Raw genomic sequence first — 57671 nt, 5'->3', positions numbered from 1 at the left:
TCGGCCAGGGCTGTTTGAGTTGGCCGATGGGGGAACGCTGTTTCTTGATGAGATCAACTCGATGTCGCTTGAACTGCAGGCGAAGCTGCTACGGGTGCTGCAGGAAGGGTTGGTGCGACGGATCGGGGACACGAAAGTGACGCCGGTCGACGTCCGCGTGCTGGCCGCTACCAACACCGATCCGCTGCAAGCGATTCAAACGGGACAGCTGCGTCCTGATCTGTACTACCGGTTGAATGTGGTGTCGCTCCATCTCCCACGGCTGGCCGAACGAAAAGCGGATATTCCGCTGTTGACGAGGCATTTTCTGGACATGTACAACGAGCGGTTTCAGAAACAGGTGGAACGAGTGTCGCCCGATGTCGAGCGGTGTTTTCTGCGGTACGAGTGGCCCGGAAACGTGCGCGAATTGCAGCATGCGATCGAAGGGGCGATGAATCTGGTGCGCGACCGGGAAATCGGGTTGGATTTGATCCCGTGGCAGATCGCGCAGGCGGCGGGCCGACAGGACGGAGCCCTGGGAGCGGAGCAGACGGCTGCGCCGCTTGGACAGGGCAAAACGAGCAGAGAAGGGAGCGGAGAGATTGGCGAAGAGCGGCTGCTGCAGCGGAGAAAAGCGGTTCAAGCGGATCCGGCTGTTGTAGAGAGCGGAGCCGCCGGTGACACGGATGGCGTTCTCAATCCGTTCGGCAGCGTTCTGGACGCGTTCAAGCGGTCCGGTTTGCCGCTGCGCGAGTTCCTTGAGCGGATCGAACGGACGATCACAGGCGCGGTCATGGACGAAACGAACGGAAATGTCCTGCAAGCGGCGAAGCGCCTCGGCATCCCCCGGCAAACCCTGCAGTACCGGATCACCAGAAAAAAATAAGCGGGCGGCTGCAGCGGCAGCCGGACGAGGCGGGCCCGGCGGCTGCTGTGTTGCCCCGTTCTGACCCTACTGCAGTGTTGTGAGAGAATCGGCCATGCAATGTTTCAACCCCCCACCTGTTGTTCCCCTCGATCTCCCTTCTCCCGCTGCTCCTGTTCCCTCCGCTGTTCCAGCTGCACCCTCCGCTTGCTATTGTTCGACCTGATCCTCCTGTCTATGCCGCCTGCATCCTAGCGAACTGCTTGTGCCCGGTTCGCCAAAAATTCGGCACTTTTGATTGGCGCGAAAATTGCAAAATCAGTTGTGTGAAGATTTCAGATTTGGCGAAACTTCACATCACTTTGTTGGGGAACTTGTTGGAGGTGTCGGATGAAAAAAGGCGATCGTTATGGACTGCACCGAGTGCTGGAACCGAAGGGGGTGCTGCCGCAGCCGGCCTGGCGGATCGATAACACGATGGAGTGCTGGAGCAACGAAATTCTGATCGAAGTGGAGACCCTCAATATCGATTCTGCCTCCTTCGCCCAGATTCGCGGGGAAGCGAACGACGATCTGCAGAAAATCGGCCGGATCATGCGGCGCATTGTGGCCGAGCGCGGGAAACACCACAACCCGGTGACCGGTTCCGGCGGCATGCTGATCGGCCGGGTGGCGGAAATCGGCGAGGAGTTGCGGGACCGCAGCAGCCTGCAGACGGGCGACCGGATCGCCACCCTCGTCTCGCTCTCCCTGACGCCGCTTGTGATCGACGAGATTCTGCAGATCGACCCAAAATCGGGCCAGGTTGACATCCGCGGCAAAGCGATTCTGTTCGAAAGCGGCCTGTACGCGAAATTGCCGGACGACCTGCCGCTCAAAGTGTCGCTGGCGGTGCTTGACGTTTGCGGGGCACCGGCGCAAACGAAAAAACTGGTACAACCCGGACAGAAAGTGGTTGTGCTGGGCGCTTCCGGAAAATCGGGCCTGCTTGTGCTGAAACAGGCGCGTAACAATCTGGGAGCGTGTGGAAAGGGTGAAGGCGGCGGCCAAAGCGGGGGCGATAAAGGGGCTGTCGACACGGGTACTGACGGCAAAAGCGTCACCGGCAAGGAGGCCTTCGCCAAAGGGACTGACAACAGAGGGATGCTGATCGCCGTCGACCGCGGGGAAGCGGCTTGCAACCTGCTGCGCCGGCTTGGCTGGGCGGACGTGGTGCTTGATCTGGACGCGACCGACCCGCTTGCGGTGATGGAAGCGGTCAACCAGGCCACGGATGGAGCGCTGGCCGATCTGACCATCAATTGCGTGAATGTGCCGGGGACAGAGATGTCAAGCATCTTGGCGACCCGTGAGGAAGGCACGATCTACTTTTTCTCGATGGCGACATCCTTCACGGCAGCCGCGTTGGGGGCGGAAGGAGTCGGCAAGGATGTGACGATGCTGATCGGGAACGGCTACACGAAAGGGCATGCGGAGCTTGCCCTGCAACTGGTCAGGGAGAACCCGGAATTGCTGGCGGTGTACAACGACCGGTATGCAACCTGACGTGGCGGGTGCGCCTCGCATTTCACCATATTCAACCAAACTGAAGGGGGCCGATTTTGATGAGTCAAACGATGGATGATTTGAGCCGGGCACTGGATGAAGTGCAGCAAAAAACGGGCAGGCGGAAACGACATTTTCGCGATATCGAGCTGTGGAAAGATGTGACCGACGAGCAGTGGAACGACTGGATGTGGCAGCTGACTCACACGATCAACAACCTGGAGCAATTGTCGAAAGTGATCAATCTGACGGAAAAGGAAATCGAAGGCATCAAGCATGTGCGGGAAACGATCTCGCTGCGGATTACACCGTATTACGCGATGCTGATGGATCCGGATGATCCGAATTGCCCGATTCGCTTGCAGGCGGTTCCGTTGTCGGACGAAATGACCCGTTCCCCGTACGATATGGAAGACCCGCTGCATGAAGACGAGGATGCGCCGGCGCCGGGGCTGACGCATCGCTATCCGGATCGCGTGCTGTTTCTGATCACCAACCAGTGCTCGATGTATTGCCGCCACTGCACGCGCCGCCGGTTTTCGGGCGTACCCGGACAATCGGTGCCGAAGCAACAGTTGGACCAGGCGATCGACTACATCCGCCGCACGCCACAAGTCCGTGACGTGTTGCTGTCGGGCGGTGATGGATTGCTGGTGAACGACAAGACGCTCGAATACATCATTTCCAATCTGCGGACGATCCCGCATGTAGAGATCATCCGCATCGGAACCCGCGCGCCCGTGGTCTTCCCGCAGCGGATTACCGACAATCTGTTGAACATGCTGCGAAAATATCACCCGATTTGGATCAACACCCATTTTAACCATCCGGCCGAATTGACGCAGGAAGCGAAAGCGGCTTGCGAAAAAATCGTCGACGCCGGCATCCCGCTTGGCAACCAGACGGTGTTGATGCGGGGAGTGAACGATTGCCCGCACATCATGAAAAAGCTGATGCACGAACTGGTGAAAGTGCGTGTGCGTCCCTACTACATTTACCAATGCGATCTGTCGGAAGGGATTCAGCATTTCCGCACCACCGTCTCGAAAGGACTCGAGATTATGGAACAGCTGCGTGGTCATACGTCCGGTTACGCTGTGCCGACGTTCGTTGTGGACGCACCGGGCGGCGGCGGCAAGATTCCGGTGATGCCGCAATATCTGATTTCGCAGGGGCACGGCAAGGTGGTGCTGCGCAACTTCGAGGGCGTCATTTCCGTCTATCATGAACCGACCTACGAAGACAAAGGCTGCCCGCCCAGCTGCACCCACCACAAAGAAGAAGCGATCGGTGTCGCGAAACTGCTGAACGACCAGGCGCTGGGGCTCGAACCGAAAGGATTGAAGCGGGTCGACCGGCGGCCGCATAAGGAAGCAAACGCCTGATTGGCAGTGGTGCGGTATGCTGTATGAGCACGTACAGGCGGCGGGGGTTCGCCGGCTGGCGATGATCGGGCTAGCCAAACATGCCGGAAAAACGACTGCGCTGAATACGATCATTGAGGAAGCGTCACAAGCGGGTGTCTCCCTGTCCCTCCAAAGCATTGGGGTGGACGGGGAGCGCTTTGACTCGCTGATCGGGGTTGCGAAGCCAGCCGTACAAGCTCCCGCCGGCGGACTGATTGCGACCGCTGCCGATGCGCTGGAACAAGCGACGGCCAAGCTGGAACTGCTGGAAGCGACAGGAGTGCCTTCCGCTCTGGGAGAAATTTTTATCGCGCGCGTGACAGAACCGGGCAGTGTGCTGTTGGCCGGTGTCCGCCAGGTCGAGCAGGCGGGGACCTTGTTGGCGAAGCTTGAAAAATGGGGAGCGCGCCTGCACCTGATCGACGGTGCGTTTGACCGGATGGCGAGCGCCACCCCCGATCTGGTGGACGCGATCGTGTTGTGCGCGGGAGCGAGCGTCGGTCGGACGATTGTCGATGTGGCGAGGGAAACCAGGGCTGCGTTAGCGCGCTTGCAGCTCCCTCCGGTTGAGCAGGAGTGGGAGCGGGAGCTGGCGGCGCTTGCGAGAACAACCGCCTGCATAGCAGCAGGCGGTCCGGGTATGGAACCGAAGGTGCTGTCGGGTGTAAACCCGTTATTGCTGCATCCGCGTTCGATTCCGGACTGGCCGGAAGACGCCGTGGCGGTTGCGGTTCCCGGCGTTGTCACCGACCGGCTGTTGGAGATGTGGGAAGGTCTGGTGCAGACGGTGATTTTGCGGGACGGGACGCATATGATGGGTACGCTTGCCGGGTGGAAGCGGTTTGCGCGAAAAGGGGGACGGCTGTTGGCGGAACGTGCCATTCGCATTGTGGCGGTAACGGTCAATTCCGTTTCGGTGGAGGGCTACCGTTTGCCGCGGCATGAATTGCTGGATGCGATCCAACAGATCGCCGGTGGGTTGCCGGTGGTGGATTGTTTGTTTTCGAGACAGGGGGGCGGCCAGTGAGAGAGTTTCTGGATCGGGAAACACGGGAACATCTGGCATGGGACTACGCGTGGAACCTGTTTCAGCCGATGTCCGAACTCGGGAACGCTTACCGGGCGCGGCTCCGCCCGTATCTGCCGGCGGAGGCCGACCGGTGGCAAGCGGATCGGGACGATCTTGCACAATTGCAAACCGCCCTGCAGGATGCTGACTGGGCGGACCGGCTGCAGCAGCTGCTGGTGACGCTCCGCTCGATCGCACCGCTTTTTCAGCAGACGGAGGCCGGTGCGACATTGCAGACGGGGGAGCTGTTCAAATGGAAACAGTGGGTGTGGAAGGGACGGTTGCTCGATCAGATCGTGCGCGCGACAACGCGCTTCCGATGGTGGCCGGATGTCGATTGGGATGCGGCGTTGCGCATTTTGAATCCGCAGCCGGAATGGACGCCGACTTTCTCGCTGGATGATGCCTATGATCCTGTCCTGCGGGAGCTGCGGTTGCGGAAGCGGCAGTTGCAGCATCGAATCGATCGGGCAAGGAAGCGGCAGCACGAAGAACTCCGTACCCGCTACGGCCGATTGCCGAACCAGGAGCGCGAATATATCTGGCCGCGGGATGACCGGCAAGCGGTTGAACGGGCGCGGGCGGATGAGGATCTCTTGCTGCAGGGAGAAACCTCGTGGGAAGTGATATTTCGCGTACAGGATCGGGCGTCTGTGCTGGCTTTGCTGCAGGAACTGGAGCAGGTGGCGGAGATGGAGGAGGATCGCGAACAAGCGTTGTTGGAAACATTGACCCGCCAGTTGGCGCTTTTCATCGATCGGTTCCGCGGATGTGAAGCTGCATGGGGACGATTGGATTGGCTTGTCAGCTGCATCCTGACGGCCCAGCGGCTTGGTTGGTCGTTTCCGATTTGGTCGGAAGGGCGCTGGGAGATGAAAAACGGCTTCCACCCGCTACTGGCGGACACGCTGCGGCAAAAAGGCCGGCAGGTGACCCCCGTATCCTTTTCACTCGCAGAAGGAGTAACGGTTCTCACCGGACCGAACATGGGCGGGAAGACGGTTGCCCTGCGGACCGCCGGGTTGCTGCAGGCGCTGGCACAGCACGGGATGCCGGTGCCGGCCGAGGCGTTCTGGTTTCAGCCGGTCGACCGGGTTCGGTTCGTCGGGGGAGATCCGCAGTCGATGGAAAATGGACTGTCCACATTCGGCGGCGAGATCTCGCGTCTAGCGGATATACTGGGCCCGCTTGGGCGACCTACGGTCGTTCAACGCCCAGACAGAGTGCTGCTGTTGCTGGATGAGGTGGGACGTGCCACCAACCCGATGGAGGGGGAGGCGTTGGCGGTTGGACTGACCCGATTTTTGCATGGGTCGGAGTGGATCGTGCTGTTTGCCACTCATTATGCCGGAGTTGCGGAAGTGGCGGCGGCAGAAGGGATGCTGCGCTGGCGAGTGGCCGGCCTGTCCGACCACCGGATCGTCCCGGCCGACTCTGCCTCCGTGCAATGGGAATCCTTGTCCATTGCCGAAACAATGGGACTGCCGCCGGAGATCATCGCCCGCTCGCGGGAATGGCTCTCTGCGATAGAAGCGGATTGCAACAGGAGGGGAGGACGCACATGAGCAAATTGCATCTCGATTCGAACATGATCGATCGCGCGCGCCGCGCCGCGTCCGCGATTGCGGACGACGTGGTGCGGTTTATCGAGCGGCGCACGACGGTTGCGGTGGAGCGGACCGTGCTCCGGCTGTTCGGACTGGACGGCGTTGATGCGGACGGGGTGCCGCTGCCGAATGTGGTGGTCGATCATGTGAAAGAACAAGGCCGGCTGCCGGAAGGGGTGGCCCGTCCGCTGGCCAATGCGCTGCTGCAAACGGGCTGGAGCGTGCAGGAAGTGGGGGAAGCGGTCGCCAGCGGCAGCTTGAACCTGTTTGAGACAGAGCAGGCTCCGGAAGCGAAGATTCGGGAAAAAGCGGCCGAACTGGCGCATGCCGCTTTGCGGCGGATTCGCGAAAACCGCCGCCGGCGCGAGCAGCTGATCGAAAAATACGGCGATCGCCCGCAGCCGTACCTGTACGTGATCGTGGCAAGCGGCAACATCTATGAGGACGTGGTGCAGGCGCGGGCAGCCGCCCGGCAGGGGGCGGATATCATCGCTGTCATCCGCTCGACGGGACAGTCGCTGCTGGACTATGTTCCGTACGGTCCGACGACGGAAGGATTTGGGGGAACGTATGCCACCCAGGCCAATTTTCAGATTATGCGCCAGGCATTGGATGAGGTCGGCGAGGAACTGGGGAGGTACATCCGGCTTTGCAACTATTGTTCCGGGCTGTGCATGCCGGAGATCGCCGCGATGGGAGCGCTCGAGCGGCTGGACGTGATGCTGAATGACGCTTTGTACGGCATTTTGTTCCGTGACATCAACATGCAGCGGACGCTGGTCGACCAGAATTTTTCGCGGATGATCAACGCGTATGCGGGCGTGATCATCAACACCGGGGAGGATAACTATCTGACGACGGCTGATGCCGTAGAGGCGGCCCATACGGTGCTGGCTTCCCAGTTTATCAACGAACAGCTTGCGTTTCGGGCGGGGATGCCGGAAGAACAGATGGGGCTTGGCCACGCGTTCGAGATGAACCCCGATCTTGAGGACGGGTTTCTGCTAGAACTGGCGCAGGCGCAGATGGCGCGGGAGATTTTTCCGCGGGCGCCGCTGAAGTATATGCCGCCAACCAAGCATATGACAGGCAATATTTTCCGCGGCCACGTACAGGATGCACTGTTTAACATGGTCGGCATCATGACTGGCCAGGGCATTCAACTGTTGGGCATGATGACCGAGGCGATTCATACGCCGCTGATCCACGAGCGACACCTGTCGATCGAAGCGGCCAAGTATATTTTTACCAATGCGCGCCATCTGCAGGATGAGATCGAGTTCAAAAAAGACGGGATCATCGCCCGGCGGGCGCAACAGGTGCTGGCGGAAGCAACCGGACTGCTGGAGGAAATTCGATCGATCGGGCTGTTTGCCGCGCTGGCGAAAGGCGTGTTTGCCGATGTGAAGCGGACCCCGACCGGCGGTAAGGGGCTGGAGGGTGTTTTCGAGCGGGCGGACAGCTACTACAACCCGATCGAGGAACTGCTGCGGCAGGAATTGCACCTGGCGAAGGAGGAGTCTGCATGAAAGCGGACCTGACGCGGATACGTCCATACGGTGATACGCTGGATGACGGGATGGTGCAGCTCAGTTTTTCGCTGCCGATCCCTTATGGGGACGAAGCAAAGGAAGCAGCCCGCCAGCTTGCCGTGAAAATGGGACTGGCTGAGCCGCAGGTGGTGCACGCCGCTGATATCGGGGAAGGCGTTACGTTTTTCGTGCTGTTCGGGAAGTGCCGCCACACGGTGGACGTGACGCAAATCAAGGTAGTGAAGGCAAAAGCAAAACGGATGAATTTTAAGGAAATCAACGAGTATATCCAGACGCATATCGGCCGCAAGATCGTGGTGATCGGCGCCTGCACCGGAACGGACGCGCACACGGTGGGGATCGACGCAATCATGAACATGAAAGGGTACGCCGGCGAGTATGGGCTGGAGCGCTATCCGATGATTGACGCGTACAACCTGGGAGCGCAGGTGGAAAATGAGGAACTGCTTGCCAAGGCGATCGAGCTGAACGCCGACGCGATTCTGGTATCGCAGGTGGTGACGCAGAAGGATGTCCACTTGCCGAACTTGACGAGGTTGGTCGATCTGCTGGAAGCGGAAGGGATGCGCTCGAAAGTCGTGCTGGTCTGCGGCGGACCGCGCATCTCGCATGAACTGGCGCTGGAATTGGGCTATGACGCCGGTTTCGGTCCGGGAACGCTGGCGCCCGATGTGGCTTCGTTCATCGTTCAGGAATTGGCGCAAAGATTGCGAAAAACTTCGTAAGACGGATTATAAGGCGATGCAGCCGCATCCGCGGGGCAAAATCCTGAATGGGCATTCATTTTTCCGTTCGCAAATCTTCTAGTAATGCGGTATATGTATTACTAGGAGATTCTATTTTTTTATTGGGAATCGACCGAACGTTTGATTCGTGGCATGGAATGATCGAGGTTTATTTTTAATCCAAATCAGAAGGAGTGAAAAGATGTGGAACTGGTTCGCATCCTTTTGTTTCTGGCGGTTGCCGGCGTGTCCATCTACCTGTTCTGGACTGCGCTGTATCGCAAATACCAATATCTGATGCTCGGACGGCCGGAATCGCGGCCGGACAATCAGGATGAGCGGATCCGCTCGATCTTCCGGGATGTGTTCGGCCAGGCGAAAGTACTTGCTGAGCCGGCAGGTCTCGGCCATTTCTTCATCTTCTGGGGATTTATCGTCCTGTCATTCGGCACGTTGGAGTTTGTGGCCCATCACATTTTCGGCGGCCACCTGCCGTGGATCGGGCAGGCCAACTGGTTCGTGTTTGTGCATGAACTGTTCTCCCTGCTGGTGTTGGTGGCGATTCTGATTGCGGCCGGCCGGCGCTATTTCTGGCGGCCGATGCGGCTCGACCAAACGGCGGAAGCGTACATCATTCTCGGGCTGATCGGCGGTCTTGTGGTCACCGACCTGACCGTGATGGGGCTGGAAGTGGCGATCACCGGCAAAGACCCCGGTTGGGTGTCGCCAGTGGCATCCTGGTTGGGCGGCGTTTTTGCCGGCGGCAATGAAACAGTGCTTCGCGTATTCAAGGAGATCTTTGTTTGGGCGCATCTGGCGATTTTGTTCGGATTCCTGATTTTTATTCCGCGTTCCAAGCATTTGCACATGATTGCGGCGGGAATCAATACGTACTTCCGGCGGCTGACGCCGCACGGTCGGCTGCGCACGCTCGATCTGTCAGACGAGTCGGTTGAGGAGTTCGGCGTCGGCCGGATCGACCAGTTTACCTGGAAGCAATTGCTGGACGGATATGCCTGCACCGAGTGCGGACGCTGCCATGTCAACTGTCCGGCGACATTGAGCGGCAAGCCGCTGTCTCCCAAGTACCTGATCCTGAAAATGCGCGACCACCTGACAGAAGTAGGCGACCGCTTCCTGGCGCAAAAAATGGCTGCAGCAACTGGCGTGCCGGGTGCAAATCTGGAAGTCGCGGCTTCGGCCGAGGCGGAAGAACTGCCGATGCTGATGGGCAACGTGTACAGCGAAGACGAGATCTGGGCCTGCACCACCTGCCGTGCGTGTGAAGAGGCGTGCCCGGTGTACAACGAGCATGTCGACAAAATCATCGACCTGCGGCGCTGGATGGTGCTGACGGAAGGAAAAGCGAACGCGGAAATCAACCGCGCGTTCCAAAACCTCGAGCGCCAGTCGAACGAGTGGGGCCAAAACCGCAACACCCGCGCCGACTGGGCAAAAGACCTGGACGTGCGCACCATGGCGGAAGTCGACGGACAAGTGGAGTATCTGTACTATGTGGGATCGGCCTGTTCGTTTGACTCGCGCAACCAGAAAATCGCCCGCGCGTTTGTCAATTTGCTGAACAAAGCGGGCGTCGACTTCGCGATCCTCGGGAAAGAAGAGGAAAGCGACGGGGATTCCGCGCGCAGACTGGGCAACGAGTTCCTGTTCCAGGCGTTGGCGGAAGCGAATGTTGAAATTTTCAAAGCATATAACGTAAAGAAGATCGTAACCACCGATCCGCACGCGTATAACACATTCAAAAACGAGTATCCAGAATTTGGTCTGGAGGGGGTCGAGGTGATCCACGCGACCGAACTGCTGGCGCGGCTGATCGACGAAGGGAAGCTGGTGCCGACGAAGGAAGTGAACGAGATCATCACCTATCACGACTCCTGCTACCTGGGCCGTTACAACGGCATTTATTCGGCGCCCCGCTATATCCTGGAAAAGATTCCGGGTGTGAAAGTGGTGGAGATGGAGCGCAACAAAGAGCGCGGCATGTGCTGCGGGGCAGGCGGCGGCTCGTTCTGGAAGGAAGAATTGAAAGGCACCGACCGGATCAACGTGCTGCGGACGGAGCAGGCGCTGGAAACCGGCTGCACCGCGATCGGCACCGCATGTCCGTTCTGCATGACGATGATGATTGACGGCACGAAAGCGAAAGGCGTCGAAGACAGTATCAACACCTACGACGTGGTGGAATTGCTTGACATGTCAGTGGCTTAAGGCCTGTGCCGCGTGTAACCCGCGGGGATATATGGGTCCCCACCAAAGGAGCCGGAATAAGCTGCGAAGATGGATCGCTCGTCGTTACTTATGTTCAGGGCGATCCGCTTCTAGAGCGTGGGAATCAGCTGCGAAAATCGGTTTGCTTTGGTGGTGGCGTGTGGGAGGTATTGAAATGCGTAATACGGTGATTGTGAGTGCGGCGAGGACGCCGTTTGGGCGGTTTGGCGGGGCTCTGGCACCGCTGTCGGCAGTTGAGCTGGGAGCGGTGGCGATCCGCGGTGCGTTGGAGCGGGCCGGCGTGTCACCTGACCAGGTCGAGGAAGTGCTGATGGGCATGGTGCTGCAGGGCGGCGCCGGGCAGATTCCGTCCCGGCAGGCGGCGGTCAAGGCGGGGCTGCCGTGGTCGACCCCGACGGAAACGATCAACAAAGTGTGCGCGTCCGGCATGCGCGCCGTCACGCTGGCCGACCAGATCATTCGCTCCGGAGACGCGGACGTTGTGGTCGCCGGCGGCATGGAGTCGATGTCAAACGCGCCCTACGCGCTCCCGAACGGACGTTGGGGAATGCGCATGGGAGATGGCCCGCTGCTCGATCTGATGATCTATGACGGACTGCGCTGCGCATTCCACGATGTGCACATGGCGGTGCACGGTTCGGTCGTCGCCGCCGAATTCGGCATCACACGGGAAGCACAGGATGCGTGGGCGCTGCGTTCCCATCAGCGGGCGATTGCGGCGATCGAGGCGGGCCGCATGGCGGAAGAGATCGTGCCGGTAGAAGTGCCCGGCAAAAAAGGTGCGACGGTGGTCGACACCGATGAAGCGCCCCGCCGCGACACCTCGTTGGAAAAACTGGCTGCGCTGCCGCCCGTTTTCAAGCAGGACGGCACGATTACCGCCGGCAATGCGCCGGGCGTGAACGACGGGGCTGCCGCCCTGGTGCTGATGTCGGAAGAGCGGGCGAAAGCGGAAGGCAAGCAGCCGCTGGCCAAAATCTTGGGACACGCGGAAGTGGCGGCCGAGGCACCGTACATCGCGACCACGCCGGCGCTTGCCATTCAGAAACTGCTGCAAAAAACGGGCTATCAGCTGTCCGGCATCGACCTGTTTGAAGTGAACGAGGCGTTTGCCGCAGTCACCTTGACATCGGGCAAAATCATCGGCTGGGACGAGGAAAAAGTCAATGTCAACGGCGGCGCGATCGCACTCGGTCATCCGATCGGCGCAAGCGGCGCGCGGATTATCGGTGCGCTCGTCTACGAGCTGCGGCGGCGCGGCGGCGGCCTCGGCATTGCAGCGATCTGTTCCGGGGCTGCGCAGGGCGATGCGATTTTGCTGCGGGTGGAGTAAACGGTTCAATTCAAGTAAGGAGGAGCGACATGGACATTCAAAAAATCCTGGTTGTCGGAGCCGGCCAAATGGGCAGCGGCATCGCGCAAGTGGCCGCGCAGGCGGGTTTTGAAGTGATTCTCAATGATCTGCAGGATGAATTTGTGCAGCGCGGCCTGAACACGATCGCGAAAAACTTGTCGCGTGACGTAGAGAAAGGCCGCAAGACGGAAGCGGAGAAACAGGCGGTTCTCGGCCGCATCCGGCCGTCGACCGATCTGGCGGACGCAGGCGATGTGCAGTTGGTGATCGAAGCGGCAGTCGAAAACATGGAAATCAAGTGCGATATTTTCCGCAAACTGGACGCCATTGCGCCGGCGGGAACGATCCTCGCGACCAACACGTCTTCGCTGCCGATCACGGAGATTGCGGCCGTTACCAAGCGGCCGGAATTGGTCATCGGCATGCACTTCATGAACCCGGTGCCGGTGATGAAGCTGATTGAAGTCATCCGGGGGCTCGCAACGAGCGACGAAACGTTCCGTACGATTGAAGATCTATCGAAAAAATTGGGCAAAGTGCCGGTGGAAGTCAACGATTTTCCGGGATTTGTCTCGAACCGGATCCTGCTGCCGATGATCAACGAAGCGATCTACTGTGTCTATGAAGGGGTGGCGACGCCGGAAGCGATCGATGAAGTGATGAAGCTCGGCATGAACCACCCGATGGGGCCGCTGACCCTGGCCGATTTTATCGGATTGGACACCTGCCTTGCGATCATGGAAGTGCTGCATGAAGGGCTGGGCGACTCGAAATACCGGCCGTGCCCGCTGCTCCGCAAGTATGTGAAGGCAGGCTGGCTGGGCAGAAAAACGGGCCGCGGATTCTACGTATATGAAAACCAGGGAGGGAACAGGGGATGAACTTTGAACATCTGCTGTTTGCCGTCGAGGATGGGATCGCCACCGTCACGCTGAACCGCCCGAAAGCGCTCAACGCGCTGAATTCCGCTTTGCTGACGGAGCTGTCCGAACTGGTCGACGCGATTGCGAAAGATGCGTCGATTGGCGCGGTGATCCTCACCGGAGCGGGCGAAAAAGCGTTCGTGGCAGGCGCCGACATCGCCGAAATGCAGGGCAAGACGCCGCTGGAAGCGCGCGCATTTTCGCAGTTTGGCAACTCGGTGTTTTCCAAAATCGAGCGCATGCCGCAGCCGGTCATCGCTGCAGTCAACGGATTCGCGCTCGGCGGCGGATGCGAACTGGCGATGGCGTGCGACATTCGGATTGCGAGCACCCATGCAAAATTCGGGCAGCCGGAAGTGAATCTGGGAATCGTCGCCGGATTTGGCGGCACGCAGCGCTTGCCGCGGCTGGTGGGACCGGGGATCGCGAAAGAGCTGCTGATGACAGGCGACATGATCACTGCCGAACGGGCTGCTCAAATCGGTCTGGTCAATCATGTGGTGGAACCGGCTGAGCTGTTGCCGAAGGCGCAGGAGATCGCGGCGAAAATGCTGTCCAAAGGGCCGTTTGCCGTCCGGTTCAGCAAAAAACTGGTGAACGAAGGCATCAACATGGATCTGGAGCGGGCGCTAGCGCTGGAATCGGAAGTGTTTGGCACGCTGTTCGGCACGGAAGACCGGCTGGAAGGCATGACGGCGTTCCTCGAGAAACGGCCGGCGAAGTTTCAAGGGAAGTAAACTTCATCACGCACATGCACATAGAGAAAAAAACAGAGAAGAGAAAAACAACGAGAGGGATAGGAGAAAGAGAAACCGGAATCCGGATTTTTTATCCATCTTACCTGATCGAGCGTTCGGTCGGTGGTGTGTCAGCTCGATCAGACCTGCAGGAGGGACGCAGATTGAATTTCGCGTTGACGCAAGAACAGCAGGATATACGGGATATGGTGCGTCAATTCGCACAGAAGGAAATCGCTCCCCGAGCGGCACAAATCGATGAGGAAGACCGGTTTCCCCGCGACATCATCCGGAAAATGGGGGAACTGGGGCTGCTGGGCATTCCGATCCCGGAAGAATGGGGAGGCGTCGGAGCCGATTTTCTTTCGTATATGCTGGCGATTGAGGAAATCTCTTACGCGAGTGCGGCGGTTGGCGTGATTCTGGCGGTGCATACGTCGGTCGCCACGATGCCGATTTTGAAGTTCGGAACAGACGAACAAAAGCGGCGCTACCTGGAAAAAATGGCAACCGGCCAACTGTTGGGCGGGTTTGCCCTGACGGAGCCGCATGCCGGGTCGGACGCTTCCCGCATCGCGACAAGGGCTGTCAAGCAGGGAGATCATTACATTTTGAACGGTTCGAAGGTGTTTATCACAAACGGCGGCGAGGCCGATTTGTACATCACGTTTGCTGTTACAGATCCGGGGGCAGGGGCGAACGGAATTTCCGCCTTCATCGTGGAAAAGGATACGCCCGGCTTCACGGTTGGCAAGAAAGAAAAGAAAATGGGGTTAAACGGATCGGCCACAGCTTCTCTGATCTTTGAAGATGCCAAAGTACCGGCGGCGCAGCTGCTGGGGCAGGAGGGCGAAGGATTCAAAATCGCTATGAGCAACCTAGATGGCGGCAGGATCGGGATTGCTGCACAGGCGTTGGGAATTGCGCGTGCTGCTTTTGACGCGGCGCTCGCCTACACCAAACAGCGTGAGCAGTTCGGCAAGCCGGTCGCCGAGTTTCAAGGCGTCCAGTTTATGCTCGCCGATATGGCGACGCGGATTGAGGCGGCTCGACTGCTGGTCTACCGGGCGGCAATGCTGCGCGATCAGGGGCTGTCGTGCAAGAAAGAAGCCTCGATGGCAAAGCTGTTTGCCACCGATACGGCGATGGCGGTGACGACCGATGCGGTGCAGCTGCACGGCGGCTACGGATATATCAAGGAGTATCCGGTCGAGCGGTATATGCGCGACGCGAAAGTGACGCAAATCTATGAAGGAACCAACCAGATTCAACGGATCGTGGTGGCCAAGAATCTGCTTTGATCCGATCACGAGGAGGAACAGGAATGAACTTTCAACTGACACCGGAACAGCAGGAAATCCGTAAGCTGGTGCGAGATTTTGCACTGAAGGAAGTCGCTCCGACAGCCGCCCAGCGCGATGAGGAAGAAGTGTTTGACCGCAAGATTTTCGACAAAATGGGGAGACTCGGACTCACGGGGATTCCCTGGCCGGAAGAGTACGGCGGCGCCGGGCTCGATTATGTATCGTACGTGATTGCGGTCGAGGAATTGTCGCGGGTGGACGCCTCCATCGGCGTTACGCTGTCGGCCCATATTTCGCTGGCGAGCTGGCCGATTTTCAAATTCGGAACGGAGGAACAAAAGCAGAAATATCTGCGTCCGCTGGCGGAAGGATCCAAAATGGGGGCATACTGTCTGACAGAACCGGGTTCCGGTTCGGATGCCGGCGCCATGCGAACGACCGCCGTGCTGTCGGAGGACGGCAGCCACTACAGATTGAACGGATCGAAAATCTTCATCACAAACGGCGGAGAGGCGGAGATCTACATCGTCTTTGCGTCGACCGACCGTTCCCAAAAAACGCGTGGCATCACCGCCTTTATCGTGGAAAAAGGATTCGAAGGATTCTCTATCGGCAAGAAGGAGAAGAAAATGGGCATCAAGTCGTCGCCGACGACCGAAGTGGTGTTTGACAACTGCAAAGTGCCTGTGGAAAACCGGCTTGGCGAAGAAGGATTCGGCTTCAAAATCGCGATGATGACGCTCGACGGCGGGCGCAACGGGATTGCGGCGCAAGCGGTCGGGATCGCCCAAGGGGCGTTTGATCTGGCGCTCGATTACGCGAAACAGCGGGAACAGTTTGGACAACCGATCGCCTCGTTCCAAGGCATGCAGTTCAAGCTGGCCGATATGGCGACGAAGATCGAAGCGGCCCGGCTGCTCACCTATCAGGCTGCATGGCTGGAATCGGCGGGGCTCCCGTACGGGAAGGCGTCCGTGATGGCGAAGCTGTTTGCCGGAGACGCGGCGATGGAAGTGACGACGGAGGCGGTGCAGGTATTCGGCGGCTATGGATATACGCGGGAATATCCGGTGGAGCGCTTCATGCGGGACGCGAAAATTACGCAAATTTATGAAGGAACGAACGAAATCCAGCGCGTGGTGATCGCCAACCACCTGCTGAAAGAAAAGTGAGACAGCGAACGGAAAATTCGCTACAATGAAGAACGGACCCCTTGCAGGGGTCCTGAATTTTACCCCTGCAGGCGGTATGCGGCTCGCGGCCGTCGTGCTGCCGGGAGCGCTTACAACGGGGCCTGATGTTGATTTATGCGGCACTACAGCCCTGAGACAGGTGATACGATGGAACTTGCAAAGCGGATTGTGAACGGGGATCGGCGTGCGGCGGCCCGTGCGATCACAATGATTGAAAACGACAGTCCGGACAGGCAGAAACTGCTGAAAGCATTGCATCCGAACACCGGCAACGCCTATCTGGTCGGGATCACCGGCTCGCCGGGGGCGGGCAAAAGCACGCTGACCGATCAACTGCTGTTTTGGTTGCGGAAGCAGGGATTGCAGGTCGGGGTGATCGCCGTCGATCCGACATCTCCCTTCACCGGCGGGGCGATTTTGGGAGACCGGATTCGCATGACCGGGCATTCGTTGGACCCGGGCGTGTTTATTCGTTCGATGGGGACGCGCGGCAGCCTCGGGGGACTGGCTCGCGCCACCAAGGAGGCAGTGCGGGTGCTGGACGCGTACGGGTCGGATGTGATTTTGATCGAAACGGTCGGTGTCGGACAGTCGGAACTGGATATTATGCATGTGGCCGATACGACGGTGGTGGTGCTGAACCCGACAGCGGGTGACCACATTCAGACGATGAAAGCAGGTATTATGGAAATTGCCGATGTGTTTGCGATCAACAAGGCGGATCTGCCGGGCGCGGACAAGACGGAGCGGGAAGTCAACAACATGCTCGATTTGTTGCATGATCTGGACTGGCGGCCGCCTGTGGTGCGGACGACTTCGCGCGACCCGGCGACGTTTCGTACGCTGTGGGAAGCGTGCAGCCGGCATCGCGAGTATCTTGTGCAGAGCGGCCATTGGGGGCGGCGGCGGCGGCAGCGGTGGCAGGATGAGATTCTGGCGATCGCGGAACAAACACTGTCCCGGCGGATTCGCCAATCGATCGCAGCCCACCCGGACTGGCCGCAGTTGCTGCGGGAAGTGGAATCGGGCGAGAAAGATCCGTACCAAGTTGCGGATTTGGTGCTGGAGTGGTATAATACGACAATCAGCCGACCCTGATTCGGATTCATTGTTGGAATTCCTGATAAGGAGTGTACCCTGGATGGCGGAAGCTGCAAGCACACTGAAACAGTTGAGTGCAGATGAAGTGAAGGAAATGGCGTTGGTTGACCTGGCATACGAAATCCTGCGGGAGGTCAACAAACCGTTGCATTACCGGGATCTCATGCAGGAAGTGGCTAACCTGCGCGGCATGTCGGAAGAAGACATCCAAGCGGTCCTCGGCATGCTGTACACCGAGATCAACATCGACGGACGGTTTCTGTGCATCGGCAACAACACTTGGGGTCTCAAACGCTGGTATCCGGTCGACAAAACGGTCGAGAAGTCGGTTGCCGGCAAGAAATTCATTCGTAAAGATGGCGATGATGATCTGTACGAGGATGAAGACGAGGACCTGTACCTTGAGGATGAACTGGAAGAGGAAGAGGAACTCGACTACGACGGTGACGATGAGGACGCAGATCTCGATTATGACGAACTGGACGAACTGGATGACGAAGTCGACGAGTTTGCCGATGACGTGACGGAGGAAGAGGAAGAGATCATCGAAGACGAGGACGAGGATTATTAAAAGAGGATTATGAACAATGGATCGCCTGCCCCTCTTGACAGGCTCTGTTTGCCACGGTAAGATACATGAGGATAGAGACGGAACGGAAAACTAAAAAAGCCGAACGATCCAGGCTGGGCCTGCGAAAGCGGCTTTTTAGTTTTTTTTTGTTCAGAGACGAACAGAGAACATATGTTTGGGGGCAATTGCATGGCGAAATATATATTTGTGACGGGCGGCGTGGTGTCATCTCTCGGCAAGGGGATTGCGGCAGCGTCCCTCGGGCGGTTGTTAAAGAACCGGGGACTGCGCGTGACGATTCAAAAATTCGACCCCTACATCAACGTCGACCCGGGGACGATGAGTCCGTACCAGCACGGGGAAGTGTTCGTGACGGACGACGGCGCGGAAACCGACCTGGATCTCGGGCATTATGAACGGTTTATCGATATCAATCTCTCCAAAAACAACAATGTGACGACCGGCAAAATCTACTGGTCGGTGATTCAAAAAGAGCGGCGCGGCGATTATCTGGGCGGAACCGTCCAAGTGATTCCTCACATCACAAACGAAATCAAAGAGCGTGTGTTTGTCGCCGGTGAAGATGCAGACGTCGTGATCACCGAGATCGGCGGAACGGTCGGCGACATCGAAAGTCTGCCGTTTTTGGAGGCGATCCGCCAGATCAAGAGCGATGTGGGGCGCAACAATGTGATGTATCTGCATGTCACGTTGATCCCGTATCTGGGCAAGGCGGGTGAGATCAAGACCAAGCCGACGCAGCATTCGGTCAAGGAATTGCGCAGCATCGGCATCACCCCGCACGTGATCATCTGCCGAACGGAACGCCCGTTGTCGATGGATGTGAAGCGCAAAATCGCCCTGTTCTGCGACACCGATCCGGAAGCGGTGATTGAATCGCGTGATGCGGAATCGCTGTATGATGTGCCCCTGCTGTTCCAGGAGCAGGGGCTCGATGAGATCGTCGTCCGCCATTTAGGCCTCGATTGCCCACCGGCTGACATGACGGAATGGAAAGAACTCGCCTACCGTGTGAAAAATCTGAAGCAGAAGGTGAAAATTGCGTTGGTCGGCAAATATGTCGCGCTGCGCGATGCCTACATTTCGGTCGCCGAGGCCCTGTATCACGCCGGTTTTGCGAACGACTCGCAAGTCGAGATCGACTGGATTCATTCGGAAGATGTGACAGAAGCGAATGTGGCCGAACTGCTGAAGGATTGCGACGGCATTTTGGTTCCGGGCGGATTTGGTGACCGGGGCATCGAAGGAAAAATTCTGGCCGCCAAATATGCGCGCGAGAACAAGGTTCCCTACCTGGGCATCTGCTTGGGGATGCAGATCGCAGTCATCGAATTCGCTCGTCATGTGGCAGGACTGCGAGGAGCCAATTCGTCCGAGATCAACGAATTCACCGACTATCCGGTGATCGACCTGCTGCCGGAGCAAAAAGAGATCGAAGACAAAGGCGGCACGATGCGGCTCGGATCGTATCCTTGCGTGCTGATTCCGAACACGAAAGCGTTCGCGGCATACGGGTGCTCCACCATCCATGAACGCCACCGCCACCGGTATGAGTTCAACAACGAGTACCGCGAACAGTTGACGCAGGCAGGCCTGGTCATCTCCGGAACGTCGCCGGATGGCAGGCTGGTGGAAATCATCGAACTGGCGGACCATCCCTGGTTTGTGGCCTCCCAGTTCCACCCGGAGTTCACTTCCCGGCCGAACCGGCCGCAGCCGCTGTTCCGTGACTTTATCAAAGCTGCCCTGCAATACCGCAAATAGAGACTATAACAACATAGAGGCTATAAATCGATATTTTTTGCAAACTCGCCCGAGCGGCGGGTTTTTTTGTTCCCGTTCGACACTGATGCCGGCGAATCGACAGGAATAGACAGGCGGCACATAAAGGATTTTTTGTCAAATAATCGAATACAATTCATATGAACTGCAGGCCGTAGTCTGCGATCGGAAGGGGATGCGGGGATGGCAAAGAAAGTGCTGGTCGTCGACGATCAATACGGGATTCGCGTTTTGCTCAATGAGGTGCTGGAAAAAGACGGATACCAGGTGTTTCAGGCGCCAAACGGCCCGACCGCGCTCGAAATCGTGAAAACCAGCAAACCGGATCTGGTGCTGCTGGACATGAAAATCCCGGGCATGGACGGGCTCGAGATCCTGCGGCAGATCCGTGTGATTGAGCCAAATTTGAAAGTGATCATGATGACCGCCTACGGCGAACTGGATCTGATCAAGGAAGCGATGGCGCTGGGTGCGCTGACCCATTTTACAAAACCTTTCGATATCGATGAATTGCGAAAAAAAGTGAAAGAAGAACTGGTCATGCAGGAGGTTTGAATGGATGAAAGTCACACTGCGGCAGCGAATGAGCCAACATGATGCCCACTACGGCGGGCAACTGGTGGATGGTGCGCGGATCCTTGGGCTGTTTGGCGATGCGGCCACCGAGCTGCTGATTCGCCATGACGGCGATGAGGGGCTGTTCGTCGCATATGAGACGGTCGAATTCAAGTCGCCGGTGTTTGCCGGCGACTATCTCGAAGTGGTCGGGGAAATCACGCGGGTCGGCAACTCCTCGCGTGCGATGGAATTTTACGCGTACAAAGTGATCCGGGCGAATATCGACCCCGCGGTGCCGTCCGCTGCGGAAGTCATCGATCCCCCCGAATTGGTGTGCTATGCACGCGGCACTTGTGTGGTGCCGAAGGATAAACAGCGTCTGCAGCGTTCGTGACGCTGCTAGAACAGGCGGGAGGAGGTAGAATGTGGAAAAGCTGATCATCACATGCGCGTTGACGGGAGCGGAAGTGACGAAGCATGACAACCCGAATCTACCCGTCACTCCGGAGGAAATTGCGAAAGCGGCGATGGAAGCCCGGCAGGCCGGTGCTTCCGTCGTGCATCTGCACGCGCGGCGTGAGGATGGTGCCCCCACCCAAGACATGGGGGTGTACGCGGAGATCATGCGGCGGATTCGGGAGTCGGGAAACGACGTCATTTTGCAGGTGTCGACAGGAGGGGCTGTCGGCATGACGCCCGACGAACGGATTCAGCCGGTCGCACTGCGGCCGGAGATGGCGACTTTAACGATGGGGTCGGTCAATTTCGGGAATGACGTGTTTCTCAATCCACCTGCCATGGTCGAACAATTTGCGCGAACGATGCGGGATTATGACGTACTGCCGGAATTGGAAATTTTCGACGCGGGCATGATAACAAACGCTACCCGTCTGATCAAAAAAGGGCTGGTGCCGGAACGGGCGCCATTCGATTTTGTGATGGGGGTGCCGGGTGGCATCCCGGGGACGCCGCGCGATCTGCTGTTTTTGGTCGAGTCGCTGCCGCCAGGGGCGAGGTGGTCGGTTGCCGGCGTCGGGCGGGCGCAACTGCCGCTTGCGACGATGGCGATTGTGCTGGGCGGTCATGTGCGGGTGGGATTCGAGGACAATATTTATTATCAAAAGGGAGTGCTGGCGGAAAGCAACGCCCAACTGGTGGCGAGGATCGTCCGCCTGGCCAACGAATTGGGGCGGGAAGTGGCAACGCCTGACGAAGCGCGAGAGATGCTTGGAATTCCTGCGAAATCGTGATAAAATAGATAGGATATCAAAAGAATTCGTATGCTGGAGCAGGAGGGGTACATAATGGCATTTGCATCGTTTAAAGAGGTGCTGACCGACGGTCTGAAAAACGGCTATGCGGTCGGCCAGTTCAACGTCAACAACCTGGAGTTTTTGCAGGCGATCGTCGAAACTGCGGAAGAAGAGCGCTCGCCGGTGATTCTTGGCGTGTCGGAAGGCGCGATGAAATACATGAACATCGAATATACGGTGGCTATGGCGAAAGCGGCTGCCGAGAAAGCGACCGTGCCGGTGATCCTGCACCTCGACCACGGTTCGTCGTACCAGGTGGTGCTCAAGTGCATCCGCGCCGGATTCTCGTCGATCATGATCGACGCTTCCCACTATCCGCTGGAAGAAAATATTGCCAAGACGAAGCAGGTGGTCGATGCCTGTCATACGCTCGGGATTGACGTCGAGGGCGAACTGGGGCGGATCGGCGGCGTCGAGGACGACATCACAGTCGATGAGCGGGAAGCGACCCTGGCACGGCCGGAAGAAGCGGTGCGGCTGGTGCAGGAAACGGGCATCGATGCGCTCGCCCCGGCGATCGGTTCCGCGCACGGTCTGTACAAAGGCGATCCGGAGCTCGATTTTGACCGGTTGGCCAAAATTCGCGACCTGACGGGCGTTCCGTTGGTTCTGCACGGCGGCTCCGGCATCCCGGATGAGGACATCCGCAAGGCGATCTCGCTCGGCGTGGCCAAGATCAACGTGAACACGGAAAGCCAAGTGGCGTTCACCAAGAAGGTGCGCGAACTGCTGGACAAAGACCCGAACCTGTATGACCCGCGCAAATACCTCGGACCGGCGAGGGAAGCGATCAAGCAGGTGGTCCGCGAGAAAATCCGCCTGTTCGGATCGAATAATCGCGCCTGATTTGTCGAACCATACAGGGAAAGTTCAATCCAACGTCCGATTCAAGAGCGAATGGGAGTCCGTTCGGAGCGGACTCCCGATTTTGCGCAAAAGGGGAACGAGCAGTATGAAGTTTTTTATTGATACAGCGAATGTGGAAGAAATTCGCCAGGCCAATGACATGGGCATTCTGTCCGGCGTCACCACCAACCCGAGCCTGGTGGCGAAGGAAGGCCGCGATTTTATGCAGGTGCTGAAAGAGATCCTGCAAATCGTCGACGGCCCGGTATCGGCAGAAGTGATTTCGCTTGATGCCAAGGGAATGCTGGAAGAAGGCATGAAGTTTGCCGAGCTGCACGAAAATATCACAGTCAAGGTGCCGATGACGGCGGAAGGGCTGAAGGCGGTCAAAGAATTCGCGGCAAAAGGGATCAAGACCAACGTCACCCTGATTTTCTCCGCAAACCAGGCGCTGCTGGCCGCCCGTGCCGGTGCCACCTTTGTTTCGCCGTTTGTCGGGCGGCTGGATGACATCTCGCAGGACGGCATGCAACTGGTGCGCGACATTGCCGACATCTTCCGGATTCACGATATCAAGACGGAGATCATCGCCGCCTCGATCCGCCATCCGATGCACGTGACGGAAGCGGCGCTGGCCGGCGCACATATCGCAACTTGTCCGTACTCGGTGCTCGAGCGGATGATCAAACACCCGCTGACCGATCAGGGAATCGAACGGTTCCTGGCAGACTGGGGCAAGCGCAAGGCGTAAAACAGTCGATGAAAGCACCCACCACCGGCGGGTGCTTTTCGGCGTTCCAAGAGGTGATCCATGTGGTGTACGGTGCGGCTTTTATCGCCTTGTTGGCATCGGTGACGGCGCTGGTGTTTGCCTGGAAACTGCTGCAGCGATTTCAGCAGCGGAGGACAAGCAGTTTTCTCTGGTGGTCCGTCTCGATGATCCTCTATTCGCTGGCCGCGTTTGGCGAATTTTACGGCTTGTTGTTCGGCATGAATGTGCCTGTGTACAAAGCGTATTATTTTGCGGCCGTCTCATTGGTGGCTGTGATGGCGGTTGGACAGGTTTATTTTCTTTCACAAAAATGGGGACGCGTCTTTCTTGGCCTGACTTCTGCGGGATTGCTCGCGTTTCTGGTGCACATCGCAACTGTTGCGGTGGACGAGTCGGTGCTTGCACAGACGGGCACGGTGATCGGGGGAGACGCGATGCCGAAAGTGATTCGCACCATATACCCGCCCATTTTGTCGGGAATCGGCGGTACCGTCCTGCTGCTTGGCGCCGCGTGGTCCTGGTGGAAGACGCGCAGGCGGCAGCCGCTGATGGTGGTTGCCGGCTCGTTGGTGCTGATGGTGGTCGGTCGCCTGGCCAAACTCGGGTATCCGGAGTGGCTGCCGCTCGGTGAACTGATCGGCATCAGCGTCATGTACTATGGTGTACTGCAAACCAAGCAAAACGAAGTCTCGCAATCGGCGCCGACTACGGTATAATGGGGACAGGCTGAAGGTGAAAGGAGATTGAACTGCAGATGATGGATGCAAATCAGATTATCGAATTTATCCGTACCAGCGAGAAAAAAACGCCGGTCAAGGTGTATATAAAAGGCGATCTGGCGGGCATCGATTTTGGTGCTTCTACGAAAACGTTTATCAGCGGAAACGTTGGCGTTGTGTTTGGCGAATGGAAAGACATTCAACCGGTGATGGAAGCCAACAAGGACAAAATCGCGGATTATGTGATTGAAAACGACCGCCGCAATTCGGCGATTCCGCTGCTAGATACAAAAAATATCCACGCGCGGATTGAGCCCGGTGCGATTATCCGTGATCAGGTGACGATCGGCAACAACGCGGTGATTATGATGGGGGCGGTCATCAACATCGGTGCGGTGATCGGCGAAGGCACGATGATCGACATGAACGCGGTGGTCGGCGGCCGCGGTACGATCGGGAAAAATTGCCACATTGGAGCGGGCGCCGTGATCGCCGGCGTGATCGAACCGCCGTCGGCGAAACCGGTTGTGATCGAGGACGATGTGGTGGTGGGAGCGAACGCGGTGATACTGGAAGGCGTTCGCGTCGGCAAAGGGTCCGTGGTGGCAGCCGGTGCGATCGTCGTCGACGATGTGCCGGAAAACGTTGTTGTAGCCGGCGTCCCGGCCCGCGTGATCAAACAGATCGACGAAAAAACGAAGTCGAAGACGGAGATCAAGCAGGAACTGCGCCAATTGTAAGTGGAGCGGACATCCCGGAGTGGCGTCCGCATCAATAAAAAACTGTCCGAAAAAAGGCCACGCGCTGTGGGAAGGCGTGTGCGCTTGCGCTCTTTCGTACCGGAAGCGGACCATCTTTGGAAAAAAGGAGGCTGGGGGATGACGACAGCACAGCCTTTTGTCGAGATTCGCAGGCGGCTGCACCAAATCCCGGAACCGGGGTTTGCCGAGTTTAAAACACAGCGGTTGCTGCTGGATACCATTGCGACTCTGCCGCAACAGCGAATCGAAGTAAAAACTTGGCGTACCGGCATCCTGGTCCGGGTGAAGGGGAGCAACCCGACGAAACGGATCGGCTACCGGGCCGATATGGACGGGCTGCCGATCACGGAAGAGACTTCCTACGAGTTTCGTTCCACCCACCCTGGCTACATGCATGCATGTGGCCATGATATGCATATGGCGATCGGGCTTGGCGTCTTGGCCCATTTTGTGCAGAATCCGATCGCGGACGACCTGATCGTGATTTTTCAGCCGGCGGAAGAAGGACCGGGCGGTGCCAAACCGATGCTGGAATGCGCCGAATTTGCCGAATGGCGGCCGGACTGCATGTTCGCGCTGCATATCGCGCCTGAATATCCGGTGGGAACGATCGCGACGCGGCCCGGTATTTTATTCGCCAACACGTCCGAATTGTTTATCGACCTGACGGGAACCGGCGGCCATGCGGCGTTCCCGCACAAGGCGAACGACATGGTGGTGGCGGCCGCTCACCTGCTGACACAGCTGCAAACGATCGTTTCTCGTAACGTGGACCCGCTCGATTCGGCGGTCATCACCGTGGGCAAGATCGAGAGCGGCACGCGGCAGAATATCATCGCGGAAACAGCTCGGCTGGAGGGCACCATCCGCACGCTGTCGGTCGAATCGATGCAAAAAATCAAACAACGCATCGAGACGGTTGTCAAAGGCATTGAAACAGGGTTCGACTGCCAAGCGAACATTGACTATGGCGCGAATTACCGGCAGGTGTACAATGACGAGCGGTTAACCCGCGAGTTTATGAATTGGGTACGGGAGAGCCGGATCGTCCAGCTAGTGGAATGCCGGGAAGCGATGACCGGCGAGGACTTTGGTTATTTTCTGGCGGAAATCCCGGGTTTTATGTTCTGGCTCGGCGTCGATACGCCATATGGACTGCATCATTCGAAAATCGAGCCGGACGAGCGGGCGATCGGAGTGGCGATCGATCTGCTGACCCGGTACATCGCCTGGAAATCGGGAAACTGACAGATATGAATCGGATCAAAAGGCAAACCTGAGTTTTCGGGTTTGCTTTTTTTATGGTTCAGAGATCCGCCTTCAAATCTTATGAAGGGGGAGAACAGTGGGACTGCTGTACGTTCCCCGCTTATTATTCCACAAATCATAATCATTACGATTTCTGTTGACGCAAAGATCGAGCATGCTCTATACTGGGTTTGTGATAAATAGTATTGATTACGATTTATACAATTCGGGAGGAAGATTCGGATGCAAAAGCTGTGGAAAAAGATGCGGGCTGCCTGGGTCGCCGCTTTGCTGCTGACATTGTCGGCGGGGTGTTCAACCGCCAAGCCACAATCGGCCCCGGCAGCGCAAGACGGGAAGAAACTGCAGGTAGTGGCGAGTTTTTATCCATTGGCCGATTTTGCGAAAAATGTAGGCAAGGATCTGGCGGATGTCCGCAACCTGGTGCCGCCGGGAGTGGAGCCGCATGACTGGGAACCGAAACCAAACGACATGAAAACCATTTCACAGGCGAACGTCTTTATTTACAACGGAGCCGGCTTTGAGCCGTGGATCGACAAAGTGCTGGCAAGTGTGGACCAATCGAAGCTGGTGGTGGTCGACGCAAGCGGTGGTATCGACTTGCTGAAATCGCAGGAGCAGGACGTACACGGACAGGATGAGCAGAAAAATGAGCAGAAACAGGATCAGCACCCGGATGCGCATGAACATCGCCATGGAGAATACGACCCGCATATCTGGCTCGATCCGGTGAACGCCCAGAAGCAGGTGCAGCAGATCGCGGAAGCGTTTGCGAAAGCGGATCCGCAGCATAAAGACCAATATGAGAAGAATGCGAAAGAATATATCAGTCAACTGCAGGCGCTTGACAACGAGTACAAAACGGAATTGGCGAAAGTCAAACGCAAAGACATCGTCACCACGCACGCCGCATTCGGTTATCTGGCGCATCGCTACGGGCTGCATCAGCTTCCGATTATGGGGCTGGCGCCGGATGCCGAACCGACCCCGAAAGCGATGGCGGAGATCGTTAAAGAAGCGCGCGAGCATGATGTGAAATACATCTTTTTTGAGACTCTGGTCAGCCCGAAGGTGGCGGATACAATCGCGAAAGAAGTCGGGGCTCAGACGCTCGTGTTGAACCCGATCGAGGGTCTGACGGAAGAAGAGCTGAACAAAGGCGAGAACTACATTTCGAAAATGAAAGAGAATCTGCAAAATCTAGTGAAAGCATTGGGGAACTGAGATGGAGAGCAAACCGGTGATCGAATTGCGAAATGTTTCGTTCCGATACGCCGAACGGATGGTGGTCCGCAATCTGAATCTGGTTGTCGGCGAAGGCGAATTTTTGGGCCTGATCGGTCCGAATGGAGCCGGCAAGTCCACCACGTTAAAACTGATCCTCGGGCTCCTTCGCCCGACGGAAGGGGTCGTCTCGTTGTTCGGGCGGCCTCTTTCCGAGTTTCAGGAGTGGCACAAAATCGGTTATGTGTCGCAGAAGGCAGCTTCCTTCAACGCCAAATTCCCCGCCACCGTAAGAGAAGTGGTGGAAACAGGGCTGCTCGGAAGAACGGGGAACTGGTGGGGCAAGAGGCGGGAAAAACGCAAACAGGTGATGGAGGCGCTGGAACTGGTCGGCATGCAGCCGTTTCACAACCGGAAAATCGGCGACTTGTCCGGAGGCCAGCAACAACGCGTGTTTATCGCGCGGGCGCTGGTGGGAAGGCCGCACCTGTTGATTCTGGATGAACCGGTGGAAGGTGTGGACGCGGAAGCGCAAAGCCAGTTTTACGATCTGTTGGAGACATTGAACCAAGTCTATGGCATCACACTGGTGATCGTGTCGCACGACATCGGAACGATCAGCAGCAAAGTGGGAAAATTGGCGTGCATTAACGAGGTGCTGCATTATCACGGAAACCCGGCCGATTTTTTGCAGCAGCGCGACCTGTCAAGCGTGTATGGGCATGATGTGTCGCTCGTCCAGCATCAGCACGGCTAACGGGGAGGAAATCAAATGTTTGAAATGTTCCAATATGATTTCATGATCCGCGCTCTCCTGGCGGGAGTGATGATTGGCATTCTCTGCCCGCTGGTTGGTTCGTTCCTCGTCGTCAGGAGGCTGTCGCTGGTGGCCGACACGCTGTCGCACGTTTCGCTGGCCGGGGTCGCGGCGGGGATGCTGATCGGAGTGCATCCGATCGCGATGGCGATGCTGTTCGCTTTTGCCGGAGCGCTGTTAATCGAACAGTTGCGCAAGGCGTACAAAACGTTCGGCGAAATCTCGATCGCGATCGTGCTGTCGACCGGCCTGGCGGTCGCTGTGGTGCTGATCGGCTTGGGAAAAGGATTCAATCTTGACGTGTTCGCTTATCTGTTTGGCAGTATTGTGGCGGTGAAACGGAGCGATTTGTGGCTGATCGGCGGAGTGGCGGTCAGCACGCTGCTGTTTTTGGCGATCGTCTATAAAAAATTGTTTGCGATCTCATTTGACGAAGAACATGCCCGCATCCGGGGCATTCGCGTATTTTGGGTAAACCTGCTGTATATGATGTTCACCGCCTTGGTGGTGTCCGTTTCGATCCGGATCGTCGGCGTGCTGCTTGTCTCTTCGCTGCTCGTGCTTCCGGTGGCGGCTGCCATGCAGATCGCCGGCAGTTTTCGCAACATGATGTTGCTGGCGGTAAGCTTTGCTCTGGTGGGCATTCTCGGCGGGCTGACGGCCTCGTTTTATCTGGATCTGGCGCCTGGCGGCACGATCGTTTTGCTGTTGGTCGCTCTTTTGCTGGGGACAATTGTTTGTAAAAAAAGCCGCTTTTTCGTAAGCGGTGGTTAGTGTGGCTGCAACGGGCCGGCTCCATATACCCCCGCTGGTCTCTGTCAAACGGGAAGTTTGACCCCCGCCCAGCCTGCAAAGATGCAGACACGCGGGGGATTTTTGTCGGATCGCGCTATGAGCAGAGTTTCCTACAACGACCTTACAAACTGCTCGATGCGATCCAACCCTTCCCGCAAAACATCCATCGAATACGCATACGAAATGCGGATATACCCTTCCCCAAGCGGGGAGAACGCTTCTCCCGGAACCACCGCCACCCGCTGCTCTTCCAACAATTTTGCCGCAAAATCGAACGATTTCATGTGGAACGCCTTGATCGAAGGGAATACGTAAAAAGCGCCGTCCGGCTTCACCACGTCAAATCCCATCGCTGTCAGCCTGTCGTACACGTAATCTCTCCGTTTTTTGTATTCCCGCTTCATCGGCCCGGCGTCGTCAAGCCCTTGGCTGAGCGCTTCCAGTGCTGCATACTGGCTGATGGTGCTGGCGCATGTCACGTTGTACTGGTGGACTTTCACCATGTGCTGCGTGATCGCAGCCGGCGCGAAAGCAAACCCGATCCGCCAGCCGGTCATCGAATGCGACTTGGAAAGCCCGTTGATGACGATCGTTTTTTCCCGCATAAACGGGAGCGAGGCGATCGAGCGGTGCGGTTTGTCGTAAATCAGCTCGCTGTAGATTTCATCGGAAATCACAAAAATCTCCTTGTCCCGCAACAGATCCGCAATCTCCGCCAGGTCTTGCTCGTCCAGTACACATCCGGTCGGGTTGGACGGGTAGGGAAGGATGATGCAGCGCGTTTTGTGTGTGATCCGTGGTTTCAGCAGGGCGGCGTTGATCTTAAACCCGTTTGTGGTGGTGTCAACATATACGGGGACGGCGCCGGACAGTTTGATCAACGGCTCATAACCGGGGTACACCGGCCCAGGCAGCAGCACTTCGCATCCTTCTTCGAGGATGGTCCGCAACGCGATGTCGATCGCCTGGCTGGCGCCGATCGTGGTGATGACCTCCGTTTCCGGGTTGTACGAAAGCTGATATTTCGCTTGCAAAAAACGGCTGGCCGCCCGCCGCAATTCCGGCAGTCCCGGATTTTGCGTGTAGGCGGTTTTGTTCTGGTCGATCGCGGTTTTGGCAGCCTGCTTGATATGTTCCGGTGTGGGAAAATCGGGCTGTCCGATCGTCAGGGAAATCGCGTCCTGATACTGCGCCACCAGGTTCGAGAATTTCCGGATGCCCGAGATCTGAATCTCTTTCACTCGCTTGTTGATCAGATGTTCCATTGTCTATACCCGCCTTCAAAGTCCTGTTGTTACCTTCCATATTACTACACTCTACCGCTTCGGCAAACGAACGGGGCGATCGGGCTTCCGCTAAAAACCGCACATCCTGGCCGCAGCGCTGATCGGTTTCGCAACGTTTCACCGTTCAAACCGCTCCTTCATTTGCAGCAGCAGTTCGCCGTTGGGCAAATCGAGCCACATTTTCAGGCGGGGAAGCGCCCCGGGGTCGACCGCCTGCAGCGCTTCCTCCAACCGCTCGCGGGTGGCCGTGCCGCGCCTGTTTTTCAGGTAGAACTGTTGCAGAAACTGAAAAAACTTATGCTCGCCCATCGCCATCCGCAAATCGTGGTACATCAGCTGCGGTCGCAGATACATCAGGTAGTAATAGTCCGCTTCATTGCGAAAATTGGCATATGGCTGGTCCGTCTTCTGGCCGTCGACATGCACAGGTGCCGCGAAGCTGTGCGGCGAATAGCTTTTGTCGTCGCGAAACAGCGCCCAATCGCGGCGGATTTCCGCCTCGTAAGCGTCCCTTCCGTGCTTCGTTTCCGTATAGAGCAACGCGGAGTAGTCAGCCAATCCTTCATCCAGCCAAGGGGCCAACGCTTTATGCGTGCCGACTGAGGAAAACCACCAGGCATGCGCGATCTCATGGGCAATCCAGTGTTCCCCGGTCCCCCAGTGCCAGATGTCTTCCGAGAACAGGGCAAGATTCGGGTACTCGTGCGCAAACACAGTGCCTGCCGGCATCTCCAGCAGCGAGAAAGAAGGATAGGCAAAATTGCCGAACCGCAAGCTGTACGTTTTGATGGCCGTGTCGGCGATTTCCCGCAGTTGGTCCAATCGCTCGCGGTTCCGGACGGCCACCTTGACGTCCACGCCGTCTGCCGTTTTCCATGCCGTTTCCGTCCAGCCGGTGCCGCCGATCAGGGCGAAACTTCGCACCAGATCCGCCTTCCATTCGGACATGGCGGCCCCCTTTTCGTTCACTGAGGAGACCAGAATCCCGCTTGTATACCATTGAAAACCGGCCGGATGCTTCAGCCGCACACGGTAGTCGGCCAGGTCCATCAGATACGGGTCGCCAAACGGCAGCGGCTGCGGCCGGGGAATCCAGCCGCCGCTTCCTCGCACCGCAAGGATTGGGTACCAGTAGGTGAGCGACCAAACGCCGTCTTTTTGGCCAAGCCGCGTGCCAGTGGCGGGAATCGGTGTGGTGAAACGGATCTGCACCCGGGCCTGTCCCGTTTTTTCTTTCACTGGAACGGTCAACTGGGCTGCAGTGACGTCATACGGCACGCTCTGTCCGTTCACCTGCACCTGCTCGATTTGCATCGGTTTGTAGGTGGCAGGATACAGATAGAACAGCAGCCTGTCATCCGGAATGTTGGGAATCGACACGATCACCGTTCCGTGAATCAGCGAGTTCGCCGTATCCAGTTCCGCGTCGATCTGGTATTGCAGTTCTTGATGCGCCGGCTGTTTGGCTGAAGAGACCGCTTGCGGCCTGAGACGTTGCCATGAATCCCACTGCTGCAACGCCCAACCGATCCAGCCCGATTTTGGTTGCAAAACGACTCCCAATACGACGGTTGTGGTGAACAAAGACAGGAAAAACGGGTACAGTAGCAACCCTTTTTTGCTGCGGATGAATGCCATGTGGATCCCACCTTTCCGGGAGTCTGACAAGGTATTTCCACAACCCGCCAGGCGAATCCTGCAAACGGCAGGAGGGTGACGAAAGAAGCAGGACCGGGTGCGAGCGCCGAACGAGGCCGGGTGTCGGCCGTCTGCACTTGCGCGGAAATCTGGTAGCACAATCTGACGAATGTGATATACTATTGTAATGAAAAAACTTGTACGGGAGGCACCTCATTTGGAACGAGAACTCGCATTGGAAATCGTGCGTGTGACTGAGGCGGCCGCGCTGGCCGCTGCCCGGTGGATGGGAACCGGCAAGAAAAACGAGGCGGACCAGGCGGCGACCACCGCCATGCGGGCCGTGTTCGAAACGGTCAACATGGACGGGGTTGTTGTGATCGGGGAAGGCGAAATGGATGAAGCGCCAATGCTCTATATCGGCGAAAAATTGGGGCAGGGCAACGGTTTGCAGGTGGACGTGGCGGTCGATCCGCTGGAAGGCACCAACATCGTGGCGAAGGGGCTGTGGAACGCGATTACGGTGGTGGCGGTAGCACCGCACGGAACGATGCTGCATGCGCCCGACATGTATATGGAAAAAATCGCCGTGGGCCCGAAAGCGGCCGGGCGTGTTCACCTCGACGCTTCTGTCAAGGAGAATCTGAAAGAGGTGGCGAAGGCGAACAACAAGAATATCTCCGATGTGGTCGCCATTTTGCTCGATCGGGAACGGCACCAGCCGATCATTGAGGAAATCCGTTCGGCCGGCGCCCGCATCAAGCTGATTTCCGACGGCGATGTGGCAGCCGCCATCAACACCGCGTTTGAAGATACCGGCGTCGATATTATGTTTGGCATCGGCGGCGCACCGGAAGGGGTGCTGGCGGCAGCCGCTTTGAAGTGCCTGGGCGGGGAGCTGCAGGGGCGGTTAAAGCCTGCCGACCAGGAGCAGGTTGAACGCTGCAAGGCGATGGGGCTGCAGAATCCCGGGCAAATTTTGCTGATGGACGATTTGATCCGCGGGGAGGACGCGATTTTTGCCGCCACCGGCGTGACGGACGGAGAACTGCTGCGTGGCGTCCGTTACATCGGCAATGACCGGGCGATGACCCATTCGCTGGTGATGCGGGCGAAAACGGGCACGGTGCGGTTTGTGGAAGCCCGCCACCAATTGAGCAAGAAACCGCATTTGGTGCTGGTCTGACAGGTTCAACTTGTTGACTGAATAAGATAGGAACGTCCCGGCAAACATGGTATAATAGGTAACATGCCGGGACTCATTCTTGCCCATTGGATACACAAACATCGGACAAAACTAATGAATTGAAGGTGACACCGTTTGCTGATCGAAGAACTGGAAGCGAAAAAATTAACAGAATTGTACAAGCTCGCCAAAGAGTATGAGATTCCGTCGTACGGAAACCTCAAGAAAAAGGAACTGATCTTTGCGATCCTGCGCAAGCAGGCGGAAAAAGAAGGCCTCATGTTCATGGAAGGAATCCTCGAGATCATGCATGAAGGGTACGGATTCCTGAGGCCGATCGGGTATCTGCCGAGCAACGAGGACATCTACGTGGCGGCTTCGCAGATTCGAAGGTTTGATCTGCGAACGGGGGACAAAGTTTCCGGAAAGGTCCGACCGCCGAAGGAAAACGAACGATACTTCGGGCTATTGCAAGTGGAAGCGGTCAACGGCACGGCGCCGCAATCCGCATCCGAACGGGTCCACTTCCCCGCGCTCACCCCTCTTTTCCCTCAGAAGAAACTGGTGATGGAAACGGCTCCGGAGAAACTCTCGACTCGTATCATCGACTTGCTGTGTCCAGTCGGGCTCGGTCAACGGGGATTGATCGTAGCGCCACCGAAGGCCGGCAAGACGCTTCTTCTGAAAGAGATCGCCAACTCGATTTCCACCAACTATCCGGATATCGACCTGTTCGTCCTGCTGATTGACGAACGGCCGGAAGAAGTCACGGACATGCAGCGTTCCGTCAAGGGAGAAGTGGTGGCGTCGACATTTGACGAGGTGCCGGAGCACCACATTAAAGTGGCAGAGTTGGTGCTGGAGCGGGCGATGCGGTTGGTCGAGCACGGGCGGGATGTGGTGATTCTGCTCGACTCGATCACCCGGCTGGCGCGAGCCTACAACCTTGTGATCCCGCCGTCCGGCCGCACTCTGTCAGGCGGGATCGATCCGGCAGCGTTCCATCGGCCGAAGCGCTTCTTCGGGGCGGCGCGCAACATCGAGGAAGGCGGATCGCTGACCATTTTGGCCACCGCGCTGGTGGAGACGGGCTCGCGGATGGATGACGTGATCTATGAGGAATTCAAAGGCACCGGCAACATGGAATTGATGCTCGACCGGCGGCTGGCGGAAAAGCGGATTTTCCCGGCAATCGATATTCGCCGTTCCGGCACGCGGCGGGAAGAGCTGTTGCTGTCGAAAGAAGAGCTGGATAAAATCTGGGCGCTCCGCAAGGCGATGTCGGAGAACCCGGATTTCACCGAAATTTTCCTGAAACGGCTGGCTGCCACGAAAACAAACCAGGAATTTTTGGCGACGCTCGAGGGCATCAAGGAAGCGAAAGAGTTGTCGCGAGCCAAGTGAATGACACTGTTTGCCCCCGTTTCGCAGCTGAAACGGGGGTTGTCATTGGCGGTTGCAGAACAAGCGAAGCCCACCGCCGTTTGTCGGGAGGTTGGCTCGTGCGGAGGAGAGTTTACGAATGCAGTTGTTTGTCATGGGTCGGCATCAGCGGTTTGCTTGCTTGTCGGTCCGCCGTTCTGCTAAGTGACAGGAGCTGCAGATAGGATCGCAGGAATCCGGGCCAGTTGCGTGATCGTCCCCAAAAGCTGCGCACCAGGTTGGCGAACGGCAAAAATTTGCCTGCGTACGGGAACCAGTGCACTTCCCGGTTCCATCTGCCCGAATCGACCATGACGGAAGTCCGGACGCAGAATGTTTGCATGCCGATGTCCGCATGGTACGCTCCCAAACCGCCTTCCTTGACTCCTCCATACGGCAGATGGGGGTTGGCAATCGTGATGATCAGGTCGTTGATGACCGCGTTGCCTGTCACCAGCCGCGAGACGACCCGTTTGCCGCGGCCGATATCGGACGTCCAGACGCTGGCGCTTAACCCGAATCTGCTGTCGTTTGCCAATTGAATCGCTTCTTCTTCCGTATCAAACGGCATGACCGGCAAAACGGGGCCGAACGTCTCTTCCTGCATGATGTCCATGTCTTGTGTCACATTGGTAACAATCATCGGCTTCAGAAACATCCAGCCTTCCTGCCAGGTATCGGGGTGTTCGCCGGTCAGCAGGCGAGCTCCCTGTTCGAGTGCTTGTTTCACATGGCTGGCGACAATATTCAATTGCGTGGGGAAGGTCATGGACCCGAGATCGTCGTCCGGATCGTTTCCTTGCCGCAGGCATTCCGCCGCTTGTGCCAGGCGGGTGACAAATTCGTCGTACACAGGCCGTTGCACGTAGATGCGTTCGACAGACATGCAAACCTGCCCGCTGTTGCTGAACGCTCCCCAAACGGCCGCGTTGACGGCCCGTTCCAGGTTGGCGTCGGCAAACACGATCATCGGATCTTTTCCGCCCAGTTCCAATGTGGTGGGGATCAGATGTTTCGCCGCTTCCGCCTGGATGATTTTTCCTGTACGAACCGATCCGGTGAAATGGATATAGTCCGGTTTCGCCCGTACAAGCGCGGTCCCCAATTCCTTGCCGCCGTGTGCCACTTGTAAAACGCCTTTTGGAAACCCCGCTTTCGCAAACAACGCCTCAATCAAAACACCCACCAGCGGACTGATTTCCGACGGCTTGAGGATCACCGTATTGCCGCCGGCCAACGCTTCCGCGACTGGAATCGCGGAAAGCTGAAACGGAAAGTTCCACGGGGAGAGGACCAGCACGACTCCCCGCGGTTTGTATTCGACGTAGGAAGTTTTGCCGATGAAGGTGATCGGCGTTTTCACTTTTTTTGTTTTTAGCGCGTGCGGGGCCCGTTTTTCAATATGCAGGATCGCTTCCGCGACTGCCATCACTTCGGTGACGAGGGCTTCCGTTGGTATTTTGCCGGTGGACTGGCTGATCACCCGGACAATGTCTTCCATGTCTTCGACAATCGCCAGCCGCAGGGCTCGCAGATAGTTCAGCCGTTTGCGGACCGGCAAACGGGACCATGCGGCAAAAGCTTCTTTTGCCTCGCGATACAGATCGTTTACCTTCGCAGGCGGTGTTTCTTGCAGGCTGCCGATCGTCTCGCCTGTGGCCGGATGTTTCACAACCCATGTCATGCGGATTCCTCCTTGCTTCCGGTTGACTGTGAGATCAAAGTGGATCTCCTGTTTCTGTGCGCTGTTCGATCACAGGTGGAGCTCCGTTTTACCTCGTTGTTCCAGGTTGCGGGCGGTTTTGCTTTTCGGCACCGTTTTTTCGTCTTTAAACGTTCCCAGCAGCAGATCGAATGCCGGATTGGTGACGCCGTACCAGTAATGTTCGTTTTTGTAATGATGCCAGAGATGGACTTTCTTCATCCAGCGTCCCCAGGGAGTTAGGGGTTGCACGGGCCGGTGGGCAATGTAATGCGTCCATTCGTAAAATAGTAAATATCCGATCACACCGGTTACAAAAGCGGCTGTCAGCGTCAGCCTGGCGGTGATGGCATACACGATCAGAGCGATGCCGGCGATATTGGGCAGGCTGTACCAGACGGGCAGGAACAACAGATGCAGCTCGTCCGGATGCACGTGATGGTCGTAGTGCAAGCGTTTGAGGAGCCGCAGCAAAGACGGATTTTTTGGCGGCTTCATATGGAACAGAAAGCGGTGGATCGTGTATTCGCTCGCCGCATACCCGACCATTCCGGCAACCAGTGCGATCCAGGTTGCGGACTCTGACAGGTGGGGGGCAGTCAGCGTGAGGCTGATGAGAAACAAACCGCTCGTGATGAGGATATCCGGGAAGCTCCAAAATTCTTTCAGGTAGCGTTTTAAAGGTCTTCTCCTCCCATTTGTGTAGGTCACTTGACTTTCTTCCGTTGTGCATAAAACGCAACTTTTTTGTTTATGCATTTATTATACTGACTAGTCAGAATATTATCAACCGCTGTTCGGTCATCCACGCAGCAGGCCATTCGGAATACGAGGTGTTGAAATAGTGCCAGGTGGTGTAGAGGGCGGTCTGCTTGCGGCAGAACATGCTGCACGCACCCGGATTGTGGTATAGTAGGAGGGGAGACAACGGGAGAAAATGGGGTGGGCTGCTTGATGACACTGCCCCGGCAAGGAGAATCAAACGATGAAACAACGGGTAGCTGCTCTTCTCAGCCTTTTGCTGCTGTTGCTGGTCGGATGCAGCGTCCAGTCGCGGGAGGTGCAGCCGCAAACCGTGTTGCAGGTTGCGGTTGCGTCGTCGCTGGAACCGGTGGTGAAACAGCTGGTTTGGTCCTACCAGGCGGAGCATCGGGATGTGAAGATTCAATTGACCGCCGGCCCGAGCGGAGCTTTGGCCCGCCAGATTGAGCAGGGAGCGGCGTTCGATCTGTTTCTTTCGGCCGGTGAACAGGAAATGCAGCAATTGGTGCAAAAACACCTGGTGGCGGAAGACACGATCAAAAAGTTTCTGGCGAACCGCCTGGTCGTCGTGGTGCCGGAAGGCAGACGGACGATCAAGAGTTTGGAGCAGTTGAAAGATCGTGAATACAAACAGATTGCCATCGCTGACCCGACTGCTTCGCCGGCCGGCCGGTACGCCAAACAGGCGCTTGAAAAATCGGGCGTTTGGCAGGAACTGCAACCGAAACTTGCCTACGGGAAAACGGTTCGCGATGTGTTAAGCCAGGTCACGGCGGAAAAGGTGCAGGCAGGCATTGTCTACCGTTCCGATGCTGTATCGGATGACAAGGCGCATATCGCGTTGGAAATCGATGACAAATTGCATGAACCGATCCGTTACCCGATGGCCGTCTTAAAGGCGAGTCAACATCCGAATACGGCGAAAGATTTTTTGGATCTACTGGAATCGCCGAAAGGGAAGGACCGGTTTGAACGGGCCGCTTTTCAGGTGCAGTAAGGGAAATGATCTCATTGCAATAAGCCGGGTGAAGTGATATAATTTCGTCTGTCTGCTATTCGGGGCTATGGCCACATCTATAGCCGGAAAGAGGTGAACATCATGAAACAGGGAATTCATCCTGCCTACAAAATCACGACTGTAACGTGCGCTTGCGGCAACACGTTCGAGACCGGTTCCGTGAAAGAAAATCTGCGCGTGGAGATCTGCTCCGCCTGCCACCCGTTCTTCACCGGGAAGCAGAAGTTTGTGGACACCGGCGGTCGTGTTGAGAAATTCAAGAAAAAATACAGCCGTTAAAAAAACGGATGGCCACCCGATCGGGTGGTCTTTTATTTTGGCAAAGGATTTTCCCGTATTCTGTCGAATGGAACAGGGAACAATTACAGCGACGGGAGCGATTTTTTTGCATACCATCAAACGACTAGGCTGGGTCGAAGTCATTTGCGGGAGCATGTTTTCTGGCAAAAGCGAGGAACTGATCCGCCGGACCAAGCGGGCGCGGATTGCCAAACAAAAAGTGCAGGTGTTCAAACCGGCAATTGATAATCGTTACCATTTGTCGGCCGTGGTGTCGCATACGGGCGAAAAAGAGGATGCCGTGGCAGTGAAGGATTCTGCACAACTGTCGGGTCTGGTTGAACCGGACACAGAAGTGATTTCGATCGACGAGGTGCAGTTTTTTGATTTCGGCATCCTCGAGGTCGTCACCGGCCTGGCCGACCGGGGAAAACGGGTGATTTGCGCCGGGCTCGACCTCGATTTTCGCGGTGAGCCGTTCGGACCGATGCCCGCCTTGATGGCATTGGCCGAATATGTGGAGAAGCTGCAGGCGATTTGCGTGTGCTGCGGAAATCCGGCCAGCCGTACGCAGCGGTTGATCGACGGCCGGCCGGCGCTATACAGCGATCCGGTGATTCAGATCGGCGCCGCCGAAAGCTATGAAGCGCGCTGCCGCCACTGTCACGAGGTGCCGCGTGAAATGGCCATAGAAGCGTAAGGGGTAAAATTGACTTTAATTGGCTTGTTGGCGACGTCTCGCTTCGGGGAAAGCTAAGTGTACCCGAAGGAGGTGGTATTGTGCGAACCGACAAGTGGATCGCATGGACGGTTCTTGGCACCGTCACGCTTGGGTTGCTGGCAGGTTGCGGCGGCGGCAGTCCCGGTATCAACCACCGCATGCAAGCGGAGAAAACGGAACCGATTTATGACAATCGGGGCATCGATCTTGACGGAGACGGTGACCGCGCCTGGTTGGCCGGCCACAACAACATCAACAACCCGCCGGTCAACTTGCGCAACATGGCGCCGCCGATCGGCGGAGGATTCCGCGATTATACGCAAGGCACCTATGCTGGCGGTGTAACGGCCGACCGGATCGCTGATCTCGCCCAATCCATTCAAGGGGTCGACACCGCCAGCGTGGTGGTGAACGGACAAACGGCGATCGTCGGTCTTCGGTTGCATCGAACGGTGCCGCGCGAACGAGCCGGGGCGATTGCCCAAGAAGTGCGCCAGCTGCTAATGGTGCAAGCGCCTGTCTTCCGTTCCGTGCGCATCACCACGGACAGTGCGTTAGCCCGCCGGGTGTATGACACCGCGCAAAAAGTTCGCAGTGGACAACCTCTTTCCAGCCTGGATCAGGAAATCGAGCAGTTGAAGCGGGACATCCCGGAAGTACCTGCCCGCTGATCGCAGGCGGAACCAGGTGGCTGTTGACAGGCTTCTGTCGGCAGCTTTTTTTGTGCAGATACGGATTGGAACGGGCTGGAAGCGGTCTGTTTTTTGACTGGCGGCCGCTTTTGTACTATAATTAAATTACTATGCAGGAAGTGAGAACGATGATCGAACGTTTGCAAGCGTTGGAAGACCGATACAACAAGCTGACCGAACTGCTGTGCGATCCGGACGTGATCGCCGATCCGGTGAAGCTTCGCCAATATTCGAAGGAACAGGCGGATCTGGAAGAAACGGTGCAGGTGTTCCGCGAATACAAGCGGACAGTGCAAGGGTTGGCCGATGCGAAGGCGATGCTGGCCGACAAACTGGACGACGAAATGCGTGAACTGGTCAAGCTGGAAATCGCCGAACTCAGCGAAAAAGAGGCGGCGCTGAAAGAGCAGCTGACCATTTTGCTGCTGCCGAAGGATCCGAACGATGACAAAAACGTGATCGTCGAGATCCGTGGTGCGGCTGGCGGCGACGAGGCGGCCCTGTTTGCCGGCGACCTGTACCGGATGTATACCCGTTATGCCGAACGGCAAGGATGGAAGACGGAAATCATCGAAGCGTCGTTGACCGAACTGGGCGGGTTTAAGGAAGTTATTTTTATGGTGAACGGCAAGGGCGCTTATTCAAAATTAAAATTCGAGTCGGGCGCCCACCGCGTGCAGCGCGTGCCGGCCACCGAATCGGGCGGACGCATTCACACGTCGACGGCGACGGTTGCCGTGCTGCCGGAAGCGGAAGAAGTGGAAGTGGAAATCAATGAGAAAGACCTGCGAATCGACACGTTCTGTTCGACAGGTCCCGGCGGACAGTCGGTCAACACCACCCAGTCGGCGATCCGCATCACCCACCTGCCGACCGGGCTTGTGGTGTCTTGCCAGGACGAAAAATCGCAGCTCAAGAACAAGGAAAAAGCGATGAAAGTCCTGCGCGCCCGCCTGTACGAATTGAAACAGCAGGAACAGCAAAAAGAGCTGGCTGATGCGCGGAAAAGCCAGGTGGGAACCGGTGACCGTTCGGAGCGGATCCGCACCTACAACTTCCCGCAAAGCCGCGTGACCGACCATCGCATCGGACTGACGCTGCACAAACTGGACGCTGTGCTGCAGGGCGACCTGGACGAGATCATCAACGCGCTGATTGCGGCCGATCGCACCGAGCAGTTGAAAGCGGCCAATGAATAATGAAGTGTGCAAAACGATTCGGGAAGCCCTGCAGCAGGCTTCCCTTCTGTTTACGGAGCGGGGGATTGCAAACCCGCGGCTGAATGCGGAAGTGTTGTTGCAGCATCTGTTCGGATGGTCGAAAGCGAAGCTGCTGGCGGAAGAGAGGGAACCGTTTCCGCCGGACAAATGGGAGTTGTTTCAAGCGTGGGTGGAGCGGCGCCTGAGCGGGGAGCCGCTGCAGTATATCGTCGGGGTGCAGGAATTTTACGGTCGGGATTTCCGTGTAACCCCCGCCGTATTGATTCCGCGGCCGGAGACGGAGATCCTGGTGGAGGAGATATTGAAGCGGCGCCTGTGGTGGAAGGAGCAGCGTCCGGTGGTGGACGGCGACCCGGGGCAGCAGTATGCGCAGGATCCGGCTGCAGAGGCTCGCCCGGTGGTGGCCGATATCGGAACCGGCTCCGGCGCGATTGCGGTGACGCTTGCGCTGGAATGGCCGGAAGCGGACGTTTTGGCAGCAGACATTTCACCTGACGCGATTCGGATGGCCCGGGAAAATGCGCAGCGGCTGGGAGCGCAAGTCCGATTTTTGCAGGGGGATCTGGTCGAACCTTTGTTGGAAACAGGAGTCCGGCTCGATGTTCTGGTATCCAATCCGCCCTATATTCCGTCGCGAGAGATTGCCGGGTTGGCGGTGGAAGTGCGGGAGCATGAACCGCGCCTGGCGCTGGACGGCGGCGAAGACGGACTGGAACCGTACCGCCGAATCACGCAAGCGTTGCCGAGTTTGATGCGCGAGCAGGGGCCCGCCCTGGTCGGATTCGAGGTGGGGATTCAGCAGGCGCGGCGCGTGGCAGAGATGATCGAACGTCATTGGCCGGGGGCCAAGACGGATGTTGTAAAAGACTTGCAAGGGATTGAACGCGTGGTGCTGGCGTGGAAAAATGAGAGTGGTCCTGCCTGCTTCCCATGACCTGTCGTTGATGGATGCAGGCATTGCGCTTTTACATGGAAAAATTTTTGCATGTTGACCAACGGTGGAGAATATAGTAAATTTACAGAATAATTGAACTATACATGGATTTGGACGAGCAGCAAGCAATCAAAACAAAAAAGGGGAGCGAAACATGGATGCGGTTGCTACATCGTTGGGAGAGAGAACCATCAGGAAAGTCACCTACCGGATCATCCCGTACATTTTTCTGCTGTACATCGTGGCGTTTTTGGACAGGGTCAATTTGGGGTACGCCGCTTTGGACATGAACAAGGCGCTCGGTTTGTCTGCCGAAACGTTCGGTTTGGTCTCCGGAATCTTCTTTTTCGGGTATTTTATCTTTGAAGTGCCGAGCAATCTTTTGCTGCATCGGATCGGGGCGCGGGTGTGGATCGCGCGGATTCTGATCAGTTGGGGAATCGTCGTGATTGTCACGGCATGGGCGCAAAACGCCACCCATCTGTACATTTTGCGGTTTTTGCTCGGCGTTGCGGAGGCCGGATTTTTCCCTGGCATCATCCTGTACATCACATACTGGTTCCGGGCGAAAGAACAGGCGCGGGCGTTTGCCCTGTTTATGACCGCGCTCGCCGTTTCCAACATCGTTGGCGCACCCGTTTCCACCTGGATTATGGACCACATCGATTGGTTCGGCATGCCGGGCTGGCGCTGGATGTTTGTTTTGGAAGGATTGCCTGCCGTCCTGATGGGGGTCATTACCTATTATTATCTGACGGACCGACCGGATGACGCCGACTGGCTGACACAGGAAGAGAAAAATTGGCTGAAAGCTGAGCTGCAAAGGGAACAGGCGGCGAAGCTGAAAGTGAAACGGTACACCACCCTCGAGGTAATGAAAAATGGCAGAGTGTGGCACCTGTCGCTGATTTACTTCACACTGGTGTTGGGGCTGTATGGGATCGGCTTCTGGATGCCGACCATCATCAAGGCATTCTCCAAGTTGTTAACCAACACGCAAGTGGGTCTGATCACGATGATTCCGTATATTGTGGGCGGGATTGCGATGATCCTGTGGGCCCGCCGTTCGGACCGCACGGGAGAGCGGCGCATTCATGCGGCCATTCCGCCGGTGGTGGGCGCGTTGGGATTGATTGGCGCCGGCATGACGTCCAATCCGTATGTTTCGATCCTCATGATGGCGATCGCTACGGCTGGCATTTACAGCTTTTTCGGGCCGTTCTGGTCGCTCCCGGCACTGTTTTTCAGCGAATCGGCGGCGGCCGTCGGCATTGCGGTGATCAACTCGATTGGCAACCTAGGCGGATTTGTCGGACCGTATATGTTGGGGATGCTGAAAAACGCCACCGGTTCGGTCACCGCCGGACTGTTTTTCCTCAGCGCCTCCTTGTTGGTGACGAGCATTTTGGTTTTGGCGATCCGCAAGGAGCATGCACGCAAGCTGTCTGACGAGTCTGCTGAAGCAAGTATGTGAGGAACCCGCATGGTACATGACGGGCGCAAGACAACAGTATTTTTTCAAGGCTGCCGATAGAAGAAAGGGAAGAAACAAAAATCAGGTGGCCGTCTGGAATGGTTCCGGACGACCACCCTTTTCTATGACGACCAGGGGGGAGAAAAATTGAATCTGCTATACGAGTTGCGAAACATCCTGCCCGCCGACCAGGTGACGGTGAATCCCGCGGTGTTGCAACAGCATAGCTGCGATGAGTCGTATCATACGCCGCATCTGCCGGATGTAGTCGTATTTCCCAAAACAAAAGAAGCTGTAAGTGATGTGCTGCGGTTCGCCAACGAGCACCGAATCCCGGTTGTACCGTTCGGGCTGGGCACCAGCCTGGAGGGACATGTGATTCCCTATCGGGGAGGGATTTCGCTCGATTTTCAGTTGATGAACCGGATTGTCGAGGTTCGGCCGCACGATTTGCTGGTTCGCGTGCAGCCCGGCGTCACCCGCACACAACTGAATAAGGAGTTGAAAAAATACGGCCTGTTCTTCTCGGTCGACCCGGGAGCCGATGCGACGCTTGGAGGCATGGCGGCCACCAACGCCAGCGGTACGACGGCGGTTCGCTATGGAGTGATGCGGGATCAGGTGAGAGATCTTGAAGTGGTGCTGGCGGACGGGAGAATCATCCGTACCGGGGGGCTCTCGGCCAAATCGTCTTCCGGCTATCATTTGACCGGTTTGTTTGTTGGATCGGAAGGAACGTTGGGGGTGTTCACCGAGCTAACGCTGCGGGTCTACGGGATTCCGGAAGCGATCATGGCGGCGCGGGCCGCTTTTCCGACGGTGAAAAATGCGGTTGATGCGGCCGTTTCGATCATCTCGGCCGGTATCCCGGTGGCGCGAATCGAATTGGTGGACGCCCGCTCCATCAGGCAAGTTAACCGCCACAGCAAAACCGACTACGCGGAAGCGCCCACCCTGTTTCTGGAGTTCCATGGGAACGAGGCAGGGCTGCAAAAGGATGTCGAAGCGGCGAGAGAGCTGGCAATTGATGAAGGGTGCAGCGGGTTCGAGTTTGAAACGGATTCCAAAGCCAGAGCGCAATTGTGGGAAGCGCGTCACACCTTGGCGTACGCGTTTATCCACGGGTTTCCTGGAAAGAAAATGATGGTTACTGACGTGTGCGTGCCCTTGACCGAACTGACCGGGGCTGTCGAGCATGCCCGCCGGATTTTGGACGAGTCGGGTATCGCCGGGGGTGTGTTGGGCCACATCGGAGATGGGAATTATCACGTGCTTCTGATGATCGATCCGAATGACCCGGAGGATCTGAAGCGGGCGGAAGCGATCAACGAAAGCATCGTCGAGTACGCGCTCAGCCGTGGCGGAACATGCACGGGCGAGCACGGTGTAGGCGTCGGTAAAGTCAAATACCAGCGGCGGGAACATGGAGATGCGTTGGACGTGATGGCAGCCGTCAAGCAGGTACTCGATCCGCATGGCATATTGAATCCGGGGAAAATTTTCGGGTAGGTTGGTGGTAAAATTGCATCAGGCAGCCGGGGTTGAAGGGGCGCTGCATCTGTGGGGGAGGAGCACATGATCGATCGGAAACTGCAAACAGATCCAAAACTGCTGGAAGCTGTCCTGGAGAATGCGCACGAAGCGATTGTGGTGACCGATCCGGACGGGTATATCTTGCTGATGAACCGAACCTACCGCGAGTTTCTCGGCGTGCAGGATGTGATCGGCCGCCACGTGACGGAAGTGATCGAAAACACCCGGATGCACATCGTTGCCCGCACGGGGAAGCCGGAAGTGGCGCAGATTCAGCGGATTCAGGGGCAAGACATGATCGCCAGCCGGATTCCGATTTTTGAAAATGGGAAACTGGTGGCCGTGCTGGGGACGGTGATGTTCCGCGATGTGCGGGAACTGCGGGCGCTGGCCGCAACGGTTGACCAGTTGAAGCAGGAACTGGCCTATTATAAACGGGAGCTTCGCCGGAAGTTGGGGGCCGCCTACCGGTTCGAGCAGATCGCCGGTGTCAGCCCGAAGATGCAGGAGGTCAAAAAGCTGGCGGAAAAAGTGGCGAAAAGCGACACCACCGTGCTGATCACCGGCGAAAGCGGCACTGGCAAAGAACTGTTTGCACATGCGATCCATGCGGCCAGCCGCCGGGAAATGGGACCGTTTATCCGCGTGAACTGCGCGGCGATTCCCGATACGCTGCTCGAATCGGAACTGTTCGGATACGAAGAGGGAGCTTTTACGGGGGCGCTGCGCAGGGGGAAAAAAGGAAAATTCGAGCTGGCGGATCACGGCACGATTTTGCTGGATGAGATCGGCGATATGCCGCTGCCGCTGCAGGCGAAACTGCTGCGGGTGCTGCAGGAAAAAGAGGTGGAGCGGGTCGGCGGCACGCGTCCGGTCTCGGTCGATGTGCGGGTGATCGCGTCAACCAACCGGGATTTGCAAAAACGGATGCGGGAGGGGAAATTCCGGGAGGATCTGTACTATCGGCTGAACGTGGTCAGCCTGACGATTCCGCCGCTCAGGGAGCGACTGGAAGATCTGCCGGTGCTGGTGGCCGATTTGCTGGAACAGTTGATGGAATCGACCGGCATCGTGGTCAAAGAGATTGAGGAGGACGTGTGGGACGCGCTGCGCGGCTATTCCTGGCCGGGCAATGTGCGGGAATTGCGCAACGTGCTGGAGCGGGCTCTGCATGTGATGGACGGTGACTGCCTGAAAGCCAAACATTTGCTGATCCCGATTGCCGACAGCCGTTTGGCGGCAACCGGCATCCCGACGTTAAAAGAAAGTGTGGAACGGGCCGAGCGGGAAGCGATCGAACGGGCGCTGGCGGCCGCCGGCGGCAACAAATTGCAGGCAGCGAAACTGCTCGGCATCAGCAAATCGGGTTTGTATCAAAAACTGGATAAATACGGCTTTCTGTCAGACGAAACGAATTGAGTCGGTAACGATGTGTCCAGAAACTTGGAAGAGTGTCCAAATTTCTGGACTTTTTTGTTTCCTGCCGATTTTGACAGATTTGTGACAATCGGTTCCTGTTCGTCATTCCAGAATTTTGGACAGTTTTCGACAGCAAACGGCGTAAAGGCCGCAGCGGACGGTTGGCATCAATCTTGCATATTTTCTGAACACAGGCAAACAAAAAATCAAACAGAAAGGATGGGGGCAAATGGCGATTGAGATTTTGGCGATCCTCGTTTCGCTGGGATTGCTGATGTTTGTGGCGTACCGGGGATTTCCGGTGATCCTGTTCGCGCCGATTTTTACTTTGTTGGCCGTGATTTTGTCCGGCCTGCCGCTGCTGCCGAGCTATACGGAAACGTTCATGACGAACGCGGCGAACTATGTCAAATCGTTTTTTCCCGTATTTCTGCTCGGAGCTGTCTTTGGAAAAGTGATGGAGATGACAGGCGCCGCCGCTTCCATCGCCCAGTCGATCGTACGGGCGCTCGGTTCAAAACGGGCGATTTTGGCGGTCGTGCTCGCCTGTGCGATTCTCACCTACGGCGGCGTCTCCCTGTTCGTTGTGGCATTCGCTGTGTATCCGTTTGCGGCGGCCATTTTCCGGGAAGCGAATGTCCCGAAACGGCTGATTCCGGGGACGATCGCGCTTGGCGCGTTTACGTTTTCGATGGATGCGCTGCCCGGATCGCCGCAGATTCAAAATATCATCCCGACGCAATATTTCGGGACGGACGCGTACGCCGCTCCGGTGGTCGGGATCATCGGCGGGATCATGGTGTTTCTCGGCGGCATGTTCTGGCTGGAGCGCCGCCGCAGACAGGCGGAAGCGGCCGGTGAAGGGTACGGCGAAGGCCATATCAACGAACCGGAAATCAACCGGGAGCAGCGGTATCCGAACATCTGGCTGGCCGTGTTGCCGCTGGTATTGGTGTTGGTATCCAACTACCTGTTGAGCAGAGGGTTTCTCAACGTCGCGGCATGGTACGATCCGGAAATGCTGAAGAAGAATTTCAACATTGCCAACGTGAAAAATGTGGCTTCCACTTGGGCGCTGGTCATCGCCCTGACGATCGGGATTTTGTCGGCATTGCTGATCAATTTCAAGCCTGTGCAAACGAAGTTGGCTTCCGGCTTGACGGCCGCCGCGATGGGGGCGCTGCTGGCGATTTTCAACACGGCGTCCGAGGTCGGATTCGGAAACGTGGTGAAAACGCTTCCCGGTTTCAAGGCGATTCAAGGCTGGATTCTCGGAGCAAGCAATCACCCGTTGGTGTCGGAAGCGTTGGCGGTGAACGTGCTGGCAGGGATAACGGGATCGGCGTCGGGCGGTATGTCGATCGCGCTGGAAGTGATGGGCAAACAATATTTGCAACTGGCGCAGGCGGCCGGCATCAGCCCGGAGCTGCTGCACCGGATCGCGGCGATGGCATCCGGCGGCATGGACACACTGCCGCATAACGGGGCAGTGATTACGCTGCTGGCGATCACCGGGCTGACGCACCGGCAATCGTATAAGGATATTTTTGCCATCACGGTCTTGAAAACGCTTACTGTGTTCATTCTGGCGTTTGCCGTGTCGCTTTTCTAATGTTTCGGGAAAAATAGGGGGCGAGGCTGTGACGGGGCTCGGCTCGTTGATTGAACATGTGGGCATTTTCAAGCAATTGCTCGACTTGCACACCAGCTCGGTGCTCTGCGTATCCGATCTTGCAACCTACTTGTACGTCGAGTGGAGTCCCGATTTTGACCTTGGTGTGCGGCCGGGCGATCAGGTAAAATCGGGCTCGGTGCTTGCCGATGCGATGGCGTGCGGAAAGCCGGTCAGGCGTACAATGGACAAATCGCTGTACGGGGTTCCCTACATCGCGATGGCGGTGCCGATTTTTGCGGAGGGGCGGGTATGCGGCGGGATCGTTTGCTGTATATCGACCGAGCAGCAGGAAAAGATTTCCTCATCGGCGGAAGAATTGTCGGCGATGACGGAGGAGCTGTCCGCGACCGCCGAAACGTTCGCCCGCAATGCGGAATCTCTTGCCGGTGCGAACATGGGAATCGTGGCGCTTGCGAAAACACTGGATGAGCAAATGCATGCGATCGAGCATGTCAATCAAGTGATCGCGCAACTCGCGAGACAGACCAATCTGCTGGGGCTCAACGCTTCGATCGAAGCAGCCCACGCAGGCCAATACGGGCGGGGTTTTTCGGTGGTGGCGAACGAAGTCCGGCGGCTGGCCAACCAGTCGCAAACCTCGGCCAGCGAAGTCAGGGAAAATGTTGCGTCTGTGCTGGAAAGCGCGAAAAACCTGCTGGCACAGGCGGAAGCGATCGCGTCTGCGGCCCAGGAACAGGCGGCGGGCGCCCAGGAACTTGCGGCAGTGGTCCAGCAAATCAACCGGTTGACCGGAATATTGAGCGACTTAGCGAGATAGGATGCAGCACAACGGAGGGATCCAGATGGAACAACTGTTAGCCGGCAAGGTGGCGCTGGTGACCGGAGCGGCCAGCGGCATCGGTCTTGCGATCGCCCGCGCGTTTGCGGAAGCGGGGGCACAAGTGGCGATTTCCGACCTGCGGGAGAAGGCTGCGCAAGCAGCCGCCAAACAATTGCAGGAGGACGGGTATACAGCGTCCGGCATCGTGTGCGATGTGACCAGTGAGCCGCAGTTCCGGGCGGCGATTGACACTGCGGTGCAATCATTCGGCCGCCTGGACATTCTGGTGAACAATGCCGGCTTGCAGCATGTGGCGCCGATTGAAGAGTTTCCAACCGAAAAATTCGAACAGCTCGTCAAGGTGATGCTGACCGCGCCGTTTATCGGAATCAAGCATGCGTTTCCGATCATGAAGCGGCAACGTTTTGGCCGCGTGATCAACATTGCCTCGATCAACGGGCTGATCGGATTTGCCGGAAAAGCGGCCTACAACAGTGCCAAGCACGGGGTCATCGGATTGACAAAAGTCGCCGCCTTGGAAGGGGCGGCGCACGGCATCACTGTCAATGCGTTGTGTCCCGGCTATGTGGATACGCCGCTTGTCCGCAACCAGCTGGAAGATTTGGCGAAGACGCGCAACGTTCCTTTGGAACGGGTGCTGGAGGAAGTGATCTACCCGCTGGTGCCGCAAAGGCGTCTGCTGTCCGTACAGGAAATCGCCGATTACGCGGTGTTTCTGGCCAGCGACAAAGCAGCCGGCATTACGGGAGTGCCCGTTGTGATCGACGGGGGCTATACGGCGCAATAGCCCCCGTTCAAGCTGTACAACAATGGGGGCAGGAGTGGCGTAAAATGTTTTGGAACCGGACCGGCAAGAAGGAAATACGCTCGTTGAAGTCGTACTAGTTTTGTAGGCTGCAGAATGTATTCACTGTCGGGAGGGGAGCCGATGTTTGCAAAATTAACGAATTTTTTTGTACGTTATATACAGAGGTATATGCCTGACCCGTATCTGTTTGCGATATTGCTGACGCTGCTGGTCGTAGCGCTCGATTTCTGGCTGGTGCCGCAAACCACCCTGAGCGGTGTCATCAACGCTTGGTATCAAGGGGTTTGGGGATCGCAGAACATCTTTACGTTCGCTTTGCAGATGACGCTGATCCTGGTGTGCGGCACCACTTTGGCGCAAGCGCCGCTGATCCAAAAAGGGTTGGAGCGGCTGGCGGCGATCCCGCAAAATCAGGTGCAGGCGGCTGTCATGTGTTTTTTGGCGGGGGCGATCGGCTCGCTCCTCAACTGGGGTTTGGGGCTTGTGATCGGCACGATTTTGGCGAAAGAGATCGCGAAGCGGCTGGAGCAGATGGATTTCGGGTATGTGGTGGCGGCCGCATATATGGGCTTTATCACTTGGACATCCGGTTTTTCCAGTTCGATCGTGCTGGCCAATGCCGATCCGACGAGCTCGCTGAACATCATTTACAAACTGACCAAACAAACCGTCGGTATTGAAAATGACATTCTGACGGCGTACAACATCGTACCGGTGGTTGTGACGCTGGTCCTCTTTCCGTTCATGCTGAAATGGATCGCACCGCGCGATATCAAACCGATCAATCGCAGCGCTTTGTTCAACGCGGAAACTGCGGTCACCGCTGAACCGGTGGCGCAACCGGCGCAGCCGAAGACGTTTGCGAGCGTTCTGGAAAATGCGTGGATTTTAAACCTGATCCTGGTCGTTGCCGGGTTCTACGAGTTTTTCGGCCCGCTGCACGGAGCTGTTACGATCAACACGATGATCCTGTTGTTCACTTTGCTGGGGCTTCTTTTGCACTGGACGCCGATTCGCTACGTGCGGGCGTTCTGTGAATCGGCGAAGGCGTCCGGTTCGTTGCTGCTGCAATACCCGTTGTACGGGGGGATTATGGCGCTGATGGCGTATCAACCGGCCAAAGGGATCGATCCTTTGCAAACAGTGCTGGCCAGCGAGCTGGTGAAAGCTGCCACTGTTCATACTCTGCCGTTTTTGAACTATATCGGGTCCTGCATCATCACGATGTTCGTTCCGTCAGGGGGCGGCCACTGGGCTGTCCAGGGACCTGTCTCGATTCAGGCGGCGTTGGCGCTCGGTCAAACGTCACCGGCGTATCTCGGCAAGATTTCGATGTCCGTCGCGTTTGGTGAAGGCGTTTTCAATATGATCCAACCGTTCTGGGCACTGCCGATCCTGGCGCTGGCCGGGCTGACGATTCGCGATATTATGGGCTATTGCGTGATGGCGTTGCTGTTTGGATTCACGATCTTCGGGGCGGCGCTGCTGATTTTCTAACTGCTGCAGCAGACCACCTGCGCCAAGCTTGAAACTGAAACAGGGAGAGGAAAAGATGAGCAGCAAAGCGGTATGGTTTCCCACACAATCACTGATCGAATCGACTCGCCTCTATCAATGGATGCAGCAATTGGGGTTCCAGCAGTATGACGATTTTTTGCAGGCGGCGGTGAACGATGTCGGCTGGTTCTGGCAAGAGGCGGAAAAAGCGCTCGGCATCGAGTGGTTCCATCCGTACGATAAAGCGCTTGATCTGTCGAAAGGCATCAAGTGGCCTGACTGGTACGTCGACGGCCGGTTGAATGTGGTGCACAACGCGGTCGACAAATGGGCGAACAATCCGGCCACCGCACATCGGACAGCACTTGTCTGGGAAGGCGATGACGGGGCGGTCAAGCGATACACGTTCGCCGAACTGAGCGGCTGGGTCGCTCGCGTGGCGGAGGGGCTGCGCAAGCAGGGGATCGAAAAAGGGGACCGCGTGTCGATCTACATGCCGATGCTTCCTGAGACGGTCGTCGCCATGCTGGCGGTTGCAAAAATCGGCGCGATGTTCTCACCGGCGTTCTCCGGCTACGGAGCGGATGCGGTCGCCAAGCGGATGGAAGCGTCGACAGCGAAGATGCTGATTACGGCGGACGGCTTCTTGCGGCGCGGCAAAGCGGTGGCCATGAAAGAGGAAGCCGATCGGGCGGTGGCGATGGCTCCTTCCGTGGAAAAAGTCGTGGTGGTCCGCCGACTCGGCCGCGAAATCCCGTGGACGGAAGGTCGGGATGTGGACTGGAAGGAGTTGGAGGCTGGCGTTACCCGTTCCGGGTTGCAGGCGGGAGATGCTGGACGAGCCGGATCGGAAACGGCCGGTACCGGTCTCCCGTGTGAAGTGATGAACAGTTCCGATCCGCTCATGTTGCTCTACACGTCGGGCACCACCGGCCGGCCGAAAGGCGCGGTGCACACGCATGCGGGATTTCCGCTGAAAGCGGCGTTTGACGCCGGATTTGGAATGGATCTGAAACAGGGTGAAACCCTGTTTTGGGTGACCGACATGGGCTGGATGATGGGGCCGTTTTTGGTGTTCGGCGCTTTGTTGAACGGCGCGACCGCCGTGCTGTTTGAGGGCTCGCCCGATTATCCGGAACCGGACCGCCTGTGGAAGCTGGTGGCCGACCACCAGGTGACCCATCTCGGAATTTCGCCGACACTGATCCGGTCGCTGATGAAGCACGGCGAGTCCTGGGTGAGAAAGCATGACATCGGCTGCCTGCGGGCGATCGGCTCGACCGGGGAACCGTGGAATCCGGAGCCGTGGATGTGGCTGTTTGAAAAAGCGGGCAACCGCAAGATTCCGATCATCAACTATTCCGGCGGCACGGAAATCTCCGGCGGCATCCTGGGCAATGTGCTGCTCAGGCCGATTTCTCCGATCACGTTCAATTCGCCGCTACCCGGCATGGATGTGGATGTGTATGACGAGAACGGACAACCGGTTCGCAATGCGGTCGGCGAACTGGTGATCAAACAGCCGTGGGTCGGTATGACCAACGGGTTTTGGCAGGATCCGGAGCGGTATGAGAAAACGTATTGGAGCCGCTGGCCCGATACATGGGTGCACGGTGACTGGGTGATTCTCGACGATGAAGGTTTTTGGACGATTACCGGCCGCTCCGACGATACGTTGAATGTGGCCGGCAAACGGCTCGGGCCGGCCGAGATGGAATCTGTGCTGGTCGGTCATGAAGCGGTTTTGGAAGCGGGCACGATTGGCGTTCCCGACGAGATCAAAGGGGAAGCCGCCGTCTGTTTCGTGGTGCTGAAACCGGGCTATCAACCATCGCCTGCACTGCAGGCCGAACTGGTCGATCTCGTAGGCGAAAAAATGGGCAAAGCGCTACGTCCGAAAACGATTCACTTTGTGAAAGAGCTGCCGAAAACCCGTAACGGCAAAATCCTCCGCCGGGCGATGCGCGCCGCTTATCTGGACAAGGAGGCCGGCGACCTGTCCTCGCTGGAAAACCCGGAAGCGGTCGAGGCGATCCGTACGGTCCGCCCGCAAACTTCATAAGCATCCAGCGGATTCCCGCTCAACCCCCGATCCAGGTGGATCGGGGGTTTTTTCTAGCAACAAATTGCGAGAAAAGTATAAACCCCTTTTTGGCTGACCATACTGAGGCTATCAGGAAAACTTACAGGGCAGAGTGGTACTGGCAAGGCTGAAGCGTTTGCGGGCGTCACAAAGGTTTCGGAATGGGCTGCAGGGCTTCATGTCACTTTGGTGGAGATGCAAAAAAGGGGAGGACGGAACGATGCGGGTGCGACTGGTGGCAGGTATGGCAGGTATGATCTTTGCCGGGGGGTTGCTGAACGGCTGGCAGGCTGCTTCGCCAGCGAAAATCGCTGAAGCGGCGCAGCCGATACAGGCATACGCTGGCGCAAAAGCGGCTGTTCAGGGAGCGGAGAACAGGCTGGCCGCAGCGGACAGAGCAACGGGGGAGATTCCGGCGGATGCTGTTCGGCTGCGGATCATCGCCAACTCCGATTCGCCGGAGGACCAGGCGCTCAAGCGTCGGATTCGAGACCGGATTATCGATGAAGTCGGCAAGCGGCTGCGCGGAGTGGCCAGCCACGACAAGGCCCGTCAGGTGATTCAGGCGGAGGTGCCGCAATTGAATGCGATCGCGGCAGACGTGGTCAAACAAGCGGGCGCTTCCTATCCCGTACGGACCGATTATGGGATGGTGCCGTTTCCGACCAAAATCTACGGAAACAAAGTCTATCCGGCCGGCGAATATGAAGCGCTGCGGATCGTGATCGGGGCAGGAAAAGGCCAGAATTGGTGGTGCGTGCTGTTCCCGCCCCTCTGCTTTGTCGACCTGGCGAACGGCGATGCGGTGCAAGCGAAAGACATGGATACGAAGCCGCTGGCTACCGTGCAGGTGCCGGCGGGTGACCGCAATGCGGCCCAGGCGGTGCAAGTTCGGCTCGGGATTCTTGATCTGCTCACTTCGCTTGTCATAAAGATCGGGGAGATTGTCAAATCGATTTTTGCTTAAACCCCCATGCCCCTGGCGGGGCACAATATGACCAATGAAAATCGCTGGATGTGCTATTTTCTCATCAAAAGGGTTTCTCCACATCACCCCCGTTGATCTCCACACACAAGGCTCCGTTCGCAGACAAGGTGACACGGTTCTGCCACCGTTCCTCGTTCCACCACGCTTTGGATGGAAAATGCGGTGGAAAACGGATGAGGAGGCATTGGATTCGAAACCGATGCAAACACTACAGACGTGGGGCAGGTAGCGGCGGTTTTAATTACCTATAGAAAGATACTTGACTAATGTTCGTATAATTAGATAATATACATACATAAAGTTAGTTGGTGTAAAAACTACACCTTAGCTGGAGAAACAGTCATCACACGAGGAAAGGAACGAACGGAACATGGCAAAAGTGTTGTACATCACGGCAAATCCGAAAGCTGCCGCCGAATCTTACAGTATGTCTGTCGGCCAGGCGTTTCTGGAGGTGTACCGGCAAGCGAATCCGGCCGATGAAATTGTCGAACTGGATTTGTACAAAATGGACATTCCCCATATCGATGCAGATGTCTTTAACGGTTGGGGCAAACTGCAGCAAGGAACCGCTTTTGATCAGCTGAGCCCGGAAGAACAAGGCAAAATCGGGCGCATCAACGAACTGACCGACCAGTTTGTAGCAGCCGACAAATACGTGTTTGTCACTCCGATGTGGAATTTCAGCGTACCGCCGAAAATGAAAGCTTATATCGACACGATTTGCATTGCCGGCAAGACGTTCAAATACACGGAGCAAGGTCCCGTCGGGTTGCTGAAGGGTAAAGAAGCGGTGCACATTCAAGCACGCGGCGGAATTTATTCAGACGGTCCGGCGAAGGAGTTTGAATTCGGCGACCGGTACATCCGGACAGTATTAACCTTCCTCGGAGTGTCGTCGATTGAATCGATTATCGTCGAAGGAATGGCCCAGCATCCGGAACAAGCGGAACAAATCAAAGCGAAAGCGATTGACCGCGCACGCGAAGTAGCGAAAAAATTTGCTCGAGCTGGGGTGACGGTGTAAACCGTCGGTACTGGTTCGATCCTCCCTATTACTCACAGAATCCCCAGCGCTGTTTATCCACATGGGATTCACGCCACTGACTGCCGAGGAGATGCCGTCCGAGCTGTTGTCTTCCAAGCATTTTCAGCAAAATCGGGAGAAGGCAGTACCGATACGGAAAATCCTGCATCAACAAGTTATCCACATGTTTGTGTGGATAATGTGCACAAGTAGAACAATCGTTCCGTAACCGGAGTCCTAGGCTGGATTTCCACGTTGCAATCTGTATAATAGGCGTGTAATCATAATCAGAATCGGACAAGGTGGGACTTGCGATGGGCACGGCACGGCTGGGAACAACCCGGCAAGACATCGAACGGGCAGCCGAATTGCTTCGGCAGGGCGAATTGGTGGCGTTTCCGACAGAAACGGTGTATGGTCTCGGCGCCCATGCGATGGATGCGGCGGCTGTGGATAAAATTTTTCAGGCGAAAGGACGCCCGGCGGACAATCCGTTGATTGTCCACATTGCCCACAGGGTACAACTGGCGGATCTGGCAGACAACCTGCCGCCGGTGGCGGAAAAGCTGATCGAATCGTTCTGGCCCGGTCCGTTGACGCTGGTGCTTCCGCGGCAGCCCGGTGTGCCTGACCGGGTGACGGCAGGGTTATCGACAGTCGCTGTTCGGATGCCAAACCACCCTGTTGCGCTGTCGCTTTTGCAAACAGCCGGTGTGCCGGTGGCGGCACCGAGCGCCAATCGCTCCGGTCGGCCCAGTCCGACGGCCGCGGTTCACGTCTTGGAAGATTTGGACGGAAAAATCACTGCGGTGGTGGACGGGGGAACGACAGGCGTGGGAGTCGAATCGACCGTACTGGATGTAACGGTCGATCCGCCGATGATTCTCCGGCCCGGCGGCGTGACAAAGGAAATGCTTCGACAAGTGATCGGCCCTCTGCAGGAAGATCTATCTTTGAAACGAAACTCTGGCGAAGAAATGGACCCGGCGCTTGCCCCCGCCGCCAACGGGCGAATTGCGACCGCTCCGCGCTCTCCCGGAATGAAATATACGCACTACGCTCCGCGGGGGGAAATGTGGATTGTGGAAGGGCCTGTGGATAAACAGGTCGAGTTGATCCAAACGCTTGTGGATAAGTCGACAGCGGAAGGAACCAGGACGGGTGTGTTGACGACAGACGAACACCAAGCGGCATACCGGGCGGACGCGGTGCTCTCCTGCGGGAAGCGGGAAGCGCTGGAAACGGTCGCTGCCGGCTTGTATGGTGTGCTCCGCCGGTTTGATGAACTGGGAGTGGAACGGATTTATGCGGAGAGTTTCCCGGAAGCAGGAATCGGCGCCGCCATCATGAACCGCCTGCGGAAAGCGGCCGGATACCGCGTCATCCGGTGACCGCTTGCGGGCCATTGTGGAATGTCGCGTTCTGATCAGGTCAGCCAGTAAGCCGGCTGGCTATTTTTTTTGTCCTGTTTCGTGGACATGTTGCATAAACATGGCAGGGAAACGTTCGGAAGCGGAGGCGTCCTCATGGCACATGTAGCACCAGGCGAACTGTTCACTCTGTTGACGACGGCCGTTGCGCTCGGCAGCGACGCGATGTCGTTGGGGATCGGAATCGGCATGTATCGCTTGACGCGGCGGGAGATTTCCCGCGTCAGCTTTACGATCGGACTGTTCCATGTTTTGATGCCGCTGGCCGGCATGGCCCTCGGACTGTATCTGCACAATCTGATGGGCGATATCGCGCAGCTACTCGGGGCGCTGTTGCTGGTCGGACTGGGGATTCACATGATCTGGGACGCATGGAAAGGTGAGCAGGAGCCGCCGGTCGTGCTGAACAAGACGGCGGGTTGGGGATTGATGCTGTTCGCTATGAGCGTCAGCGTCGATGCGCTGTCGGTCGGTTTCAGCCTCGGCCTGTCAAACGCCCATTTCGGGCTTGCGGTGCTGCTGTTTGGCGTCGTCGGCGGCCTGATGGCGGCGATCGGGCTGTCGATCGGCAGCATCATGGGACGCGTGTTGGGAGAATCGATGCAGTTGATCGGCGGGGCGATCCTCATTCTGTTCGGGACGCAGTTCATTCTGTAGGGGTGGGATGGTGTGTGGGAGATTGTCTGCAGCAGCTTTTTGTCCGGTATGGCAACACCCGTCGGTGGCTGGCTGGTTCTCCGGTTTCGGCGGCTGTCGAAGCGGCTGCTGGCCGTATTTTTGGGGCTGGCGACGGGGATCATGCTGACGGTCGTGCTGACCGAACTGATGCCCGCCTCGATTGCATCGGGCGGCCATGCAATGTTTCTCGTGGGTGCCGGCAGCGGCTGGTTTTTTCTGCTGCTGCTTCGCGGCGTGGTGTCGTCCGCAATGAAACGGTGGGGGCTGCACGGGGAAAAAGCGGCTTTTCTGCAAATGGGCTGGTTTCTCGCGTTGTCGATTGCGCTGCACGACCT

The 57671-nt window shown here is 57.2% G+C and carries 52 protein-coding genes (2 of these 52 cut by a window edge); 48 read left to right on the top strand and 4 right to left on the bottom strand.

What is annotated here, in order from left to right:
- The 27 genes from C230_RS0115855 to C230_RS0115725 form a co-directional block, all read left to right on the top strand.
- Positions 1-868: the 3' portion of a sigma-54 interaction domain-containing protein gene (locus tag C230_RS0115855; RefSeq protein WP_018133038.1), read on the top strand. 716 nt of this gene lie to the left of the window's left edge; only the last 868 of its 1584 coding nucleotides appear in the window; the start codon falls outside the window, past its left edge; its stop codon occupies positions 866-868.
- A gap of 369 nt (positions 869-1237) precedes the next feature.
- A complete protein-coding gene (kdd, locus tag C230_RS23665) occupies positions 1238-2392 on the top strand; it encodes an L-erythro-3,5-diaminohexanoate dehydrogenase (RefSeq protein ID WP_018133037.1) in 1155 nt (384 codons plus the stop codon).
- A gap of 71 nt (positions 2393-2463) precedes the next feature.
- Positions 2464-3777: a lysine 2,3-aminomutase gene (gene kamA, locus C230_RS20745; RefSeq protein WP_051074273.1), complete on the top strand. Its 1314-nt coding sequence runs from the start codon at positions 2464-2466 to the stop codon at positions 3775-3777.
- Positions 3778-3793: 16 nt separating this feature from the next.
- On the top strand, positions 3794-4825 hold the full coding sequence (gene kamB, locus C230_RS0115840; protein ID WP_018133035.1) for a lysine 5,6-aminomutase reactivase subunit KamB: 1032 nt from the start codon (positions 3794-3796) through the stop codon (positions 4823-4825).
- Positions 4822-6432 carry a lysine 5,6-aminomutase reactivase ATPase KamC gene (gene kamC, locus C230_RS0115835; RefSeq protein ID WP_018133034.1) on the top strand — a complete coding sequence of 537 codons (1611 nt, stop codon included), beginning with the start codon at positions 4822-4824 and terminating at the stop codon, positions 6430-6432. Before kamB ends, kamC begins: the two co-directional genes overlap by 4 nt.
- On the top strand, positions 6429-8003 hold the full coding sequence (kamD, locus tag C230_RS0115830; RefSeq protein WP_018133033.1) for a lysine 5,6-aminomutase subunit alpha: 1575 nt from the start codon (positions 6429-6431) through the stop codon (positions 8001-8003). The genes kamC and kamD overlap by 4 nt, the downstream gene beginning before the upstream one ends.
- Positions 8000-8752, top strand: coding sequence for a lysine 5,6-aminomutase subunit beta (gene kamE, locus C230_RS0115825; protein WP_018133032.1), 753 nt, complete (start codon positions 8000-8002; stop codon positions 8750-8752). Before kamD ends, kamE begins: the two co-directional genes overlap by 4 nt.
- 204 nt (positions 8753-8956) lie before the next feature.
- Positions 8957-10981, top strand: a complete 2025-nt coding sequence (locus C230_RS0115820) for a (Fe-S)-binding protein (protein WP_018133031.1) — start codon at positions 8957-8959, stop codon at positions 10979-10981.
- Positions 10982-11156: 175 nt separating this feature from the next.
- On the top strand, positions 11157-12335 hold the full coding sequence (locus C230_RS0115815; RefSeq protein WP_018133030.1) for an acetyl-CoA C-acetyltransferase: 1179 nt from the start codon (positions 11157-11159) through the stop codon (positions 12333-12335).
- 29 nt (positions 12336-12364) lie between these two features.
- Positions 12365-13237, top strand: a complete 873-nt coding sequence (locus C230_RS0115810) for a 3-hydroxybutyryl-CoA dehydrogenase (protein WP_018133029.1) — start codon at positions 12365-12367, stop codon at positions 13235-13237.
- Positions 13234-14016 (top strand): enoyl-CoA hydratase-related protein, encoded by a 783-nt coding sequence (locus tag C230_RS0115805; protein WP_018133028.1) that lies wholly within the window; start codon positions 13234-13236, stop codon positions 14014-14016. Before C230_RS0115810 ends, C230_RS0115805 begins: the two co-directional genes overlap by 4 nt.
- Before the next feature lie 164 nt (positions 14017-14180).
- Positions 14181-15317, top strand: coding sequence for an acyl-CoA dehydrogenase (locus tag C230_RS0115800; protein ID WP_018133027.1), 1137 nt, complete (start codon positions 14181-14183; stop codon positions 15315-15317).
- A 23-nt stretch (positions 15318-15340) separates the two neighbouring features.
- The gene (locus C230_RS0115795) at positions 15341-16492 is read left to right on the top strand and encodes an acyl-CoA dehydrogenase (protein ID WP_018133026.1); all 1152 of its coding nucleotides are present in this window, start codon (positions 15341-15343) and stop codon (positions 16490-16492) included.
- A gap of 168 nt (positions 16493-16660) precedes the next feature.
- The gene (gene meaB, locus C230_RS0115790; RefSeq protein WP_018133025.1) at positions 16661-17611 is read left to right on the top strand and encodes a methylmalonyl Co-A mutase-associated GTPase MeaB; all 951 of its coding nucleotides are present in this window, start codon (positions 16661-16663) and stop codon (positions 17609-17611) included.
- Positions 17612-17654: 43 nt separating this feature from the next.
- Positions 17655-18185, top strand: coding sequence for a DNA-directed RNA polymerase subunit delta (gene rpoE / locus C230_RS0115785; protein ID WP_018133024.1), 531 nt, complete (start codon positions 17655-17657; stop codon positions 18183-18185).
- Between the two features lie 189 nt (positions 18186-18374).
- On the top strand, positions 18375-19970 hold the full coding sequence (locus C230_RS0115780; protein ID WP_018133023.1) for a CTP synthase: 1596 nt from the start codon (positions 18375-18377) through the stop codon (positions 19968-19970).
- 201 nt (positions 19971-20171) lie between these two features.
- On the top strand, positions 20172-20543 hold the full coding sequence (locus C230_RS0115775; RefSeq protein ID WP_018133022.1) for a response regulator: 372 nt from the start codon (positions 20172-20174) through the stop codon (positions 20541-20543).
- A 4-nt stretch (positions 20544-20547) separates the two neighbouring features.
- Positions 20548-20940 carry a 3-aminobutyryl-CoA ammonia lyase gene (gene kal, locus C230_RS0115770; protein ID WP_018133021.1) on the top strand — a complete coding sequence of 131 codons (393 nt, stop codon included), beginning with the start codon at positions 20548-20550 and terminating at the stop codon, positions 20938-20940.
- A gap of 31 nt (positions 20941-20971) precedes the next feature.
- Positions 20972-21796: a 3-keto-5-aminohexanoate cleavage enzyme gene (gene kce / locus C230_RS0115765; protein WP_018133020.1), complete on the top strand. Its 825-nt coding sequence runs from the start codon at positions 20972-20974 to the stop codon at positions 21794-21796.
- Positions 21797-21850: 54 nt separating this feature from the next.
- A complete protein-coding gene (locus C230_RS0115760; RefSeq protein ID WP_018133019.1) occupies positions 21851-22705 on the top strand; it encodes a class II fructose-1,6-bisphosphate aldolase in 855 nt (284 codons plus the stop codon).
- Positions 22706-22811: 106 nt separating this feature from the next.
- Positions 22812-23456, top strand: coding sequence for a fructose-6-phosphate aldolase (gene fsa, locus C230_RS0115755; protein WP_018133018.1), 645 nt, complete (start codon positions 22812-22814; stop codon positions 23454-23456).
- Positions 23457-23464: 8 nt separating this feature from the next.
- A complete protein-coding gene (locus C230_RS0115750) occupies positions 23465-24193 on the top strand; it encodes a hypothetical protein (RefSeq protein ID WP_018133017.1) in 729 nt (242 codons plus the stop codon).
- Between the two features lie 38 nt (positions 24194-24231).
- The gene (dapD, locus tag C230_RS0115745) at positions 24232-24936 is read left to right on the top strand and encodes a 2,3,4,5-tetrahydropyridine-2,6-dicarboxylate N-acetyltransferase (protein WP_018133016.1); all 705 of its coding nucleotides are present in this window, start codon (positions 24232-24234) and stop codon (positions 24934-24936) included.
- A 138-nt stretch (positions 24937-25074) separates the two neighbouring features.
- Positions 25075-26205: an N-acetyldiaminopimelate deacetylase gene (locus C230_RS0115740; RefSeq protein ID WP_018133015.1), complete on the top strand. Its 1131-nt coding sequence runs from the start codon at positions 25075-25077 to the stop codon at positions 26203-26205.
- Between the two features lie 243 nt (positions 26206-26448).
- On the top strand, positions 26449-27450 hold the full coding sequence (locus C230_RS0115735; protein WP_018133014.1) for a metal ABC transporter substrate-binding protein: 1002 nt from the start codon (positions 26449-26451) through the stop codon (positions 27448-27450).
- 1 nt (position 27451) lies between these two features.
- Positions 27452-28207, top strand: a complete 756-nt coding sequence (locus C230_RS0115730) for a metal ABC transporter ATP-binding protein (protein ID WP_018133013.1) — start codon at positions 27452-27454, stop codon at positions 28205-28207.
- Positions 28208-28222: 15 nt separating this feature from the next.
- A complete protein-coding gene (locus tag C230_RS0115725; protein WP_018133012.1) occupies positions 28223-29041 on the top strand; it encodes a metal ABC transporter permease in 819 nt (272 codons plus the stop codon).
- Between the two features lie 131 nt (positions 29042-29172).
- Here the strand turns inward: C230_RS0115725 and C230_RS0115720 are convergent, their stop codons facing one another.
- A complete protein-coding gene (locus tag C230_RS0115720) occupies positions 29173-30327 on the bottom strand; it encodes an aminotransferase A (RefSeq protein WP_018133011.1) in 1155 nt (384 codons plus the stop codon).
- A 138-nt stretch (positions 30328-30465) separates the two neighbouring features.
- Positions 30466-31986, bottom strand: a complete 1521-nt coding sequence (locus C230_RS0115715; RefSeq protein ID WP_018133010.1) for a M1 family aminopeptidase — start codon at positions 31984-31986, stop codon at positions 30466-30468.
- A 217-nt stretch (positions 31987-32203) separates the two neighbouring features.
- On the opposite strand from C230_RS0115715, the gene glpX reads away from it, so the two are divergent.
- On the top strand, positions 32204-33172 hold the full coding sequence (gene glpX, locus C230_RS0115710; protein WP_018133009.1) for a class II fructose-bisphosphatase: 969 nt from the start codon (positions 32204-32206) through the stop codon (positions 33170-33172).
- A 135-nt stretch (positions 33173-33307) separates the two neighbouring features.
- A complete protein-coding gene (gene rho, locus C230_RS0115705) occupies positions 33308-34576 on the top strand; it encodes a transcription termination factor Rho (RefSeq protein WP_018133008.1) in 1269 nt (422 codons plus the stop codon).
- 112 nt (positions 34577-34688) lie between these two features.
- Here rho and C230_RS20740 read toward each other — a convergent pair whose 3' ends face one another.
- Both C230_RS20740 and C230_RS0115695 read right to left on the bottom strand, forming a co-directional pair.
- Complete coding sequence (locus tag C230_RS20740) at positions 34689-36278, bottom strand: aldehyde dehydrogenase family protein (protein WP_018133007.1); 1590 nt, start codon at positions 36276-36278, stop codon at positions 34689-34691.
- Between the two features lie 69 nt (positions 36279-36347).
- On the bottom strand, positions 36348-37007 hold the full coding sequence (locus C230_RS0115695; protein WP_018133006.1) for a sterol desaturase family protein: 660 nt from the start codon (positions 37005-37007) through the stop codon (positions 36348-36350).
- A gap of 274 nt (positions 37008-37281) precedes the next feature.
- Between C230_RS0115695 and modA the strand changes: the two genes are divergently transcribed.
- The 19 genes from modA to C230_RS0115600 form a co-directional block, all read left to right on the top strand.
- Positions 37282-38055, top strand: coding sequence for a molybdate ABC transporter substrate-binding protein (modA, locus tag C230_RS0115690; protein WP_018133005.1), 774 nt, complete (start codon positions 37282-37284; stop codon positions 38053-38055).
- 102 nt (positions 38056-38157) lie between these two features.
- Entirely contained in the window at positions 38158-38355 is a 198-nt protein-coding gene (gene rpmE, locus C230_RS0115685; protein WP_018133004.1) for a 50S ribosomal protein L31, read from the top strand.
- A gap of 106 nt (positions 38356-38461) precedes the next feature.
- Complete coding sequence (locus tag C230_RS0115680) at positions 38462-39055, top strand: thymidine kinase (RefSeq protein WP_026174364.1); 594 nt, start codon at positions 38462-38464, stop codon at positions 39053-39055.
- Positions 39056-39135: 80 nt separating this feature from the next.
- Positions 39136-39747 carry a YhcN/YlaJ family sporulation lipoprotein gene (locus C230_RS0115675; protein ID WP_018133002.1) on the top strand — a complete coding sequence of 204 codons (612 nt, stop codon included), beginning with the start codon at positions 39136-39138 and terminating at the stop codon, positions 39745-39747.
- A 149-nt stretch (positions 39748-39896) separates the two neighbouring features.
- The gene (gene prfA, locus C230_RS0115670) at positions 39897-40967 is read left to right on the top strand and encodes a peptide chain release factor 1 (protein WP_018133001.1); all 1071 of its coding nucleotides are present in this window, start codon (positions 39897-39899) and stop codon (positions 40965-40967) included.
- The gene (gene prmC, locus C230_RS0115665) at positions 40960-41922 is read left to right on the top strand and encodes a peptide chain release factor N(5)-glutamine methyltransferase (RefSeq protein ID WP_018133000.1); all 963 of its coding nucleotides are present in this window, start codon (positions 40960-40962) and stop codon (positions 41920-41922) included. Before prfA ends, prmC begins: the two co-directional genes overlap by 8 nt.
- A 154-nt stretch (positions 41923-42076) precedes the next feature.
- The gene (locus tag C230_RS0115660; RefSeq protein WP_018132999.1) at positions 42077-43396 is read left to right on the top strand and encodes an MFS transporter; all 1320 of its coding nucleotides are present in this window, start codon (positions 42077-42079) and stop codon (positions 43394-43396) included.
- 147 nt (positions 43397-43543) lie between these two features.
- On the top strand, positions 43544-44905 hold the full coding sequence (locus C230_RS0115655) for an FAD-binding oxidoreductase (protein WP_018132998.1): 1362 nt from the start codon (positions 43544-43546) through the stop codon (positions 44903-44905).
- Between the two features lie 66 nt (positions 44906-44971).
- Positions 44972-46348, top strand: coding sequence for a sigma-54 interaction domain-containing protein (locus C230_RS0115650; RefSeq protein WP_018132997.1), 1377 nt, complete (start codon positions 44972-44974; stop codon positions 46346-46348).
- Between the two features lie 229 nt (positions 46349-46577).
- Positions 46578-47960, top strand: a complete 1383-nt coding sequence (locus C230_RS0115645; RefSeq protein ID WP_018132996.1) for a GntP family permease — start codon at positions 46578-46580, stop codon at positions 47958-47960.
- 28 nt (positions 47961-47988) lie between these two features.
- A complete protein-coding gene (locus C230_RS23660) occupies positions 47989-48801 on the top strand; it encodes a methyl-accepting chemotaxis protein (protein WP_018132995.1) in 813 nt (270 codons plus the stop codon).
- Positions 48802-48826: 25 nt separating this feature from the next.
- On the top strand, positions 48827-49612 hold the full coding sequence (locus tag C230_RS0115635) for a 3-hydroxybutyrate dehydrogenase (protein WP_018132994.1): 786 nt from the start codon (positions 48827-48829) through the stop codon (positions 49610-49612).
- Positions 49613-49753: 141 nt separating this feature from the next.
- Positions 49754-51130, top strand: coding sequence for a TIGR00366 family protein (locus tag C230_RS0115630; protein WP_018132993.1), 1377 nt, complete (start codon positions 49754-49756; stop codon positions 51128-51130).
- A gap of 55 nt (positions 51131-51185) precedes the next feature.
- On the top strand, positions 51186-53192 hold the full coding sequence (locus C230_RS0115625; RefSeq protein WP_018132992.1) for an AMP-binding protein: 2007 nt from the start codon (positions 51186-51188) through the stop codon (positions 53190-53192).
- A gap of 241 nt (positions 53193-53433) precedes the next feature.
- On the top strand, positions 53434-54180 hold the full coding sequence (gene spoIIR, locus C230_RS20735; protein ID WP_018132991.1) for a stage II sporulation protein R: 747 nt from the start codon (positions 53434-53436) through the stop codon (positions 54178-54180).
- Between the two features lie 391 nt (positions 54181-54571).
- Positions 54572-55228 carry an FMN-dependent NADH-azoreductase gene (locus C230_RS0115615; RefSeq protein WP_018132990.1) on the top strand — a complete coding sequence of 219 codons (657 nt, stop codon included), beginning with the start codon at positions 54572-54574 and terminating at the stop codon, positions 55226-55228.
- A gap of 314 nt (positions 55229-55542) precedes the next feature.
- Positions 55543-56619 (top strand): L-threonylcarbamoyladenylate synthase, encoded by a 1077-nt coding sequence (locus C230_RS0115610; protein WP_018132989.1) that lies wholly within the window; start codon positions 55543-55545, stop codon positions 56617-56619.
- Positions 56620-56754: 135 nt separating this feature from the next.
- Entirely contained in the window at positions 56755-57315 is a 561-nt protein-coding gene (locus tag C230_RS0115605; RefSeq protein WP_018132988.1) for a manganese efflux pump MntP, read from the top strand.
- Between the two features lie 12 nt (positions 57316-57327).
- Positions 57328-57671: the 5' end (the start) of a ZIP family metal transporter gene (locus C230_RS0115600; protein ID WP_018132987.1), read on the top strand. It continues 385 nt past the right edge of the window; 344 of the gene's 729 nt are visible here — the first part of the coding sequence; its start codon is at positions 57328-57330; its stop codon lies beyond the right edge, outside the window.

This window comes from Effusibacillus pohliae DSM 22757 (assembly GCF_000376225.1).
Taxonomy (GTDB): Bacteria; Bacillota; Bacilli; order Tumebacillales; family Effusibacillaceae; genus Effusibacillus; species Effusibacillus pohliae.
Note: the sequence above shows the minus strand (reverse complement) of the source record. Positions and strands in the feature narration are given on the sequence as shown.

What these genes read in the sequence shown, in the direction of transcription:
- kdd (WP_018133037.1), top strand. Translation starts at nt 1,238, where the DNA reads ATGAAAAAAGGCGATCGTTATGGACTGCACCGAGTGCTGGAACCGAAG.
- kamA (WP_051074273.1), top strand. Translation starts at nt 2,464, where the DNA reads ATGGATGATTTGAGCCGGGCACTGGATGAAGTGCAGCAAAAAACGGGC.
- kamB (WP_018133035.1), top strand. Translation starts at nt 3,794, where the DNA reads ATGCTGTATGAGCACGTACAGGCGGCGGGGGTTCGCCGGCTGGCGATG.
- kamD (WP_018133033.1), top strand. Translation starts at nt 6,429, where the DNA reads ATGAGCAAATTGCATCTCGATTCGAACATGATCGATCGCGCGCGCCGC.
- kamE (WP_018133032.1), top strand. Translation starts at nt 8,000, where the DNA reads ATGAAAGCGGACCTGACGCGGATACGTCCATACGGTGATACGCTGGAT.
- C230_RS0115815 (WP_018133030.1), top strand. Translation starts at nt 11,157, where the DNA reads ATGCGTAATACGGTGATTGTGAGTGCGGCGAGGACGCCGTTTGGGCGG.
- C230_RS0115810 (WP_018133029.1), top strand. Translation starts at nt 12,365, where the DNA reads ATGGACATTCAAAAAATCCTGGTTGTCGGAGCCGGCCAAATGGGCAGC.
- C230_RS0115805 (WP_018133028.1), top strand. Translation starts at nt 13,234, where the DNA reads ATGAACTTTGAACATCTGCTGTTTGCCGTCGAGGATGGGATCGCCACC.
- C230_RS0115795 (WP_018133026.1), top strand. Translation starts at nt 15,341, where the DNA reads ATGAACTTTCAACTGACACCGGAACAGCAGGAAATCCGTAAGCTGGTG.
- meaB (WP_018133025.1), top strand. Translation starts at nt 16,661, where the DNA reads ATGGAACTTGCAAAGCGGATTGTGAACGGGGATCGGCGTGCGGCGGCC.
- rpoE (WP_018133024.1), top strand. Translation starts at nt 17,655, where the DNA reads ATGGCGGAAGCTGCAAGCACACTGAAACAGTTGAGTGCAGATGAAGTG.
- C230_RS0115780 (WP_018133023.1), top strand. Translation starts at nt 18,375, where the DNA reads ATGGCGAAATATATATTTGTGACGGGCGGCGTGGTGTCATCTCTCGGC.
- C230_RS0115775 (WP_018133022.1), top strand. Translation starts at nt 20,172, where the DNA reads ATGGCAAAGAAAGTGCTGGTCGTCGACGATCAATACGGGATTCGCGTT.
- kal (WP_018133021.1), top strand. Translation starts at nt 20,548, where the DNA reads ATGAAAGTCACACTGCGGCAGCGAATGAGCCAACATGATGCCCACTAC.
- C230_RS0115760 (WP_018133019.1), top strand. Translation starts at nt 21,851, where the DNA reads ATGGCATTTGCATCGTTTAAAGAGGTGCTGACCGACGGTCTGAAAAAC.
- fsa (WP_018133018.1), top strand. Translation starts at nt 22,812, where the DNA reads ATGAAGTTTTTTATTGATACAGCGAATGTGGAAGAAATTCGCCAGGCC.
- C230_RS0115750 (WP_018133017.1), top strand. Translation starts at nt 23,465, where the DNA reads ATGAAAGCACCCACCACCGGCGGGTGCTTTTCGGCGTTCCAAGAGGTG.
- dapD (WP_018133016.1), top strand. Translation starts at nt 24,232, where the DNA reads ATGATGGATGCAAATCAGATTATCGAATTTATCCGTACCAGCGAGAAA.
- C230_RS0115740 (WP_018133015.1), top strand. Translation starts at nt 25,075, where the DNA reads ATGACGACAGCACAGCCTTTTGTCGAGATTCGCAGGCGGCTGCACCAA.
- C230_RS0115735 (WP_018133014.1), top strand. Translation starts at nt 26,449, where the DNA reads ATGCAAAAGCTGTGGAAAAAGATGCGGGCTGCCTGGGTCGCCGCTTTG.
- C230_RS0115730 (WP_018133013.1), top strand. Translation starts at nt 27,452, where the DNA reads ATGGAGAGCAAACCGGTGATCGAATTGCGAAATGTTTCGTTCCGATAC.
- C230_RS0115725 (WP_018133012.1), top strand. Translation starts at nt 28,223, where the DNA reads ATGTTTGAAATGTTCCAATATGATTTCATGATCCGCGCTCTCCTGGCG.
- C230_RS0115720 (WP_018133011.1), bottom strand. Translation starts at nt 30,327, where the DNA reads ATGGAACATCTGATCAACAAGCGAGTGAAAGAGATTCAGATCTCGGGC.
- C230_RS0115715 (WP_018133010.1), bottom strand. Translation starts at nt 31,986, where the DNA reads ATGGCATTCATCCGCAGCAAAAAAGGGTTGCTACTGTACCCGTTTTTC.
- C230_RS20740 (WP_018133007.1), bottom strand. Translation starts at nt 36,278, where the DNA reads ATGACATGGGTTGTGAAACATCCGGCCACAGGCGAGACGATCGGCAGC.
- modA (WP_018133005.1), top strand. Translation starts at nt 37,282, where the DNA reads ATGAAACAACGGGTAGCTGCTCTTCTCAGCCTTTTGCTGCTGTTGCTG.
- rpmE (WP_018133004.1), top strand. Translation starts at nt 38,158, where the DNA reads ATGAAACAGGGAATTCATCCTGCCTACAAAATCACGACTGTAACGTGC.
- prfA (WP_018133001.1), top strand. Translation starts at nt 39,897, where the DNA reads ATGATCGAACGTTTGCAAGCGTTGGAAGACCGATACAACAAGCTGACC.
- prmC (WP_018133000.1), top strand. Translation starts at nt 40,960, where the DNA reads ATGAATAATGAAGTGTGCAAAACGATTCGGGAAGCCCTGCAGCAGGCT.
- C230_RS0115660 (WP_018132999.1), top strand. Translation starts at nt 42,077, where the DNA reads ATGGATGCGGTTGCTACATCGTTGGGAGAGAGAACCATCAGGAAAGTC.
- C230_RS0115650 (WP_018132997.1), top strand. Translation starts at nt 44,972, where the DNA reads ATGATCGATCGGAAACTGCAAACAGATCCAAAACTGCTGGAAGCTGTC.
- C230_RS0115645 (WP_018132996.1), top strand. Translation starts at nt 46,578, where the DNA reads ATGGCGATTGAGATTTTGGCGATCCTCGTTTCGCTGGGATTGCTGATG.
- C230_RS0115635 (WP_018132994.1), top strand. Translation starts at nt 48,827, where the DNA reads ATGGAACAACTGTTAGCCGGCAAGGTGGCGCTGGTGACCGGAGCGGCC.
- C230_RS0115630 (WP_018132993.1), top strand. Translation starts at nt 49,754, where the DNA reads ATGTTTGCAAAATTAACGAATTTTTTTGTACGTTATATACAGAGGTAT.
- C230_RS0115625 (WP_018132992.1), top strand. Translation starts at nt 51,186, where the DNA reads ATGAGCAGCAAAGCGGTATGGTTTCCCACACAATCACTGATCGAATCG.
- spoIIR (WP_018132991.1), top strand. Translation starts at nt 53,434, where the DNA reads ATGCGGGTGCGACTGGTGGCAGGTATGGCAGGTATGATCTTTGCCGGG.
- C230_RS0115615 (WP_018132990.1), top strand. Translation starts at nt 54,572, where the DNA reads ATGGCAAAAGTGTTGTACATCACGGCAAATCCGAAAGCTGCCGCCGAA.
- C230_RS0115610 (WP_018132989.1), top strand. Translation starts at nt 55,543, where the DNA reads ATGGGCACGGCACGGCTGGGAACAACCCGGCAAGACATCGAACGGGCA.
- C230_RS0115605 (WP_018132988.1), top strand. Translation starts at nt 56,755, where the DNA reads ATGGCACATGTAGCACCAGGCGAACTGTTCACTCTGTTGACGACGGCC.